Source organism: Streptomyces sp. AC555_RSS877 (assembly GCF_019049245.1).
GTDB lineage: Bacteria > Actinomycetota > Actinomycetes > Streptomycetales > Streptomycetaceae > Streptomyces.
In genome coordinates this window covers 1-56,651 of the sequence record NZ_JAGMUK010000004.1, presented here as the reverse complement: position 1 = coordinate 56,651, position 56,651 = coordinate 1, and the positions used below count along the sequence as shown (strand labels likewise).

The window sequence follows — 56,651 nt, the reverse complement described above, 5'->3', positions numbered from 1 at the left end:
GTGGCGCTCACCCCCACCGAGATGCGGCTGCTCCTCGAGTTCTCCTCCGCGCCGGGCACGGTGCTCTCGCGCGACAAGCTGCTGGAGCGGGTGTGGGACTACGGCTGGGGCGGTGACACCCGCGTCGTCGACGTCCATGTGCAGCGACTGCGCACGAAGATCGGCCAGGACCGGATCGAGACGGTCCGCGGCTTCGGCTACAAGTTGAAGGCCTGAGCAGGTAGGGGTATCGGGTTATGCGGGGGAATCTTCGGCGCCCGGTCCCGGAGCGCACGGGCATACGCACGGCGGCCGGCACGCGTGCCGGGTTCCCGGACGCCCGTATCGGCACTCCAGGCGCCCGGAGCGGCCTCCCCGGCTCGCGCATCGCCCTTCCGGGCATGCGCACGGGACTCAGATGGAAGCTGAGCGCGGCCATCGCGCTGGTCGGAGCGCTGGTGGCGATCACGCTCAGCCTCGTCGTGCACAACGCGGCCCGGGTCTCGATGCTGGACAACGCGCGTGACCTCGCAGACGAGCGCGTCCAGATCGCACAGCGCAACTACGAGGTGGCCCAGCGGCCCAACTTCCCCAACATCAAGATCGACGACCCGGAGCTGCCGACGGCACTGCGGGAGAAGGTCGAGCAGGGACGCCGGGCCACCTACGTCTCCGACCGGCCGGACGGGGTGCCGGACATCTGGGCTGCCGTGCCGGTCAAGGGCGGCCATGTGCTGTCGCTGCACACCGGGTTCACCGACCGCAGCACGGACATCCTCAACGACCTCGACCAGGCCCTGGTGATCGGCTCCATCGCGGTCGTCCTCGGCGGCAGCGCGCTCGGCGTGCTCATCGGCGGGCAGCTGTCGCGCCGGCTGCGCAAGGCGGCCGCCGCGGCGAACCAGGTCGCGGGCGGCGAGTCGAACGTGCGGGTGCGGGACGCCATCGGCGGGGTCGTACGGGACGAGACCGACGATCTGGCCAGCGCGGTGGACGCGATGGCGGACGCGTTGCAGCAGCGGCTGGAGGCGGAGCGCCGGGTCACCGCGGACATCGCGCACGAGCTGCGCACACCGGTGACCGGGCTGCTGACGGCCGCCGAACTGCTGCCGCCGGGCCGCCCCACGGAACTGGTCCTCGACCGGGCCAAGGCCATGCGCACGCTCGTCGAGGACGTGCTGGAGGTGGCTCGCCTCGACGGGGCCTCTGAGCGGGCCGAGCTGCAGGACATCATGCTGGGCGAGTTCGTCGGCCGGCGGGTGGCGGCGAAGGACCCCGCGGTCGAGGTCCGGGTGGTGCACGAGTCCGAGGTCACGACCGACCCGCGACGCCTGGAGCGCGTGCTGTTCAACCTGCTCGCCAACGCCGCCCGGCACGGCAGGCCGCCGATCCAGGTCACCGTCGAGGGCCGGGTCATCCGGGTCCGAGACCACGGCCCCGGTTTCCCCGAGGACCTCCTCGCCGACGGCCCGAGCCGCTTCCGCACCGGCAGCACCGACCGGTCCGGCCACGGCCACGGCCTGGGCCTGACCATCGCGGCCGGGCAGGCGCGGGTGCTCGGCGCCCGCCTGACCTTCCGCAACGTACGGCCGGCGGGCGCGCCGGAGGAGGTACCGGCGGAGGGGGCGGTGGCGGTGCTGTGGCTCCCGGAGCACGCGCCGACGGCCACCGGGAGCTATCCGATGATGCCGACATCGGGGAAGGCATCGGGGAAGGCATCGGGCAAGGCATCGGGGAAGGCATCCGGGAAGTGAGCTGAGCCGGGCACGCGCGCACGAAGAAGGCCCCCGGGCGGACACCGCCGGGAGGCCTTCGCTTCGGGTCCGGGTCCGGACCCGGGTCAGACGATCTCGGACACCGGCGGCTGCGCCGCGTTCTCCTCGGTCGAACCCTTCTGCTCCTTCTGCGGTCCCGCGCCCTTCAGCGGAACCTCCTTCACGAACCACGACGCCACCATCGCGACCAACGCCACCGCGGCCCCCAGCAGGAACGCCGAGTGCGTGCCGGCCGACACCGCGTGCTGGTACGCCTCGCGCGCCGCCTCCGGCAGCTTCGCCAGGCTCGCCGCGTCCAACTGCGCGGACTGCTCGGTCACCTTGGAGCCCAGCGCACCGGCCCGCTCGGACATGACGTGCTGGACGCGGTTGTTGAACAGCGCGCCCATGATCGCGACGCCGAACGAGGAGCCGAGCGTACGGAAGAGGGTCGTGGAGGAGGACGCGACGCCCATGTCCTTCATCTCCACGCTGTTCTGCGCGACCAGCATGGTGATCTGCATCAGGCAGCCCATACCGAGACCGACGACGGCCATGTACACACCGGAGGTGATCCGCGAGGTGTCCGTGTCCATCAGGGAGAGCAGGTACAGCCCGACGACCATCAGGACGCTGCCGACGATCGGAAAGACCTTGTACCTGCCGGTGTTCGTGGTGACCCGTCCCGCGACCATCGAGGTGACGAGCATCGCGCCGAGCATCGGCAGGAGCAGCAGCCCGGAGTTGGTCGCGGAGGCACCCTGAACGGACTGCTGGTACAGCGGCAGGAAGAGGGTCGCGCCGAACATCACGAAGCCGGTGATGAAGCCGATGACCGACATCAGGGTGAAGTTGAGGCTGCGGAAGATGTGCAGCGGCACGACCGGCTCGGCGGCCTTGGTCTGCCAGAACACGAACCCGATGAGGGAGGCGACGCCTATCCCGATGAGCTCCATGATCCGCGCGGACGTCCAGGCGTACTGCGAGCCGCCCCAGGTGGTGACGAGCACGATGGCGGTGATGCCGACGGTCAGCAGCCCGGCGCCCAGGTAGTCGATCCGTGCCTGCGACCGCTTCTTCGGCAGTTGCAGGACGACGCTGATCGCGGCGAGCGCGATCACACCGAGCGGCAGGTTGATGTAGAAGGACCAGCGCCAGCCCCAGTTGTCCGTGATGGTGCCGCCGACCAGCGGGCCGCCGATCATCGCGAGCGCCATGACGCCGGCCATCATGCCCTGGTACTTGCCGCGCTCCCGCGGCGGAATCAGGTCACCGATGATCGCCATGACGCCGACCATCAGACCGCCCGCGCCGAGACCCTGCACGGCACGGAAGCCGATCAGCTGTCCCATGTCCTGGGCCATGCCGCTGAGCGCGGATCCGATGAGGAAGAGCACGATCGAGCTCATGAAGACGCCCTTGCGCCCGTACATGTCGCCGAGCTTGCCCCACAGCGGGGTGGAGGCGGCGGTCGCGAGCGTGTAGGCGGTGACGACCCAGGAAAGGTGTTCGAGTCCGCCGAGCTCGCCGACGATCGTCGGCATCGCGGTGCCGATGATCATGTTGTCGAGCATCGCGAGCATCATCGTGATCATGAGCGCGAGCAGGACGACCCGCACGCTCCGCGGTTGCTTCTCGGGTTCGGTCCCGACCGTCTGCGCGTCCGCCATCGTGCTCCCACTCCCCTGGGTACTGCCTCGGCCGACCACTTACTTGCCGACCGGCTAGTTGACTACACTCGGAAATTAGACCCGCAACTAGCCGGGCGTCAAGTAAGTTTTTGGGAAAGCGCGAGGAGTGCGACGATGGGCGGCACCATGGACGGCACCAGGCAGCGGCGCCGCGGGAACACCCGCCAGCGCATCCAGGACATCGCCCTCGAACTCTTCGCCGAACAGGGCTACGAGAAGACCTCGCTGCGCGAGATCGCCGAACGCCTGGACGTCACCAAGGCGGCGCTCTACTACCACTTCAAGACCAAGGAAGAGATCCTCGTCAGCATCTTCGAGGATCTGGCGAAGCCCATCGAGGACCTCATCGAGTGGGGCAAGGGCCAGCCGCACACCCTGGAGACGAAGCAGGAGATCGTACGGCGCTACAGCGACGCCCTGGACGGCGCCGCGCCCCTGTTCCGCTTCATGCAGGAGAACCAGGCGACCGTACGCGAGTTGCGCATCGGCGAGACCTTCAAGACCCGCATGCTCGGCATGCGCGACATCCTCATCGACCCGTCGGCGGACCTGGTCGACCAGGTCCGCTGCGTCAGCGCGATCTTCACGATGCACGCCGGGATGTTCGTCCTCCAGGACCTCGAAGGCGACCCGGAGGCCAAGCGCAAGGCGGTCCTGGAGGTGGCGACGGGCCTGGTGACCCAGGCCCATCAGGGCACCGGCGGGTCCTCGGGGAGGTCTTAGACCGGCCTGAGACCGCCTTGGACCGTCTCAGACCTTCACGCCCTTGGCGCGCAGGAAGGCGACCGGGTCGATGGCCGACCCGTAGTTCGCGGTCGTGCGGATCTCGAAGTGCAGGTGCGGACCGCTGGAGTTGCCGGTGCTGCCGGACAGGGCGATGCGCTGACCGGTCTTGACTACCTGACCGATCCTCACGTCGATGCGCGAGAGGTGGGCGTACTGGGAGTACGTCCCGTTGCCGTGCTTGATGACGACGGCGTTGCCGTACGCGGGGCCGTCGCCGGCGCCGTTGCCGCCCGCCTTGACGACCGTGCCGCCGTGCGTGGCGAGGACCTTGGTGCCGGTCGCCACGGCGAAGTCCTGCCCGCTGTGGGTGGACTGCCACATGCCGCCGGACTGGGCGAAGCTCGCGGACAGCCGGTACTTCGTCACCGGGTCGACCCAGGAAGCGGCCTTCGCGGCGGCGACGGACTTGGTGGCGGTCTTGGCGGCGGCGACCGTGGCCGTGCCGGTGTCGGCGGCGGCCGCGACTCCGGCCCCCAGCACAACCGACACTCCAAGGCCGGTGGCCAGCACGGCCGCACGGGTGCGGAGCACGGACGTACGGGAAGAACGGGACGAGACACGCTGGGACATCGAAAACCTCATGGGGACGGGGACAGAGGAGCCACCCGGCGCACAGGCAGCTGCCGGGTGGGCCATCCCTTGGTAACCCGGGGCCCCACGGACTCCCAAACCTGTGATCTACGACTAAAGGTAGTACCTGCCCACAAAACTCCCTTCTTCTTGACAGAACCCCCATGCGGAATGAATCGGTCACCATCCCACCTATGGCGGCAAATCATGGAGACAGTTCCGACCTAAAGTCCCTTTTGCCCACCTGGCGACTTCCACTATTCCGCGTAGTAACGGACAAATCGCCTGTGCGGCATGTCACCGGGCCGCGAGAACCCCGATCTTTGAATTCCCGCCCCATGTGACGCACGTCTCTGGCTACTTACCACCCAGTAACCCTACGGTTCCCCTCGCGCCACCCTCACCCACGAGCATGCACCCGACAACTGCAGAACGTCCGGACGTGAGAGGAACCCCCACATGACACGACGACGCCCCTGGGCTCGCCGCGCAGCCGTCACCGCCGTCTCAGCAGCCGCCCTCGTGGCGCTGGCCGTCCCCGCCGAGGCCGCGACGACGACCACCAGCACCTCCACGACCGCCACGGCCACGGCCACCGCCGCCGCCGCCGACGTCGACTACGCGACCTGGCAGCAGGACTGCCAGGCCCTGATGGGCCAGGCCCTGCCCTACCTGAAGCAGCGGATAGCGAACACGAAGCCGGGCGAGAAGCAGGCGATCGTCTTCGACATCGACAACACCACCCTGGAGACCGACTTCGGCTTCAGCTACCCCTCGCCGGCCAACCAGCCGGTCCTGGACGTCGCCGAGTACGCCCAGGACCACGGCGTCGCCCTGTTCTTCGTGACGGCCCGGCCCGGGATCATCTACTCGCTGACCGACTACAACCTGGAGCACGTCGGCTACGAGGTCTCCGGCCTCTACGTCCGCAGCTTCGTCGACCTCTTCAAGGACGTCGCCGCCTACAAGACCGCCCAGCGCGTCGACATCGAGTCCAAGGGCTACACGATCATCGCGAACATCGGCAACAACGCCACCGACCTGTCGGGCGGCCACGCCGAGAAGACGTACAAGCTGCCGGACTACGAAGGCCAGCTGTCCTGACACCCGCCGACTGATCCCGGCTGACTGACCCCAGCCGCACCCTCGACCGGCGCTGACGCCGCGCTGAAGCGGCACTGAAGCGGCACTGAAGCGGTGCTGGGTCGGCGCTGGAGCCGAAAAAAGGGGCCGCCCCGGAACCGAAGTCCCGGGGCGGCCCCTCTCGTACGTGACGCTTACGCGTCCTTGCTCAGGTTGGGACCTGCCCCACCGGCCGCCTGCTCGATCGGCGGAACGTCCGGCAGTGCCGACTTCTCCTCACCCCGGAAGGTGAAGGTGGCGGTCTCGCCCTCGCCCTCGGTGTCCACGACCACGATGTGACCGGGACGCAGCTCGCCGAAGAGGATCTTCTCCGACAGCGAGTCCTCGATCTCGCGCTGGATGGTGCGACGCAGCGGACGCGCACCCAGCACCGGGTCGTAACCCTTCTTGGACAGCAGCTCCTTGGCGGACTGGGAGAGCTCGATGCCCATGTCCCGGTCCTTCAGGCGCTCGTCGACCTTGCCGATCATCAGGTCGACGATCCGCAGGATGTCCGCCTGCGTCAGCTGCGGGAAGACGACGACGTCGTCGACGCGGTTGAGGAACTCGGGGCGGAAGTGCTGCTTGAGCTCGTCCGAGACCTTGTTCTTCATGCGCTCGTAGTTGGACTTCTTGTCGCCCGAGGCCGCGAAGCCCAGGTTGAAGCCCTTGGAGATGTCCCGGGTGCCGAGGTTGGTCGTCATGATGATGACCGTGTTCTTGAAGTCGACGACCCGGCCCTGGGAGTCGGTCAGGCGACCGTCCTCCAGGATCTGCAGCAGCGAGTTGAAGATGTCCGGGTGGGCCTTCTCGACCTCGTCGAAGAGGACGACGGAGAACGGCTTGCGGCGGACCTTCTCGGTCAGCTGGCCGCCCTCTTCGTAGCCCACGTATCCGGGAGGCGAACCGAACAGGCGCGACACTGTGTGCTTCTCGCTGAACTCCGACATGTCGAGGGAGATCAGCGCGTCCTCGTCACCGAAGAGGAACTCGGCGAGCGCCTTGGACAGCTCGGTCTTACCGACACCGGACGGGCCGGCGAAGATGAACGAACCACCGGGACGCTTCGGGTCCTTCAGACCGGCACGCGTACGACGGATCGCCTTGGACAGCGCCTTGACGGCGTCGACCTGGCCGATGACCCGCTTGTGGAGCTCGTCCTCCATGCGCAGCAGACGCGAGGACTCCTCCTCGGTCAGCTTGAAGACCGGGATGCCGGTGGCGGTCGCGAGGACCTCGGCGATCAGCTCGCCGTCGACCTCGGCGACGACGTCCATGTCGCCGGCCTTCCACTCCTTCTCGCGCTTGGCCTTCGCGGCGAGCAGCTGCTTCTCCTTGTCGCGGAGAGAAGCGGCCTTCTCGAAGTCCTGCGAGTCGATCGCGGACTCCTTGTCGCGGCGGACGCCGGCGATCTTCTCGTCGAACTCGCGCAGGTCCGGCGGCGCGGTCATCCGGCGGATACGCATCCGGGAACCGGCCTCGTCGATCAGGTCGATCGCCTTGTCCGGCAGGAAGCGGTCCGAGATGTACCGGTCGGCCAGCGTGGCGGCCTGGACCAGCGCCTCGTCCGTGATGGAGACGCGGTGGTGCGCCTCGTACCGGTCGCGCAGACCCTTGAGGATCTCGATGGTGTGCGGCAGGGACGGCTCCGCGACCTGGATGGGCTGGAAGCGGCGCTCGAGAGCCGCGTCCTTCTCCAGGTGCTTGCGGTACTCGTCCAGCGTCGTCGCACCGATGGTCTGCAGCTCACCGCGGGCCAGCATCGGCTTCAGGATCGAAGCGGCGTCGATGGCGCCCTCGGCGGCACCCGCACCGACCAGCGTGTGCAGCTCGTCGATGAACAGAATGATGTCGCCGCGGGTGCGGATCTCCTTGAGGACCTTCTTCAGGCGCTCTTCGAAGTCACCGCGGTAGCGGGAGCCGGCGACCAGCGCGCCGAGGTCCAGGGTGTAGAGGTGCTTGTCCTTGAGGGTCTCGGGCACCTCGCCCTTGACGATGGCCTGGGCGAGGCCCTCGACGACGGCGGTCTTGCCGACGCCGGGCTCACCGATCAGGACCGGGTTGTTCTTGGTGCGGCGGGACAGCACCTGCATGACCCGCTCGATCTCCTTCTCGCGCCCGATGACCGGGTCGAGCTTGGACTCACGAGCGGCCTGGGTGAGGTTCCGGCCGAACTGGTCGAGGACCAGGGACGTCGAGGGCGTGCCCTCGGCAGGCCCGCCGGCGGCGGCGGTCTCCTTGCCCTGGTATCCGGAGAGCAGCTGGATGACCTGCTGCCGCACCCGGTTGAGATCTGCGCCCAGCTTGACCAGGACCTGGGCGGCGACGCCCTCGCCCTCACGGATCAGGCCGAGCAGGATGTGCTCCGTGCCGATGTAGTTGTGGCCCAGCTGAAGAGCCTCGCGGAGCGACAGCTCCAGGACCTTCTTGGCACGGGGGGTGAAGGGGATGTGCCCGGACGGGGCCTGCTGCCCCTGCCCGATGATCTCCTCCACCTGCTGGCGGACCGCCTCGAGCGAAATCCCGAGGCTCTCAAGGGCCTTGGCGGCGACACCCTCACCCTCGTGGATCAGGCCCAGGAGGATGTGCTCGGTGCCGATGTAGTTGTGGTTGAGCATCCGGGCTTCTTCCTGAGCCAGGACGACAACCCGCCGCGCGCGGTCGGTGAACCTCTCGAACATCGTTAATCGCTCCTCAGAGCGGTCAGGCAGTGGGGGGAACTTCCCCTCCCTGTCCTTCCGCAGCTTAGTCCCGCAAGCGGGGACCGCTCATTCCAACTGCCGACACCGTCCTTGGCCTCCTGACCCCGAACGCCGACATCTGCTCCAACCTGATGGTGCGAGACGATGTTCCCGCAGGCCAAGCAGTTACCCCTACCATCAGTACGCCGATGGCGAACGTGAGACGGCCTGTCCTGCGTGTCGCCCCCTCCCACTAGGGAAGTCTTACCCGCTGGGACTGACACTCCATGCCGCGCGCCCTGATTCCCTCCGCTATGGGCGAACAACCTTGTTCCTCCCCGCGCCCCTACAGGTCACTTTTTCCGGCACTCTGCGCAATCTCCAGCACACTCAGCGTAACTCGCGGGCTCTTTCGACGGTTGCACTTGGCATGGTTGGCACCCTCCCCCCGGTCACCACCGAACTCACCACGGTCCCCCGCCCCCGACAGCCGCTCGATTCGAGCGATCAGGTCCGCCGGTGGTACGAGAACGAACTGGGCTGGCCGACAGTGCCCGCACACCCCGGATCCCCCGGAAACGGGGTCCTCGGAACGCCAGGGGTTCCGCTACGGACGCCAGGCGCTCCACTACGGACGCCAGGGGCTCCGGTACGGCTGTCCGTGGGCCTGCGTTTCGACGTCCTCGAGGTGCCGGCCGAGGCGGGTCACGCGGCGCTTCGCCACCTGTCGCCGGGCTCTCCGGTGGCCCTTCAGGGTGACCGGATGCGGCTGCTGGTGGCTGCGGGCAGCACGGAGGAACTGCCCGGAGTCCTGGCCTGGCTGGAGTGGGGAGCGCTGACGCTCGACCTCACGGCGATCGGCGAAGGCGGCGTGATGGACGCGCCGCTGCCGCCGGGCCGGCGCTGCTCGGGAGCCGTGCAGGGGGCCGCCGTATGGCTGCGGCCCCCCGAGCCCGGGTACGAGGTCGAGGCCTCGCTGCCGACGTTGTCGGCCGTGGGGGGCGGAGGGGGCGCCCCCGATCTCGCACGAGTGGTGGACACCATGGCAGCACAGTGCCACCGCCTGCGGCTGCGACGCGCATGCGCCGGGCAGCTCGCCCGCTCGTAAGTGCCGTAGGCCGTGATCAGCCGTTGGCGTCCTCGTATGCCTTGCGAATCGTCGCCGGAACGCGGCCGCGGTCATTGACCTCGTAACCGTTCTCCTTGGCCCACGCGCGAATCTGCGCGGTGTCCTGGCTGCCACCGGAAGCGGCACGTGCCTTTCCACGCCCACCCGAAGTACGGCCTCCGGTACGACGACCGCCCTTCACGTAAGGGTCGAGAAGACCACGCAGCTTGTCCGCATTGGCGGTCGTGAGATCGATCTCGTACGTCTTGCCGTCCAGCGCGAACGTGACGGTCTCGTCCGCCTCGCCGCCGTCGATGTCATCGACAAGAAGGACCTGAACCTTCTGTGCCACCGGATTTCCTTTCATCCAAAAACTTCTGGGTCGGGGGTCGCGGCGTCCGCCGTTTCGCCGTCCCCTGTTATATGCAGTACTGCAGTACGTCGGAAAGCAAACCGCTTTTGCCGGAAAAACACAAACCCCCGGCAGAGACTGACGGGCCCGCTCCAGTCCGGAAACATGCGCGTTTCGGACATAGGGAACCTGGGCAGGGCGAGTCCGGCCGGAATAGGGCTCCCTTGCGGACCCTTGTCTTGACGTCCCTTGGGGGCTTGTCCCGCCAGTCGATCACAGATGCAGAAGCATCCGGCTGTTGCCCAAGGTGTTCGGTTTCACCCGTTCGAGACCGAGGAACTCTGCCACGCCTTCGTCATAGGAACGCAGGAGCTCCGCGTAGACATCGGTGTCAACGGGCGTCTCACCGATCTCGACGAAGCCGTGCTTGCCGAAGAAGTCCACTTCGAAGGTCAGACAAAAAACGCGGCGAACGCCGAGCCAGCGCGCGGTGTGCAGCAACTTCTCCAGCAACTGATGTCCGACACCGGCGCCCTTCAGTCCGGGCTTCACGGCGAGAGTGCGCACTTCCGCGAGGTCTTCCCACATCACATGCAGGGCGCCACAGCCGACGACCTCGGCGTTGTCGTCCCGTTCGGCGACCCAGAACTCCTGGATGTCCTCGTAAAGCGTGACCATCGCTTTGTCGAGCAGGATGCCGCCGCGGACGTACGCGTCAAGGAGGCGTCGTACGGCCTGGACATCGCCGGTACGGGCCCGCCGGACGGTGATGGCTTTTGCGGTGACTTCGGGACTCTCCGCCGAGGCACTCTCCGCTGAGCTCTCTGCTGACATGTGCGGACGCTATCGCCCGTCGCCCTCCGCTGCCGAGCCGGGGTTCTCCTCGGCAGTATGCGTGGCGGCCGGCGGAGCGGCTTCGGGCGTTTCCGGTCCCTCCACGATCCGGACGGCGTCCCTGAGGGCGAGCCGCTGTTCCTCGCTCATCATCCCGAAGAAGGCGACGAGAGCGGCGGCGGGGTTGTCGCTCTGCGACCAGGCGTCGTTCATCAACGCGGCGGCGTAGGCGGCCCGGGTGGAGACCGCCTCATATCGATAGGCCCGGCCTTCCGCCTCACGGCGCACCCAGCCCTTCTGATGGAGATTGTCCAAAACGGTCATCACCGTGGTGTAGGCGATGGACCGTTCCTGCTGAAGGTCTTCCAGGACTTCTCGAACGGTGACCGGGCGGTTCCACTTCCACACCCGCGTCATGACCGCGTCTTCGAGTTCTCCCAATGGGCGAGGCACAGCTCAGCACAATAGTGGGAATTCCCGGCATTGGCATGAGGGACGTGCGCTTTCATCGACAAACAACACAAAAAGGGCGTACAGCTCGAGGAATCCACGAGCCGTACGCCGGTGAGAGCGGTGCTCTCAGGCCTCGGTCCTGGCGGAGGCGGAGGCCTGGCGGTCACCCTCCACGCGCGCGAGGGCGGCGTCCACGGCCGCGTCCTCCTTGGCCTTGTTGGCGCCACCCTGGGTCTTCACGATCACCCGGATCAAACCGATGAAGAACACGGCCATGACGACCGGGGGCACGAGCGCGGAGACGTAGTCCATACGTCCAGAGTAGCCACGGGCCGGATGACGGCCGGGCCGGGGTGGGGCGAATCGGGCCGGAACGCTTCAGCCGGCGGCACGCTGCTGCGAGTCGGCGGGCGGTGGCGACGGCTTGCGGCGGGGGAAGACCTCGCCGGGGGTGGGAATGGGCCGCGCGGGCTTGGGAGCGTCGGGCACCGCCGGCTTGGGAGCGGGTCGCTCGGGCTGTGCGGGCCGTTCACCCGGCTTCTGTGCGGGCTTCTTGACGGGACCGGGGGCGGGTTCCTTGGCGAGACCGCCACCGAGAGGCCGGGCATCCCGGCTCGCGGCGGGGCCCTCGGGAGCCGCGGAGAGCCCCCCTGGCAGCGCCAGAAGACGGGTACGGGAGGCGGGCACCATCGGGGTGGACCAAACCACTGTGCGTCCTCCGCGGCGGGCCAGGCGGGCCCGTACGTCCTGCTCGGCCAGGGTCTGGCAGCGGTGCAGGAGGGTGGCCGCGACCGGGTTGCCCCGCAGGGCGCGGAGCGCGGCCAGGTCGTCGGGTTCCGGGCGGTACCCGGCGCTCAGCGCCTCCTCCAGGAGTGTGAGGTAGCCGGCGGCTGTGCCGGGCAGGGCGGCGCGGTAGCGGGCGAGGTCGGCCACCAGGAAGGCACGCAGCCGGGCGCCCTCGCGCGTCGCCTCGTCGAGGGACTCGGCGAGGCGGAGGCATTCCTGAACGTCCTCGGCCGAGGCGGGCGTGGGGTGCAGGGCGAGGGCGAGAGCGCGGCGGAGCACACGCAGCTCCTCCACACCGAACGCCATGCCGCCGCGGGATCCGTATGGCGTGGGCATGCGGCGACGATACGCGCTAATCAGACAAATTCGACATAAGTCAGCCGGGTGTGGCGCACGAGCCACCCGGGCGGACGCGCCCGGCTCCCGGCCTCGCCGCCGCCGCGCCCGCACGACCGGGTACGGGCAGGGGCGGCGGGGTGGGAACACCTGGCGCCGGCCCCCACGCCGCCGCTCACATGCGGGACACGTTCCGCTCGTACACCAGGCGCAACCCGATCAACGTCAGCCACGGCTCGTGCTCGTCGATCACGGAAGACTCACCCAGCACCATCGGCGCCAGTCCCCCGGTGGCGATCACCGTGACGTCCTCGGGATCCTCGGCGAGCTCCCGGGCCATGCGGCTCACCACTCCGTCCACCTGGCCCGCAAACCCGTAGATGATCCCCGCCTGCATGGCCTCGACGGTGTTCTTGCCGATGACGCTCCGCGGCCGGGCCACCTCGATCTTCCGGAGCTGCGCCCCCTTGACCCCCAACGCCTCGACGGAGATCTCGATACCGGGTGCGATGACACCGCCGACGTACTCCCCGCGCGCGGAGACCGCGTCGAAGGTCGTGGCCGTACCGAAGTCCACGACGATCGCGGGACCCCCGTACAGCTCGACCGCGGCGACCGCGTTGATGATCCGGTCCGCGCCGACCTCCTTGGGGTTGTCGGTCAGGATCGGTACGCCGGTCTTGACGCCCGGCTCGACCAGCACGGCCGGCACGTCGCCGTAGTACCGCCGCGTCACCTCGCGCAGCTCGTGCAGGACGGACGGAACCGTCGCGCAGATCGCGATGCCGTCGATGCCGTCGCCCAGTTCGTCCCCGAGGAGGGGGTGCATGCCCATCAGGCCCTGGAGGAGGACCGCCAGCTCGTCCGCCGTCCGGCGCGCGTCCGTCGAGATCCGCCAGTGTTCGACGATGTCCTCGCCGTCGAACAGACCCAGAACCGTGTGCGTGTTGCCTACGTCGATCGTGAGGAGCATCGCGACTACTCCGCCTCGCGCAGGTCCAGGCCGATGTCCAGGATCGGCGAGGAGTGGGTGAGGGCCCCCACGGCGAGGTAGTCGACGCCGGTGTCCGCATACGACGTGGCGTTCTCGAGGGTGAGCCGCCCCGAGGCCTCCAGCGCGGCACGGCCGTGGACGAGGGCCACCGCCTCCTCGCACTCCCCCGGCGTGAAGTTGTCCAGGAGGATCAGGTCGGCCCCGGCGTCCACGACCTCGCGCAGTTGGTGGAGGGTGTCGACCTCGACCTCGATCGGCACGTCCGGGAATGCCTCCCGGACGGCCTTGAAGGCCTGCGCGACGCCGCCCGCGGCGACCACGTGGTTGTCCTTGACCAGAGCCGCGTCGGACAGCGACATGCGGTGGTTGACGCCGCCTCCGCAGCGCACCGCGTACTTCTCCAGGGAGCGCAGCCCCGGCGTCGTCTTGCGGGTGTCGCGCACCCGCGCCTTGGTGCCCTCCAGAAGGTCCGCCCACGCGCGCGTGGCGGTCGCGATGCCCGACATGCGGCACAGCAGGTTGAGCGCGCTGCGTTCGGCGGTGAGCAGGTCACGCGTGCGCGTGGTGACCGACAGGAGCTTCTGCCCGGCCTCCACCCGGTCGCCGTCCTCCACGTGCCGCTCGACCTCGAACTCGTCCGCGCAGACGACCGAGACGACCGCTTCGGCGACCCTCAGGCCCGCCACGACGCCCGCCTCGCGCGCGGTGAAGTCGGCGGTGGCCACGGCGTCCTCGGGGATGGTCGCGACCGTCGTCACGTCCACTCCGTGGTCCAGGTCCTCCTGGATGGCGACGTTGGCGATGTCCTCAACCTCCACGGGGTCGAGTCCTGCGTCGGCCAGGAGCTGCGCGAGCGCGGGGTCGAGCCCGCACTCCAGGTACTCCTCGTCGGCGATGTCGGAGGCAGCGCCACAGGCACAGCCGTCGCCGCAGCCGCCGCTCTGGGCGAGGGGAAGGTCGGGGGTGCTCACTTCTGTCACTGCTCCTGGGGACGGTGGGGCTGCTGGTGCCGGGTCGGGGGGAAGTCTGGAGTGGCCGTGGTGTGTACGGCCAGCGTCCGGTCGGGATTCAGCCGGACGACGATGTGGCGCCGCCATGTCGTGTCGTCGCGCTCGGCGTGGTCCTCGCGCCAGTGGCAGCCGCGGGTCTCCTCGCGCAGGCGCGCGGCGGCGACCAGAACGCGGGCCACGCACAGGAGGTTGGTGGCCTCCCAGGTGTCGACGCCGGGCTCGGCGGTCTTGCCGTTCTCGTCGAGGGCGTCCCGGGCGTCGGCGTGGAGCCGCTGGAGGGCGTCCGCGGCGGTCGCGAGGGACGTGGCGGAGCGCAGGACGCCCGCGCCCTGCGTCATGGTCCGCTGGATCAGGAACCGGGCCTCGGGTGCGAGCAGGGGGTGCGCGGGCTTCTCGGGGTGCTCGACGGGCACCGGCACGCGTGCGTGGAGGCCGTTCTCCGCCCGGCGCGCCGCGATGTCGGCGGCGATGCGCTCGGCGTAGACCAGGCCCTCCAGGAGGGAGTTCGACGCCAGCCGGTTCGCACCGTGCACGCCGGTGCAGGCGACCTCGCCGCACGCGTACAGGCCGGGGACGGTCGTACGGCCCCGGGGGTCGGTGCGGACGCCGCCGGAGGCGTAGTGGGCGGCCGGGGCGACCGGTATGGGCTCGTGGACCGGGTCGATGCCGTGGGCGCGGCAGGCGGCGAGGATCGTCGGGAAGCGGTGCTCCCACATGTGGGCGCCGAAGTGCCGGGCGTCCAGGAACATGTGCTCGGCGTCCTGCTCCTGCATGCGGCGCATGATGCCCTTGGCGACGATGTCCCGGGGCGCGAGTTCGGCGAGTTCGTGCTGGCCGACCATGAAGCGCACGCCGTCGGCGTCCACCAGGTGGGCGCCCTCGCCGCGTACCGCCTCGGAGACCAGGGGCTGCTGGCCCTCCGCGTCCGCGCCCAGGAACAGCACGGTCGGGTGGAACTGCACGAACTCGAGGTCCGAGACCTCCGCCCCGGCGCGCAGGGCGAGCGCCACGCCGTCGCCGGTCGACACGGACGGATTGGTGGTCGCCGAGAAGACCTGGCCCATGCCGCCGGTCGCGAGGACGACCGCGGGGGCGTGGACGGCGCCCACGCCGTCGTGCTGGCCCTCGCCCATGACGTGCAGGGTCACACCCGCGGTGCGGCCGTCGGCGTCCGTGAGGAGGTCCAGGACGAGAGCGTTCTCGACCGTACGGAGCCCACGCGCGCGTACCGCCTCGACGAGCGCCCGGGAGATCTCCGCGCCGGTCGCGTCACCGCCCGCGTGGGCGATGCGGCGGCGGTGGTGGCCGCCCTCGCGGGTGAGCTCCAGGAGTCCTTCCTCGGACTCGTCGAAGTGGGCGCCGGTCTCGATGAGCCTGCGGACGGCGTCGGGCCCCTCGGTGACGAGGATCCGTACGGCCTCCTCGTCGCACAGGCCCGCGCCCGCCACCAGCGTGTCGTCCTGGTGCTGTTCGGGGGTGTCGCCCTCGCCCAGGGCCGCGGCGATGCCGCCCTGCGCCCAGCGGGTGGAGCCGTCGTCGAGGCGGGCCTTGGTGACGACGACCGTCCGCAGGCCTTCGGACTCGCAGCGCAGGGCGGCGGTGAGGCCGGCGACACCCGAGCCGACGACGACCACGTCGGCGTCGATGGACCAGCCCGGGGCGGGCGCGTGCAGTCGTATGCCTGTGCTGGTCACGAGGCGGCTCCGAAGGTGAGGGGGATGTTGTCGATCAACCGGGTCGTCCCGACCCGGGCGGCGACGGCGAGGACGGCCTCGCCGGTGAAGTCGTCCTCGATCTCGGTGAAGTCGGACGGGTCGACGAGGGCCAGGTAGTCCAGCGCGAGCGGCGGGCTCAGGCGGCCGGCGTCGTCGAGGACCAGGCGGGCGGCCGCGCGGACGGCCGCGGGGCCGCCCGTGGGGCCGGGGCGACGCCCAGCGTCGTGGCCTGGGGCGGTGGTGGGTGACGTGCGGGCCTTGGCGACGGCGTGGGTGTCGGCCGCCGCGCGGGACTCCCCTATGGCACTCAGCGCTTCGGCACGCGCGTGCGTGGCGGGCACCTCACGTGCCCGCGCCCGCAGCGCCTCCTGCGCCGCGTGCCGGTCGCGGCCCGCGAACAGCGCGCGGGACAGCGCGAGTGCCGTGCGCCGCTCCTCCGGCTTGAGGTAGCGGTTGCGGCTGGACAGGGCCAGGCCGTCCTCCTCGCGCACGGTCGGTACGCCGACGATCTCGACGCCGAAGTTCAGGTCCCGTGCCATGCGGCGGATCAGGGCGAGCTGCTGGGCGTCCTTCTGGCCGTACAGGGCGACGTCGGGGCGGGTGAGGTGCAGCAGCTTGGCGACGACGGTGAGCATGCCGTCGAAGTGGCCGGGCCGGGAGGCGCCCTCCAGGCGCTCTCCCATGGGGCCGGCGCTGACGCGGACCTGCGGCTCGCCGCCCGGGTAGACCTCCTCGACGCCGGGCGCGAACACGGCGTCGGCGCCCGAGTCCTCGGCGGTCTTGAGGTCGGCGTCCAGGGTGCGCGGGTAGCGGTCGAGGTCCTCGCCCTTGCCGAACTGCAGCGGGTTCACGAAGACGGTGACCACGACCTCGCCGTCCGGTCCCGCGATCTCGCGGGCGGTGCGGATCAGGGTGGCGTGGCCCTCGTGCAGGGCGCCCATGGTCATCACGACGGCGCGGCGGCCCACGCGCACGCGTCCGTGCAGCTCATCGGCGGTACGCAGCAGGGCGGTGGTCATCAGGCGTCCCCTTCGGTGCCGGTGGTCCCGGTGGTCCCGTCGGCGAGTACCCCGAGGAGGTCCTCCGCGAGTTCCGGTTTCAGCAGTCCGTGGGCGAGTGCCCGGTCCGCGGTCGCGCGTGCCATCGCCAGGTAGCCGGCGACGGCCTGCGGGGCGTGCCTGCGCAGCTCGGTGACGTGGGCGGCGACCGTGCCCGCGTCCCCGCGCGCGACGGGGCCGGTGAGGGCCGAGTCGCCGGAGCGCAGGGCGTTGTCGAGGGCGGCGCCGAGCAGCGGGCCGAGCATCCGGTCGGGGGCCTCGACGCCGGCTGTGCGCAGCAGCTCCATGGACTGGGCGACCAGCGTCACCAGGTGGTTGGCGCCCAGCGCGAGGGCAGCGTGGTAGAGCGGCCGGTTCTCCTCGGCGATCCACTCGGGTTCGCCGCCCATCTCGATGACGAGCGCCTCGGCGGCCAGCCGCAGCTGGTCGGGCGCGGTGACGCCGAAGGAGCAGCCGGCCAGGCGCTGCACGTCGACGGCGGTGCCGGTGAACGTCATCGCCGGGTGCAGGGCCAGCGGCAGCGCGCCCGCGCGCAGGGCGGGGTCCAGAACCTTCGCGCCGTACCGCCCGGAGGTGTGCACGAGCAGCTGTCCCGGCCGCACGGCGCCGGTCTCGGCAAGGCCCTCGACGAGGCCGGGCAGCGCGTCGTCGGGGACGGTCAGCAGCACGAGGTCGGCACGCTCCAGGACTTGGGCGGGCGTGACGATCGGCACGTCGGGCAGCATCTGCGCGGCGCGCCTCCTGGAGGCGTCGGAGACCCCGGAGACGGCTACCGGGCGGTGTCCGGCGAGTTGCAGGGACGCGGCCAGTGCGGGGCCCACCCGGCCGGCGCCTACGACACCGACGGTGAGCCGCGCGGGGCGGTCCTTGGGATCTGGCTGGTGGACTGTACTCACGCGACGGCGGCCTTCCCGTTCCAGTCCGCTCTGGGTACCGGACGATTTCTCGTCATGTTAACGCGATCGGTTCCGGGGGCGTCCGGTTGTCCACAGGCTGTGGGTCGCCGGAGGACGGAAATGCGCATGCCCTCGCGGACCGCCGCACGGCATGATCCGGAGCATGACGGACACGGCGATACCGGGCGGGGAACAGTCGGCGCAGGAGCGGCTGCGGGAGCGGCGGGCGTCCGCCTGCCTGGGGGCGGAGCGCGTGCTGTCCCGAGCGGGCTTCCGCGGCACCCTGCGCGAACGGCTCGCGTGGCTGCAGGAGGCGGCACCCCAGGTGTACGACCTCGACGAGCCCGGCGACATGTACGGCAACCGGATCGTGGAGGCCCTGGAGGACCGGGTCGCCGCGCTGCTGGGCACGGAGGCGGCCGCGTTCTTCCCGACCGGCACCATGGCCCAGCAGATCGCCCTGCGCTGCTGGGCGGGCCGTACCGGCAACCCCACCGTGGCGCTGCACGCGCTGGCCCACCCCGAGGTGCACGAACGAGGCGCGCTCAGCGAGGTCGCCGGGCTGCGCCCGGTCCGCCTGACGAGCGAGCCCCGGCTGCCGACCGCCGAGGAGGTGCGCGGCTTCGAGGAGCCGTTCGGGGCGCTGATGCTGGAACTGCCCCTCAGGGACGCCGGTTTCGTGCTGCCCTCCTGGGAGGAGCTGACGGAGGTCGTGGAGGCGGCGCGCGAGCGCGACGCGGTGGTGCACTTCGACGGCGCCCGCCTGTGGGAGTCCACCGTCCACTTCGGTCGCCCCCTGGACGAGATCGCGGCGCTGGCGGACAGCGTCTACGTGTCGTTCTACAAGTCCCTCGACGGCTTCGGCGGCGCCGCCCTGGCCGGCCCCAGGGCCCTCGTGGAGGAGGCGAAGACCTGGCGGCACCGGTACGGCGGCATGATCTTCCAGCAGTTCCCCACCGTGCTGTCGGCGCTCGTGGGACTGGAACGCGAGCTGCCCCGGCTGCCGCAGTACGTGGCCCACGCGCGCGTGGTCGCCGCCGCGCTGCGCGAGGGCTTCGCCGAGTCCGGCGTTTCGTGGGCGCGCGTTTTCCCCGAACAGCCGCACACCCACGAGTTCCAGGTCTGGCTGCCGTACGACCCGGACATCCTCGACGAGGCGGCCGTACGGCAGGCCGAGCAGACGAAGACGCTGCTCTTCGGCGTCCCCTGGGGCCGGGGCGGGCCGGGCCTGGCCACCACCGAGGTGACCGTGCGCGCCGACGGCCTCGAGTGGACGGCCGACGACGTGAAAGCAGCGGTCGCGGACTTCGTCGCGCGCGTGACCGAGGTGGCCGGCGAAGCGGCGGAAACAGCCCAGGCGGTCAGCAAGCGGAACGCGGGCCCGGCCGCAGCCACCGGCCCAGGGCCTGACGGACCCGCCCGCGGGCCGGGCGCTCGGCGATGACCGCACGGAACCGGGCGTCATCGCGCAACTCGCGCACGGCCTGCCAGTCGGGCGCGGGCGGCGCGGGCTCGCCGAGGCGCTGGGCCCGGTAGGTGTCGAGGAGGTACTGCTGCGTGATGCTCATGGCGGATCGCCTTCTCGGGACGCTTATCCAGGGAGGGGGCAGGCTTCGCGGCCGCCCCGGTGATCCCAGGCTGTGCCCCCTGCGGCGGCGACGTCGCGTCGGTTGACGGCCGCCGTCAATCGAGGGCGGCGTTGTCAGTGGCGGGGTGCACCATGAGGGCATGAGCGTGAGCATCGACATCGCGGGGCTGCGGCCGGAGCGGGTCGCCGTCGTGACCTCGCCCCTGGCCGAGCTGGGCATGGCGCTGCACGCGCTGTCCGAGCCGGGGCACCATCCGGGCCTGCAAGGCTGGGTGACGAGCGTGACCGCGGGGCTCGACCCGCATCTGGCCGACCGGATGTGCGAGGCGGACTTCCTGTGGCGCACGACGTTCTCGGACCTCTTCCTGCCGTGCGCGGGCATCCCGGGCCGGGCCGCGCTGCCCGGTGCGACCCTCGCCGAGGAACTGTCCCTGCTGGACAAGCTGACGGACGAACAGTTCGTGGACGCGGCGCTGGAGTTCACCTGCGCCCTGGCCTACACCTCGAGCGGGCCCGCTGTGCTCGCCGACCCCGAGCTGCGCCGGCGGGCGCTGGAGCTGGCCGCAGCGCGCGGGCCGCAGCAGGTGCGGTTCAGTGAGCGGCTGCTGGCCGACCCGCCGCGGATCCGGGCCTGGCTGCGGCAGTTCCTGGAGGACTGCGACGAGGCGTTCTTCGCGGAGACCTGGTCCCGGCTGCGCCACCAACTGGCGGCGGACGCGCGGCACAAGACGGACCTCCTGCGGCGCAGGGGCCTGGCCGAGGCCCTGGCCTCGGTGTCCCCGGCGGTGGCGCTCGACGAGTCGGCCGCGCGCATCACCGTCGACAAGCTCGGCGACGGGCATACGGCCACTAAGGACGGCGGCGGTCTGCTGCTCGTCCCGACCAGCCTGGGCCGGCCCCACCTGATGGTCCTGCACCGGTACGACTGGCAGCCGGTGCTGCACTACCCGGTCGGCTCGCCGGCCCTCGCCGCCCCGCCCTCGGTCGAGCAGCTGACGCTGCGGATGGCAGCCCTGTCCCATCCGGTGCGGATGCGGCTGTGCCGCAGCCTGGCCCGCAGCGCGTTCACGACCGGCGAGCTGACCCAGGTGCACGGCATGACCGCGCCCGAGATATCCCGGCACCTGAGCGTGCTGAAGAAGGCGGGCCTGGTCACCACCCGCCGCCGCGGCCGGTACGTCCTGCACCAGCTGGACGTCACGGTGGTGGCCCGGCTGGGCAGCGACTTCCTGGAGGGCGTACTCCGCTAGCGGCAGGAAGCCGCCTCAGCCGAGCCCGCCCGCCCGGACCAGCCCCGTCTCGTACGCCAGGACCACCACCTGCACCCGGTCCCGCAGCCCCAGCTTGGTCAGGATGCGGCCCACATGGGTCTTCACGGTCGCCTCGGACAGCACCAGCCGGGCCGCGATCTCGCCGTTGGACAGGCCCTGGGCGACCAGCACCATGACCTCGCGCTCGCGGTCGGTGAGCCGCTCCAGCTCCTTGAACTGGGGTTCCTTGCCGGCGCTGGGGAGCATGGGCGCGAAGCGGTCGAGCAGGCGGCGCGTGGTCGAGGGCGCCACCACCGCGTCACCGCTGTGCACCGCGCGGATGGCGGCCAGCAGCTCGCCGGGCGGCACGTCCTTGAGCATGAAGCCGGAGGCACCGGCCTTCAGCCCGGAGAAGGCGTACTCGTCCAGGTCGAAGGTGGTCAGGATCAACACCTTCGGGGGGTCGGACTCCATGCAGATGCGGCGGGTGGTCTCCACCCCGTCCAGCTTCGGCATGCGCACGTCCATCAGCACGACGTCGACGGCGGTCGCGCGCAGCACCTGGAGGGCCTCGACGCCGTCGCCCGCCTCCGCGACGACCTCCATGTCCGGCTGGGCGGCGAGCACCATCCGGAACCCGGTGCGCAGCAGCACCTGGTCGTCGACGAGCATCACGCGGATCGTCATCGGGGCCTCTCTTTTTGCTGGGTCGTTACAGGTGTCAACGAAAGACGTGCGTCGATGTCAGTGCGCCGGTTTGAGCGGGAGCAGGGCACTGATGCGGAATCCTCCGCCGGGGCGCGGGCCCGCGTCCAGAGTGCCGCCGACCATGCCGACCCGCTCACGCATGCCGATCAGGCCGTGACCGGCACCGTCGGCGCCGCCCTCCTCGTACAGCTCGTGCGGGGCGCCCTTGCCGTCGTCCTCGACGAGCAGACCGAGCCCGTCGTCGAAGTAGACCAGGCGGACGCTCGCACCCGCGTTCGGCCCGCCGTGTTTGCGGGTGTTGGTGAGCGCTTCCTGCACGATGCGGTAGGCGGTGAGCTCGACGCCGCTGGGCAGCGGCCGCGGGGTGCCCTCGATCTTGAAGTCGACGGGCAGACCGGAGCCCCGGCACTGCTCGACGAGCTCGTCGATCTGCTCGACGTCGGGCTGCGGGACGTACTCGCCGCCCTCCTGGTGCTCGCCGGTGCGCAGCACGCCCAGCAGGCGGCGCATCTCGGCGAGGGCCTGGCGGCCGGTGGAGGAGATCGTCTCCAGGGCCTTCTTGGCCTGGTCGGGGGCGGCGTCGAGGACGTAGGCGGCGCCGTCGGCCTGCACCACCATCACCGACACGTTGTGCGCGACGACATCGTGCAGCTCGCGTGCGATCCGGGCGCGCTCGGCGGCGACCGCGACCTTCGACTGCGCCTCGCGCTCCTTCTCCAGGCGCGCGGCCCGCTCCTCCAGCTGCGCGAAGTAGGCGCGGCGGGTGCGGATCGAGTCGCCGAGCACCCAGGCCAGCGCGAACGGCACCGCCTGGAAGATCATCAACGCGAGGTTGCCCAGCACGCTGGTGTCCTGGTTCGGCCAGCGCAGTTGCGCCAGGGGGGCGGCGCACAGGCCCGCGGCCAGCGCGAGCCGGGAGGCCCAGCGGGCGCCCGTCGCGGCCACCGTGTAGACGATCACCAGCATGGCGAAGTCGGCGGCCGTCGTCTCCACGTCCAGGAGGAGTTGCGCCGTGCCGAGCCCGATGGCCAGCAGCAGCATCTTCTCCGGCATGCGCCGGCGCAGCGCGATGACCAGGCACAACAGGAGAACGATCGGGACGACGACCGCCGGGGAGTCGGTACCCCGCGCCTCCTGACGGGTGGTTTCACCCACCACCGAGATCCCGAACAGGAAGACGGCCCAGAAGCCGTCGACCCACGTCGGGTGCCTGCGGAGGAAGTCATAGAGGCGTTGCACGTAACCCAGCGTAGGGAAGCGAGATGCGTGCAGGGGTCAACCGGAGGACCGATCCCTGTCCCACGCGCATACTCCGCAAGGTGGAGGCCCCGTTCCCGTGTACGCCTAACCTGACGGCGTGACGCGCGAGGAGACAGTGGGCGAACGGCTCGGTTGGCGGGTGGCCACGGAGGCCGCTCTGTACGGACCGGAGGGTTTCTACCGCAGGCCCGAGGGCCCGGGTGCGCACTTCCGTACGTCGGTGCACGCCTCCCCGTTGTTCGCCGAGGCCGTGGCCCGGCTGCTGTGCCGGGTCGACGAGGCGCTGGGGCGGCCCCGGGCGCTGGACTTCGTCGACATGGCCGCGGGGCGGGGCGAGCTGGTCACCGGCGTGCTGGCCGCGCTGCCCGCCGACGTGGCCTCCCGCGCGCGCGGGTACGCCGTCGAGGTCGCCGGCCGGCCGGCCGGCCTCGATCACCGGATCGAGTGGCTGGCCGAACCGCCGAAGGGCATCACCGGCCTGCTGTTCGCCAACGAGTGGCTGGACAACGTGCCCGTGGACGTCGCCGAGGTCGATTCCGCGGGCGTACCGCGGCTGGTGCTCGTACGGCGGGACGGACGCGAGCGGCTCGGGGAGCCGGTCTCCGGTCCTGCGGCGCGGTGGCTCGCGCGCTGGTGGCCCCTGCCGGCCGAGGAGGGGCTGCGGGCCGAGATCGGTCTGCCCAGGGACGAGGCGTGGGCGGCGGCGGTCGCGACCGTCGGCCGAGGGCTCGCGGTGGCGGTGGACTACGCGCACTCCGCAGGCGCGCGGCCCCCTTTCGGGACGCTCACCGGCTTCCGGGAGGGACGTGAGGCGGCGCCCGTGCCGGACGGGTCGTGCGACATCACGGCGCACGTCGCCCTGGACGCGTGCGCGCTCCCCGGTGGGCGTGTGCTGACCCAGCGCGATGCCTTGCGCGCCTTGGACATCTCCGGCGCACGCCCCCCGCTCGCGCTCGCCTCCACCCAGCCCGCGGCCTACGTGCGCGCCCTGGCGAGCGCCGGAGAGGCCGCCGAGCTCACGGCCACGGGCGGCCTCGGCGACTTCGGGTGGCTGCTGCAGCCGGTGGGCATCGCGGCCGGAACCCCGGACACACCGCTGGACGGCCTACTTGTCGATGTCCCCGACCACGAAGAACAGTGACCCCAGGATCGCCACCATGTCCGCGACCAGCGTGCCCGGCAGCAGCACCGCGAGGGCCTGGATGTTGTTGTACGACGCGGAGCGCAGTTTCAGCCGGTACGGGGTCTTCTCGCCCTTGCTGACGAGGTAGTAGCCGTTGATGCCGAGCGGGTTCTCGGTCCACGCGTACGTGTGCCCCTCGGGCGCCTTGAGGACCTTGGGAAGCCGCTGGTTGATCGGCCCGGGCGGCAGGCCGGCGAGCCGGTCGAGGCAGGCGTCCGCGAGGTCGAGCGCGTTGTGCGTCTGCTCCAGCAGGACCTCGAAGCGGGCGAGACAGTCGCCCTCCTTCCGGGTCACCACCTTCAGGGTGTCCTGCAGCTCGCCGTAGGCCAGGTACGGCTCGTCGCGGCGCAGGTCGAAGTCGACGCCCGAGGCGCGCGCGATCGGCCCGCTCACGCCGTAGGCGTGCACGGCCTCCGGTGCGAGGACGCCCACGCCCCGGGTGCGCCCCCGGAAGATCTCGTTGCCGAGCACCAGATCGTCGTAGACGTCCATCCGCGAGCGCACGGAGGCGACGGCGGCACGCGCGCGCGTGGCCCAGCCGGCCGGGAGGTCCTCCTTGAGGCCGCCGACGCGGTTGAACATGTAGTGCATGCGCCCGCCGGAGACCTCCTCCATGACGTTCTGGAGCGTCTCGCGCTCCCGGAACGCGTAGAAGACCGGGGTGATGCCGCCGAGCTCCAGGGGATAGGACCCGAGGAACATCATGTGGTTCAGCACCCGGTTCAGTTCCGCGAGGAGCGTGCGCGTCCACACCGCGCGCTCGGGGACCTCCATGCCGAGCATGCGCTCCACCCCGAGGACGACACCCAGCTCGTTCGAGAAGGCCGACAGCCAGTCGTGGCGGTTGGCGAGCATGATGATCTGGCGGTAGTCCCGCGCCTCGAAAAGCTTCTCCGCGCCGCGGTGCATGTAGCCGATGACCGGCTCCGCGTGCTGGATCCGCTCGCCGTCCAGCACCAGCCTGAGGCGTAGGACACCGTGGGTGGACGGGTGCTGGGGCCCGATGTTGAGCACCATGTCGGTGCTCTCCGCGGCGCCGCCGATACCGACCATGGTCTCCGTCGTAGGAGTCATGGACACAGTCTCTCCTACGTACGCTGACCGTATGGAGACGGGGAGCACGGCGGACAACGGGACCACGGGGGACGAGCCGGTGTGGATCGGGCTCCCACCGGGGCTGCTGCGGATGCGGCGGATGTTGCTGGTGGTGTGGCTGGGGCTGCTGGCTCTGGGGCTCGGACTGCTGCTCGGCCTGCTCGTGGGGCCCTCCTGGTCCCTGTTCGCGCTGCTGCCGCCGGCACTGGCGGTGTGGGGCTGGGTGATGCTCGGCCGCAACTGGCGTTCCTGGCGCTACGCCGAGCGCGCCGACGACCTGCTGATCAGCCGCGGCGTGCTCTGGCAGGAGGAGACCGTCGTGCCGTACGGGCGGATGCAACTGGTCGAGGTCACCTCCGGACCCGTCGAACGCCACTTCGGGCTGGCCAGCGTGCAGCTGCACACCGCGGCCGCGGCGACCGACGCGACCATCCCGGGCCTCGCCCCGGACGAGGCGGAACGGCTGCGCGACCGGCTCACCGAACTCGGCGAGGCCCGATCGGCGGGCCTGTGACCGCGCCGGGCGTGGGTGAGGCCATACCCGAGAAGCCGCCGGTCACCGAGCGGCGGCTGCACCCGGTGACGCCGCTCAGGCGGGCCTGGGCGCCGATCGCCGTGATCATCGGGTGGGCGGTGCACGACCCCAACCAGGCGCAGGAACAGCTGACGAAGCTCACCACGACCACGCTGCTGATCTCTCTCGCCGTGTTCGTGCCGGCCGCCGCGCTCTACGGCTTTCTGACCTGGTGGTTCACTCACTTCGCGGTGACGGACACGGAACTGCGCATCCGTACCGGCCTGCTGTTCCGGCGCGCCGCCCACATCCGGCTCGAACGCATCCAGGCCGTCGACGTCACCCAGCCGCTGCTCGCCCGGGTGGCGGGGGTCGCAAAACTCAAACTCGACGTCGTGGGCGCGGACAAGAAGGACGAACTCGCCTTCCTGGGCGAAGGCGAGGCACGGGCCCTGCGCGCGGAACTCCTCGCCCGCGCCGCCGGCTTCGCGCCCGAGACGGCACACGAGGTCGGCGAGGCGCCCTCCCGCGAGCTGTTGCGCGTACCGCCGGGTGTCCTCGCCGTCTCCCTGGTACTGACCGGCGCGACCTGGGGCACGCTGGTCGCCGCGATCGTCGTACCGACGGTGCTGTGGCTGGCCACCCACAGCGTGTGGACGGTTCTCGCGACCGCGCTGCCGCTGCTGGGCGCGGCGGGCGCGAGCAGTGTGGGGCGGTTCGTCGGCGAGTACGACTGGACGGTGGGCGAGTCGCCGGACGGGCTGCGGATCGACCACGGGCTGCTGGACCGTACGCACGAGACGGTGCCTCCCGGGCGCGTGCAGACCGTACGGATCGTGGAGCCGTTGCTGTGGCGGCGGCGCGGCTGGGTACGGGTGGAGCTGGACGTGGCAGGGTCGTCCAACTCCGTGCTGGTGCCGGTCGCTCCGCGGGAGGTCGCCGAGTCGGTCGTCGCGCGCGTGCTGCCCGGCGTGACCGTGCCGTCCGTGTCGGCGCTGTCCCGTCCTCCGCGGCGGGCCGCGCGGTGCTTGCCGTGGTGGTGGCGCGGCTACGGACTCGTCGTCACCGACGCGGTGTTCGCGGCCCGGCACGGCCTGCTGCGACGGAGTCTGTCGCTCGTCCCGCACGCGAAGGTGCAGAGCGTACGGCTCGCGCAGGGGCCCTGGCAGCGCCTGTGGCGCGTCGCCGACGTCCACGTGGACACGGGGGCCAGCAAGACGGTCACAGCGCGGCTGAGGGACGCTCAGGAGGCTGCCGAGCTGCTGCGGGGGCAGGCCGAGCGGTCACGGACGGGACGGAAGGTCGCGCGGCCGGACCGCTGGATGGCGTCCTGAAAAGCGGGGCCTGTCGGCGCACGGACGTTACGAGACCGCGCTCCGCAGCCCCTGTACGTCGATCTGCTCCGTCTCGTCGTGTGCGGTCAGGTCGATGACCTGGCCGACGCCACGGGACTCCTCGTCCGCCGGCTTGAACTCCGCCTCGGACTCGGCCTTGTGGAGGGCGAGCGCCTCCTGGCCGACGACGTCGGCGAGGTCCTCGTTCTGGACGGCGGCCAGCGCCGCCGGGGCCGCGCCCTTCTGCATTCCGAAGAAGTCGAAGCCGCCCTCCACCAGCGGGCGCCGCGCGGGCGTCGCCGGTGCGACCGCCACCGCGGTCGGCGCGACGAAGTGTCCGGAGGGCCGCCGGCCCGGCTGGGCGGTCTTCGCCGTGGTGGTGGCGGCCGCGCGCTCATGCTCGTCGACCGCCACGGGCTTCCCCCGCACCTCGTCCTCCTGCGTGGCCTCCGCCTCGGCGCCGCCGGCCGCCTCGGCCACCGTCTCCCCGGCCGAACCCGCCTTCACCTGCTCGTCGTTCACGGTGTCCTTGGGGGCGGCCTTGGTCACGCCCTTGGGCCCGCTCTTCGGGGCGTCCTTGGGCTCGCCCTTCGACTCGCCCTTGGCCGCGTCCTTGAGGCCGACCTTCAGCTCGTCCTCGGCCTCGTCCTCGCGCTCGTCCTTGACCGCCGCGCCGTCGGCGTCGCCGAGGCGCGCCAGCGCCCCCTTCGCCCGCAGGAACAGCCGGGAACCCTCAGGCGTGAAGATCGCCGGAGCCTCGGGTTCCCCTTCCGCCGCGGGTACGGCTTCGGCGGCCTCGTCCGTCTCCTGGCCGGCCGGGGCAGCCACGCCCCCCGCCTCGGCCACGGGCGCGGCCTGCGCCGGCAACAGCTCACGGGTGGTCGGACCGGACGCCTCTATCTCCAGCAGGCGGCGGCCCTCCAGGGCACTCGCGCGCTCGGTCTCCGCCGTGGCGTACCGCCGCAGCAGGGCCGCGTGTTCGTTGCGCAGTCCCGCGAGTTCCGCGCGCTTGGCCCGCAGCCGCTGCTCCAGCTTGACGCGCAGTTCGCGCGACTCGTCGAGGTCGGTCTCCAGTTCGGCGACCCGCTCCTCGAAGCGCCACTCGTCGCTCGCACGCGCGCGCGTGAGGTCGGCGACCTGTTTGCCCGCCTGCGTGTCCCAATGACGCATGACGACCGCACCGACGACCGCCGTCGCCGCGGCGGCCGCGGCCAGACCACGGAGCACCATCTGCTCCGTGAACACCCAGGGGCCGAGCGCACAGACGAGGGAGACGCCTGCGATCGCCGACGGGGGCAGCATCCTGTGCAAGGGCGGGGAATGGCGGTGACGTCCACGTGGCATGGCCAGAAACTTACCGCGCGTAGGCGAATGATGGTGCCCCAGCCCGTAAAAACACAGCCATCCCGATGCCTTCACACGTCATCAGGAATCAGATTTGCCACCGAATTCGGCAGGATTGGCAAGACGGGAACGACAAGGCCGCCGAGAGCCACAAGATCATTTTCAGTGGTCGTCCAACCGTCCGCTGATCCACTGCATCGTCGCCGGTATCTCCCGCCGCCAGGTGTTGAAGTTGTGGCCGCCGCTTTCGAGGATGATCGAGGAGATCCGCGTCCGCCCGGTGTCCTTCACCCGCTCGATGAACTTCAGCGTGTCCTTGTAGTTCGCCTCACCGACCTTGCTGCTGGTGACGAGCAGTGAAGTGTCGGGGGCGGGCATGTGCTTGAGGTACCAGAACAGGTTCGCGCGGTCGCGCACTGCCTTGTCGCCGTGGAAGAGGTCGCCCGTGGTCGGGTCGCTCGGCGCGTCGTAGTACGGCGACAGTCCCGCCCCGGCGGCGTACACCTCGGGGTGGTGCATGGCGAGCTTCAGCGCGCAGTAGCCGCCCGTGGAGTCGCCGATGATCCCCCAGCTGCCCGGCTTTTCGCCGACCCTGTAGTGGGCCCGTACGGCGTCGGGCAGATCCCTGGCGAAGAACGACTCGGCCTGCGGACCTCCCGGCACGTCCACGCACTCCGTGTCCCGCGGCGGCGCCACCGTCGGCCGCAGCATGACCAGGATCATCGGCTGCATACGCCCGTTCCTGGCGAGGTTCCAGGCCGTGCGCGGAAAGTGGAGTTTGTTCACCAGTGCCTGAGCCGTACCCGGATATCCGGTGAGGACGACGGCCACGGGAAACGTCCGCGTGCGGTACTGCGGCTGGAAGTACTCCGGCGGCAGATACACGTACGCGGGCGTGTGGATACGCGTCGCAGGGCCGGCAATGGCGACTTTCTGGATCTGCCCGCCGGCCTGCGGCCTCAGACCGCCCGTCTCGTACACCCGCCGCGTGTCGACCACCTGGAGAGGACCGCCGGACCCGAGACCCTCGGTGTGGTCGACGACCACGCCCTGGCCCGTCTCCCGCCCGAACAGGTCCGCCCAGGAGGCGTAGAAACCGAAGGCCTGGTTCGCGGCGAGGCCCACTGACACGAAGAGCGCCAATTGCGTGGCGAACAGCAAGCCCACGCGCCCGCCGACGGCCCGCCAGTTCCGCCGCGCCAGCCGTGGCCACAGCCACACGGTGCCGACGAACAGCAGAACCGCGAAGAGCACCGCCACCACCAGCGTCTTGTTGCTCGTGAGACCCATGGGTTCCTTCGTGAGGGCCTTGCCCGGGACTTGCCCTGGGCTTTGGACCGGCTTTGGACGAGTCGAATGAACCTCGCCCCCTGAGACACCGTCCTAGAGGGCGCAATGTCGCCGGATGCCCGAATCGGGCCCGGATCCAAGGTCTCTCGCAGAACAACGGGATGCGATGTCTGTCAGGACAGATGAGGAAATGTCGGGCGAGGTTCCGACCGGTTCACACCGGGTGCGGCGCGTCCTGAGTGGTCCGCGCCCCGAGGCCGTCCCGGCCCTCGTCGGCAGAGCGTGCGCGCTCGTGGGCCTCGTGGACATCGCCGCGGGCGTCTTCCCGCGCTTCAGGCACAGCCGGATGCACACGATGGCCGAGGTGCTGCCCGGCGCGCTCGGACCCTTCGCGGCCGCGCTCTCGATCAGCGTCGGCGTCCTGTTGCTGCTGCTCGCCCACGGACTCAAGCGGCACAAGCGCCGGGCCTGGCGGGCGGCCGTGGTGCTGCTCCCGGCGGGCGCGGTGGCACAGTTCACGTACCGGCACTCCCTTGTGGGCGTGCTCATCTCGCTCGCGCTGCTCGCGCCCCTGCTGCGCCACCGCGACCAGTTCGCGGCCCTGCCCGACCCGCGCAGCCGGTGGCGGGCGCTCGCCAACTTCGTCCTGATGGGCGCCGGTTCACTCGCCCTCGGGCTGGTCATCGTCAGCGTCCACCCCGACCGCATGGTGGGCGACCCCAGCCTGGCCGACCGCATCGCGCACGTCCTGTACGGCCTGTTCGGCTTCGAGGGCCCGGTCGACTACCAGGGCGACACGTCCTGGACCGTCGCCATGTCCCTGGGCGCCCTCGGCCTGCTCACCGCCGTCACGACGATCTACCTCGCCCTGCGGCCCGAGCACCCGGCCGCGCGCCTCACCGAGGAGGACGAGGCCCGCCTGCGCGTCCTGCTGGCCAAGCACGGCGGCCGTGACTCCCTCGGCCACTTCGCACTGCGCCGCGACAAGGCCGTCGTCTTCTCGCCCAGCGGCAAAGCGGCCGTCACCTACCGCGTCGTCTCCGGTGTGATGCTCGCCAGCGGCGACCCGATCGGCGACGTCGAGGCCTGGCCGGGCGCCATCGAGCGCTTCATGGACGAGGCCCGGGCCCACTCCTGGACCCCCGCCGTGATGGGCTGCTCCGAGACCGGCGGCGAGGTCTGGACCCGCGAGACCGGCCTCGACGCCCTCGAACTGGGCGACGAGGCGGTGGTGGACGTCGCGGATTTCTCCCTCGCCGGCCGCGCGATGCGCAATGTGCGCCAGATGGTCAAACGCATCGAGCGCGCCGGTTACGAGACCCGGGTACGACGCGTCCGTGACCTCGGCGACGCCGAGCTGGACCGCATCCGCCGCGCCGCCGAGGACTGGCGCGGCACCGACACCGAACGCGGCTTCTCCATGGCGCTGGGCCGCATCGGCGACGCGGCAGACGGCGACTGCCTCATCGCCACGGCCCACAAGGCCGACGACCGGCCGGGGCAGTACGGCGACCTGAAGGCGATCCTCCACTTCGTGCCGTGGGGCACGAACGGAGCGTCCCTGGACCTGATGCGGCGGGACCGCTCGGCGGACCCCGGCATGAACGAACTGCTGATCGTGGCGGCACTCCAGGCGGCACCGAGACTCGGCATCGAACACGTCTCTCTGAACTTCGCGATGTTCCGCTCGGCCCTGGCGCGCGGCGAGAAGATCGGCGCGGGTCCGGTGCTGCGCGCCTGGCGTGGCCTGCTGGTCTTCCTGTCCCGGTGGTTCCAGATCGAGTCCCTGTACAAGTTCAACGCGAAGTTCCAGCCCCGCTGGGAGCCCCGCTTCGTCGTCTACCGCGCCTCCGGGGACCTGCCCCGCATCGGTTTCGCCGCCATGCAGGCGGAGGGCTTCGTCAACCTGGCCCTCCCCCTGCCACGCCTTCTCCGCCGCCGTCCGCCCGGCCCGCGCGCGTGCGCGCACGCCGTCGCGGAACGGGACGTCCGCGCGGCGTGACGGAACGGACCGCGGCGAGAAGCGGCCGGCATGGAACGCGGCCACCAGGACAGGCCCGAGCGGAAGCCCCGCACCCTCCTCCGGTCCGGAGGCTTCCGCTCGGGCCGCACGTGTGCGCCCGCCGCGACAGACGGGCCTCGGGCCTTACGGCCCCGCCCCTGGGCCTAGGCTGAACGTATGAGCAAGCAGAGCGGACGTGGGCGGGTCGCGGGCCTTCCTGAATGGGGCCGCTGCGCGGTCATGGGAGTCGTGAACGTCACCCCGGATTCCTTCTCCGACGGTGGCCGCTTCTTCGACACGACGGCCGCCGTCAAACACGGTCTCGACCTGGTCACCGAGGGCGCCGACCTCGTCGACGTGGGCGGCGAGTCCACCCGCCCCGGCGCCACCCGGGTCGACGAGGCCGAGGAGCTCAAGCGGGTCGTCCCGGTCGTCCGCGGCCTCACCTCGGAGGGCGTGACCGTCTCCGTCGACACCATGCGCGCGTCCGTCGCCGAACGGGCCCTGGCGGCCGGCGCGGCCCTGGTCAACGACGTCAGCGGCGGCCTCGCCGACCCCGCGATGGTCCCCGCGGTGGCCGCCGCGGGCGCCCCGTTCGTCGTCATGCACTGGCGCGGCTTCCTGGAGGGGGGCAACGTCAAGGGCGCGTACGACGACGTGGTCGCCGAAGTCGTCGACGAACTGCACGCACGCGTGGAGGCCGTTCTGGCGGGCGGCATCTCCCCCGACCGCATCGTCGTCGACCCCGGCCTCGGCTTCTCCAAGGACGCCGAACACGACCTCACCCTCCTCGCCCACCTCGACCGCCTCCTCGGCCTCGGCCACCCGCTGCTCGTCGCCGCCTCCCGCAAGCGGTTCCTCGGCCGCGTCCTCGCGGGACCGCAAGGCGCTCCCCCGCCCGCACGCGAGCGCGACGCCGCGACGGCCGCCGTCTCCGCCCTCGCGGCGCACGCCGGCGCATGGGCGGTGCGCGTCCACGAGGTGCGCGCGACGGCCGACGCGGTACGGGTCGCGCGCGCCGTGGAGAGCGCGCGCTCAGCGGAAGGCGCACGCGCCGCGGGCAACGGCGCAGAAGGAGACCGGTGAGCGCCCCCCACACCGACGTCGAAGCGGTCGAACTCGCCAACACCGCCTTCTACGAGGCCCTGGAGCGCGGGGACTTCGAAGCGCTGGAGTCGCTCTGGCTCACCCCGACCGACCTCGGCGTCGACGAGGAGTACCACGACCCGGCCGACGTGGGCGTGGTCTCCTGCGTACATCCCGGCTGGCCCGTCCTGACCGGCCGCGGCGAGGTCCTCAGGTCGTACGCCCTGATCATGGCGAACACGGACTACATCCAGTTCTTCCTCACCGACGTGCACGTGTCCGTCACCGGCGACACCGCCCTGGTGACCTGTACGGAGAACATTCTCAGCGGCGGTCCGGCCCCCGAGGGCGGCGAGGAGCTCGGCCCGCTCGTCGGCCAGCTGGTCGTGGCCACGAACGTGTTCCGCCGCACCCCCGACGGCTGGAAGATCTGGTCCCACCACGCCTCTCCGGTTCTGGCCGAAAACGACGAGGACGAAAGCGACGAGACCCCCGCCTGAGCGGGTAGGCGGATCCACAGGGGCCACAGGGGGCCACAAGGCCACAAGGCCCTAGGCCCCGCAGGACAGCGGCCCCGGCCCCCGGAGCTCCCGCGAGCCCCCGGGGCCGCCCGCAAGAACCAAGAAGTGGTTGGAATCGCCGACCCTGGGTAGGGGCGGCTACCAGCCCGTGAGCCGCCGGGTTCCCCAGGGGAAACGCACGGTGAAACCTCCTGAACCCGGCCCGGGCCGCGCCCCCCGTGTCCCGGCCCTGTCAGTGCTCGCAGGTAGATTCGTTCGAGGCCGGTGTACCGCCCGCACGCGGTACGAACCGGCCGCACCGACGATTGCAGGAGTGATTCGCGTGGATCGTGTCGCGCTGCGCGGCCTCAAGGCCCGCGGGCACCACGGTGTGTTCCCCAAGGAGCGCGAGGAGGGCCAGACCTTCATCGTGGACCTCGTCCTGGGCCTGGACACCCGACCGGCCGCCGCCGACGACGACCTGGCGAAGACCGTGCACTACGGCATCGTGGCGGAGGAGGTCGTGGCCGTCGTCGAGGGCGAGCCCGTCAACCTCATCGAGACGCTCGCCGAGCGCATCACCCAGGCCTGTCTGAAGCACGAAGGCGTCCAGGAGGTCGAGGTCACCGTCCACAAACCGGACGCGCCGATCACCGTCCCCTTCGACGACGTGACCGTCACCATCACCCGGAGCCGAGTATGACCGCGTTCTTCACCGGAGGTCAGAGCGACCCGACCGTACAGCCGGTACCCGCCTCCGTCGTCGAGAAGGTCGACGCCGCCGACACCACCCTGCACAACCCGAAACGAGCCGTGATCTCCCTCGGCTCCAACCTGGGCAACCGCCTGGAGACCCTCCAGGGCGCCATCGACGCCCTGGAGGACACCCCGGGCGTCCGCATCAAGTCCGTCTCCCCCGTGTACGAGACGGAGCCGTGGGGCGTCGAGCCCGGCAGCCAGCCGTCCTACTTCAACGCGGTCGTGGTCCTGAAGACCACCCTGCCCCCGTCCTCCCTCCTGGAGCGGGCGCACGCCGTCGAGGAGGCCTTCAACCGGGTGCGGGACGAGCACTGGGGCCCGCGCACCCTCGACGTCGACATCGTCACGTACGCCGACGTCGTCACCGACGACCCGCACCTGACCCTCCCCCACCCGCGCGCCCACGAACGCGCTTTCGTGCTCGCCCCCTGGCACGACGTCGAACCCGAGGCCCAGCTGCCCGGACGCGGCGCGGTCGCCGCCCTCCTCGACACCCTCACCCGCCACGGCGTAGAACCCCGCAAGGACCTGGAACTCCGGCTGCCCGAGTAGCCGTTAAGGTCAAGACGACCCTGGGGCGGCCGGACATGACGGCCGGACCGGACGGGTCATCACGACCACCGTCCGGGACCACGGCCGGGGACCTGAAGGGACACCGTGAGAGAGCTGCGCATCAGGCTGCTGGCCGGCGTCTTCGCCATCGCCGGGATCCTGTCCTGGGCGGGCGCCCGCCTCTGGAACTCGGTCGGGACCCTCCCCAGCGTCCCTCTGGCCGCCCCCATCGTCCTCACGCTGATCGCCGCGGTCCTGCTGTCCACGGCGCTCTCCATCCGCGCCCGCCTCAAGGCCCAGCGTGAGCGCCGCCCCGAGGCCAAGGGCGTCGACCCGCTCATGGCGGCCCGCGCGGTCGTCTTCGGCCAGTCGAGCGCCCTGGTCGCCGCTCTCGTCTCCGGGATGTACGGCGGCACCGGCGTCTTCCTGCTGGAGTCCCTGGACATCCCGGCCCGCCGGGACCAGGCCATCTACGCCGGCTTCTCGGTCCTCGCGGGCATCGCCGTCATAGCGGCCGCGATCTTCCTGGAGCGCGTGTGCAGGCTCCCGGAGGACGACGACCACAACACGGGGGCGGCTTCGGCGGCGTGACGCCGGTGGCCGTCAGCGGGCCATGATGAGGCTCATCGCCTCGTTCCGCGTCGCCGCGTCCCGCAGCTGCCCGCGCACGGCCGAGGTGAGGGTCTTGGCGCCGGGCTTGCGGATGCCCCGCATCGACATGCACATGTGCTCGCACTCCACGACCACGATGACGCCACGCGGCTCCAGCATCTCCATCAGGGAGTCCGCGATCTGCGTGGTGAGTCGTTCCTGCACCTGCGGGCGCCGGGCGTAGACGTCCACCAGGCGGGCCAGCTTGGACAGGCCGGTGATCTTGCCGGTGGTGGCCGGGATGTAACCGACGTGGGCGACACCCCTGAACGGCACGAGATGGTGCTCACACGTCGAGTACACCTCGATGTCCTTCACGAGCACCATCTCGTCGTGCCCCATGTCGAACGTCGTCGTCAGCACGTCCTCCGGGCGCTGCCACAGCCCCGCGAATATCTCCTTGTACGCCCGCGCGACCCGCGCCGGAGTCTCCCTGAGGCCCTCTCGGTCCGGATCCTCGCCGACCGCGATCAGCAGTTCACGTACGGCGTTCTCGGCCCGCTTCTCATCGAACTCGCCGATGGAGCCCTCGCCGTCCAGCGTCACGGGGTCGGTCATCTGGTGCCTCGTTCCTTTGCCTTTCGCGCGAGTGGGCCGCGCGCCGCACTGCCGGCATACAAATGCCGCGCCCCCCAGGCTAGAACCTGGGGGGCGCGGCATCCATTCCGGGCCTGGTGAGGTCACCGGGGGCCCGAGGTGTCCGAGGAGTCAGCTCTCCGGACGCTCCTCGGGTGCGGGCTCGGTCACCGGGGCGGGCTCCGCCGCGGTGGACTTCGCCGTGGAGATCGCCGGCGTGGCGCCGTTGGCACCGTTCGTCAGTGCGAGCTCCCTGGGGGAGAGCACCGGCGGACGGGTGGACGGCGTACGGCGGGAGGAGCCGGTCCAGGCCGGCCGCGGGGGACGCTTGACGATGGGAGCGAAGATCTCGGCGATCTGCTCCTTGTTCAGCGTCTCCTTCTCCAGCAGCTGGAGGACCAGTTGGTCGAGGACGTCGCGGTTCTCGACCAGGATCTCCCAGGCCTCGTTGTGCGCCGTCTCGATCAGCTTCTTGACCTCTTCGTCGACCAGCGCGGCGACCTCTTCCGAGTAGTCGCGCGGGTGCGACATCTCCCGGCCCAGGAACGGCTCGGTGTTGTCGCCACCGAACTTGATGGCTCCGAGACGCTCGGTCATGCCGTACTGCGTGACCATCGCGCGGGCCGTTGCTGTGGCCTTCTCGATGTCGTTCGCAGCGCCGGTGGTCGGGTCGTGGAAGACCAGTTCCTCGGCCGCGCGGCCGCCCAGCATGTAAGCCAGCTGGTCCAGCATCTCGTTGCGCGTGGTCGAGTACTTGTCCTCGTCCGGCAGGACCATCGTGTACCCCAGAGCACGGCCTCTCGAGAGGATCGTGATCTTGTGGACCGGGTCGGAGTTAGGGGAGGCCGCCGCGACCAGGGCGTGGCCGCCCTCGTGGTATGCGGTGATCTTCTTTTCCTTGTCCGACATGATCCGGGTCCGCTTCTGCGGGCCCGCCACGACGCGGTCGATCGCCTCGTCCAGCGAGTGGTTGTCGATGAGCTTCTTGTCGCTGCGCGCCGTCAGGAGCGCCGCTTCGTTCAGCACGTTCGACAGGTCCGCACCGGTGAAGCCCGGGGTGCGGCGGGCGACGGCCGACAGGTCGACGTCCGGCGCGACCGGCTTGCCCTTCTGGTGAACCTTGAGGATCTCCAGACGGCCCTGCATGTCCGGACGGTCGACCGCGATCTGGCGGTCGAAACGGCCGGGCCGCAGAAGGGCCGGGTCGAGGATGTCCGGTCGGTTCGTCGCGGCGATGAGAATCACACCGCCCTTGACGTCGAAGCCGTCCATCTCGACGAGCAGCTGGTTCAGCGTCTGCTCGCGCTCGTCGTGACCACCGCCGAGGCCGGCGCCGCGATGGCGGCCGACCGCGTCGATCTCGTCGACGAAGACGATCGCCGGAGCGTTCGCCTTGGCCTGCTCGAACAGGTCACGGACTCGGGAGGCACCGACACCGACGAACATCTCGACGAAGTCGGAACCGGAGATCGAGTAGAACGGCACGCCCGCCTCGCCCGCGACAGCACGCGCGAGCAGGGTCTTGCCGGTGCCGGGAGGGCCGTACAGCAGTACGCCCTTGGGGATTTTCGCCCCGACGGCCTGGAACTTCGCCGGTTCCTGCAGGAACTCCTTGATCTCGTGGAGCTCCTCGACGGCCTCGTCCGAGCCTGCGACGTCCGAGAACGTCGTCTTCGGAGTGTCCTTGGTGATGAGCTTCGCCTTGGACTTCCCGAACTGCATGACTCGGGAGCCGCCGCCCTGCATCTGATTCATCAGGAACAGGAAGACGACCACGATGAGGACGAAGGGGAGCAGGGAGAGCAGGATCCCGACGAAGGCGTTCTGCTTCGTCGGCGAGACGGTGTAACCGTCCGGGATCTGCTTGTCCTGGTACTTGGTCTGCAGCGTGCCGGCGATGGTCACGCCCTGGTCGCCGATGTAGCTCGCCTGGATCTTCGAGCTGCCTTCGACCTTTTCGCCGTCCTTGAGCTGGACCTTGATGGTCGACTCGTCGCCGGTGGTCAGCTTGGCCTGTTCGACCTTGTTGTCATTGATCGCCTGGATCACCTGGCCGGTGTCCACCGTCTTGTAGCCACCGGACGAGCCGACGACCTGCATCAACACGACCACGGCAAGGACGGCCAGCACGATCCACATGACCGGCCCACGGAAGTATCGCTTCACGTCCATCCATACGGAGCGAAGACGCCCCGTCCCTCCTGCCATAGTGAGTTTGATAAGACAGTTCTTCTGACGGTACCCCAGCATTGTGGACCGAAGCCGCACGGGAGGACTGGCGAACCCGTCTGCATGCTCCAACGGCGCGAAACCCGCTGGGGTTCCCGATCGTCTTACAGGGCTTGGGCCGTTTGGCCCTCAGCCACCGTAGACGTGGGGCGCGAGCGTACCGACGAACGGGAGATTCCGGTACTTCTCTGCGTAGTCGAGGCCGTAACCGACGACGAACTCGTTCGGGATGTCGAAGCCGACCCACTCGACGTCGATGGCGACCTTGGCGGCCTCGGGCTTGCGCAGCAGGGTGCACACCTTGAGGGATGCGGGCTCGCGCGAGCCGAGGTTCGAGATCAGCCAGGACAGGGTCAGGCCGGAGTCGATGATGTCCTCGACGATGAGGACGTGCTTGCCCTTGATGTCCGTGTCGAGGTCCTTGAGGATCCGCACCACACCGGAGGACTGGGTGCCCGCCCCGTACGAGGACACCGCCATCCAGTCCATGGTGACGGGGGTGGACAGCGCCCGGGCGAGGTCGGCCATGACCATCACCGCGCCCTTGAGGACGCCGACGATCAGCAGGTCCTTGCCCGCGTACTCCGCGTCGATCTTCGCGGCCAGTTCGACCAGCTTCGCGTCGATCTCTTCCTTGGTGATGAGTACCGTCTTGAGGTCGGCACCCATGTCGTTCGCGTCCACCCGCATCACTTTCGGTCGTCCCACCAGCCGTTCGGACCGCCCACGAGCCACGTCAGCGATCCGATGGCGGGTTCCGGATTCAGCCTTGCCGAATCACCAGTCTGCCACCCTGCCGCTGGGCGACGACTTTGCCCGGGAGATTGATGGCTCCCTGACCGCGCCAACCGGTGATCAGCCGGTCGACTTCCTCGATGTGCCGGGCGAACAGCGAGCCCGCCGGAGCGCCGGCGTCGATGGCTGCGCGGCGCAGGACGCGGCGGCGCACGGCGGGCGGCAGGGCGTAGAGCTTGGCGCACTCCAGGAGACCGGCCGCGTCCTTGACGGAGGCCGCGGCCTGACCGGCCCAGGCGTCCAGGGCGTCGGCGTCGTCGCGGGAGAGCTGGGCCGTACGGGCGAGGGCTTCCACGACGCCTTTGCCGAGCGCCTTCTCCAGAGCGGGCAGACCCTCGTGGCGCAGCCGGGAGCGGGTGTACGCCGGGTCCGCGTTGTGCGGGTCGTCCCAGACCGGCAGCGACTGGACCATGCAGGCCTTGCGGGCGGTCTGCCGGTCGAGCTGGAGAAAGGGGCGGCGGTAACGGCGGGCGGCACCCGGCCCTCCGGAAACCGCGGCCATGCCGGACAGGGAGCGGATGCCGGAACCGCGGGCGAGGCCCAGCAGGACGGTTTCCGCCTGGTCGTCGCGGGTGTGGCCGAGCAGGACGGCGAGGGCGCCATGGCGTTCGGCGGCGGCGTCCAGTGCGGCGTAACGGGCGTCGCGGGCGGCTGCCTCGGGTCCGCCTTCGCGGCCGACGGTCACGGCGGTGGCCTCGACCGGGTCGAGGCCCAGTTCCCGCAGGCGCAGGACGACTTCGTCGGCGCGCAGGCCGGAGCCGGGCTGCAGGCCGTGGTCGACGGTGACGCCGCCGGCGCGGATGCCGAGCTTGGGGGCCTCGAAGGCGAGGGCCGAGGCGAGGGCCATGGAGTCGGCTCCGCCGGAGCACGCCACGAGCACGAGCGGCGACGGCGGGCGCTCGTGCGGGGGGCCGTCCGAGGCGCCGGGCTCCTCGGTCGTACGGCTGTGGTCGGTGAGGATGTCGTGGAGGACGCGGCGGACCGCCAGGCGTATCGCCGCGACCGCAGGATGGGGACCCATGTCCGGTTCCCTTCATGAAATTGTCGGGGGTGAGCCCGAGCTCGGTCACTCAGAGTGTGTAGATGGTGACAGAACCGGGCCGTTCCCCGAGCATTGCACGCCTACCCATCGCTCACGGTCCCTCGGACGGGTGATTGAAGGGGCGTTCGCCTGCCGTCGGCCGGATCCGCTTCACGACCCCGGCGCCCGGTTCACGACTCGGGCTTGCGGTGCACCCGCGCGACCCAGTCCGCCGGTTTGGCGATCTCCGTCTTGGTGGGGAGGGTGTTCGGGGACGTCCACACGCGGTTGAAGCCGTCCATGCCGACCTCGTCGACGACGGCCCGTACGAAGCGTTCGCCGTCCCGGTACTGCCGGAGTTTGGCGTCCAGGCCAAGCAGCTTGCGCAGCGCCATGTCCAGTCGTGAGGCCCCCTTGGCGCGACGCTGCTGGAACTTCTCGCGGATCTCGGCGACGCTCGGCACGACGTCCGGTCCGACCCCGTCCATCACGAAGTCGGCGTGACCCTCGAGGAGGGACATCACGGCGGTGAGGCGGCCGAGGATCTCCCGCTGGGCGGGCGTCTGCACGATCTCCACGAGGGACCTGCCGCCCTCGTCCTCCTCGCCTTCGGGGCGCCCGCCTGCGAGGGACTGAGCGGCTTCCCGGACGCGTTCCAGGACGGTCATGGGGTCGACCTCGGTCTCCCCCAGGAACGACTGGATTTCACCCTCAAGGTGGTCCCGCAACCAGGGCACGGCGGTGAACTGCGTGCGGTGCGTCTCCTCGTGCAGGCACACCCACAGGCGGAAGTCGTGGGGCTGCACGTCGAGTTCGCGCTCCACGTGCACGATGTTCGGGGCGACCAGGAGCAGCCGGCCGCCGCCGTTCTCGCCCGCGGGAAGGTCTCGGGTGGCGGGCGCGAACGTCTCGTACTGCCCGAGGACGCGCGAGGACAGGAACGACAGCAGCATCCCCAGTTCGACGCCCGTGACCTTGCCGCCGACGGCGCCGAGGACCGCCCCGCCGGGGGTGCTGCCGCGCCGCTCCTGCATCTTCTCGAGCAGGGGCTTGAGGAGTTCCCGGAAGCCCGCGACGTTCGCCCGGACCCAGCCGGGACGGTCGACGACGAGGACCGGGGTGTCGTGGGTGTCTTCCGTCCCCAGACGAGTGAAGCCCCGGACGTGTCCCTCCGAGGCCTTGGCATGTCGGCGCAGTTCCGCGACGACGGCCCGGGCCTCGTCGCGGCTCACCTCGGGGCCCGGCCGCGCGAGCCGGGTCGCGGTCGCCACCGCGAGATTCCAGTCGACCATCTCGGCACCACCGATGCTCGTCATGCGTCAACCGTACGTGAGCGCCACCGCTTGGGGCAGGGCCGCGCGAGGTTGACGGGGCCTCGTTACCTGCAGCCGCACGCCGCCAGGGCCGTCGCCGTCCTGTCCAGCGCCGACTGTGCCGCCGCCGGGTCCGTCGTGTCCGACGCCAGGAAGGCGAAGGCCAGCAGGCGGCCGCTCTGGTCCACCACCGTTCCCGCCAGCGTGTTCACTCCCGTCAGGGTGCCCGTCTTGGCTCGTACGATTCCTGCCGCGCCGTCCGTGTAGCGGCTGGTCAGGGTGCCCGTGAAGCCGGCAACCGGAAGGCCGGTGAGGGCGGGGCGCAGTTCCGGGTGGGCGGGGTCGCCCGCCTTCGCCAGGAGGGACGTCAGCAGGTGCGCGGTGAGCCTGTCGTCGCGGTTCAGGCCACTACCGTCCTTGAAGCCGGCGCCCGCCACGGGCAGTCCGAGTTTCTTCAACTGGGCGCCGATCGCCCGGCCCGCGCCGCCGAAGTCGGCGCTGGCGCCGGTCGCGACGGCCGTCTGGCGGGCCAGGGCCTCGGCGATGTCGTTGTCGCTGTTGGTGAGCATGCGTTCGACGAGTGCGGAGAGCGGGGGCGAGGAGACGGTCGCGAGGAACTCGGCACGGCTGGTGGCCTTGGAGGGGCCCGGGGACGTGGTCTTGATGCCGTGCTCCTTGAGGAGGCCGGCGAACGTGCTGGACGCGTCCGCCGCCGGGTCCGGCACGCGCGGCGCGGGTCCGCTCGCGGAGTCGTCCGTGCGGGCCTCGTCGGCCATCAGGGCACTGACGGGGGCGAGGTTGTCGTTGACGCCGATCGGGTGAAGTTCGGGACCGGCGTACAGGGTGGTGTCGTACGAGAGCGTGACCTCGCTGATGGCGCGCTTCTTCAGGGCGGCGGCCGTGCCGTCGGCGAGGGTGCGCAGGCTCGCCCGGTCCCCGGCGTCCTCGTGCGCGGTGAGGGTGGGGTCTCCCCCGCCGACGAGGACGAGTTCGTTGGTGTCGGGTTCGAGGGCGGTTCGGGTGGTGAGGCGGTGGTCGGCGCCGAGGGCGGAGAGGGCGGCGACCGCGGTGGCGATCTTCGTGGTGGAGGCGGGGGTCAGGGCCTCGTCGGCACCTGTGCCGTAGAGCCGCCTGCCGGTGGCCACGTCGACGACCGCCGCCGTGCGGCGGGAGCCGAGCGCCGCGTCCTTCAGGAGGGGGCCGAGGACCTCGGCGAGGGCCGGTCCGGTCGGGGCCGCCTTGGCCCTGTTCGTGGCGCCGCCGAGGCCGGCGAGGACGGAGGCGGCGCTGGGCGCCGGCCGGGGCCCGTCTCCCGCCGTGCCGGAGGAAGTGCCGGCCGAGCCATCGTGATCTGCGCCACCCGTGCGCTCCTGGGCAACCGCCCGGTCCCGCTCCGCCGTACGCTGACCGCTGGAGTCCCAAGGACCGGCGGCGGTCACCACTGCGCCGGCCAGCGCCAGTCCGGCGGTGGCGGCGCCCGCGGTGTACTGCCAGGTCTTCGGCCTCGTGATCCGCGCGACCCGCGGCTTCGCGGCCCGCGCGATCCGTGTGATCCGCGGTTTCGCGGCCGCCGTGGCGCGCGCGAGACGCGGTCGTACGGCGTTCGCGACCCGCGTCACACGCGGTCTCGCGGCTCGCCAAGGCCTCAGCTCTGGCACGACCAACAGCCCCTTTCGCGATCACACACCTGCGTGAGGGACACTTAACCACCAGAACTATGTGTTGATCATGGAGGAGTCACCGGTGGAGTTCGACGTCACGATCGAGATCCCGAAGGGTTCGCGGAACAAGTACGAGGTGGACCACGAGACCGGTCGGATCCGCCTGGACCGTCGACTCTTCACCTCGACCGCCTACCCGACCGACTACGGCTTCGTCGAGAACACCCTCGGCGAGGACGGCGACCCGCTGGACGCGCTGGTCATCCTTGACGAGCCCACGTTCCCGGGCTGCCTCATCAAGTGCCGTGCGATCGGCATGTTCCGGATGACGGACGAGGCCGGCGGCGACGACAAGCTGCTGTGCGTCCCGGCGACCGACCCGCGTGTCGAGCACCTGCGCGACATCCACCACGTGTCGGAGTTCGACCGCCTGGAGATCCAGCACTTCTTCGAGGTCTACAAGGACCTCGAGCCCGGCAAGTCGGTCGAGGGCGCCGACTGGGTGGGCCGTACGGACGCCGAGATCGAGATCGAGCGGTCGTACAAGCGCTTCAAGGACCAGGGCGGTCACTGATCCTGCTGTTGCGAGGGGGCCGCACGCATACGCGTGCGGCCCCCTCGCGTATGCGTGCGCATACTGAGGCTTGCTGAACGTGTCGTACAGGGAGCGCTACGGAGTGAGGGACGCGGAGGACCGCAAGCCGCGGTCGGACGAGGCGAGGAGCCGGTTCACGGCCCCCACCGCGGTCGTCGGGGATTCGGTTGATTCCTCCACGACGTCGGAGTTCGCGATTCCGCAGGGGCTGGCCGTTCCCAGAGGCGTCGGCACGGAGTCCGAGGCCACGTCCGAGTTCGCCGTCCCCAAGGGGCTGGACGTAGCGCAGACGCCGCCGGCGGAGTCCGAGGGGTCGGCGTTCAGCACACCGCGCACCTACAGCGCCAAGGACGCCCCGCCGGCGTTCACCCCGGCGACCGGCATCCCGGTGATCAGCCTCACCAAGAACGCGCCCTGGCAGGACCGGATGCGCACGATGCTCCGGATGCCGGTGGCCGAGCGGCCCGCGCCGGAGCCCTTGCAGAAGGTGGAGGAGGAAGGCCCGGCCGTTCCGCGCGTGCTCGACCTGACGCTGCGTATCGGCGAGCTGCTGCTGGCCGGCGGTGAGGGTGCCGAGGACGTGGAGGCGGCGATGTTCGCCGTCTGCCGGTCCTACGGCCTGGACCGCTGCGAGCCCAACGTCACCTTCACCCTGCTGTCGATCTCGTACCAGCCGTCGCTGGTCGAGGATCCGGTGACCGCGTCCCGGACGGTCCGCCGCCGCGGCACCGACTACACGCGTCTGGCGGCCGTGTTCCGGCTGGTCGACGACCTCAGCGACCCCGACACGGCGATCTCCCTGGAGGAGGCCTACCGGCGGCTCGCCGAGATCCGGCGCAACCGGCACCCGTACCCCGGCTGGGTGCTGACCACCGCGAGCGGGCTGCTGGCGGGTTCCGCCTCCGTGCTCGTCGGCGGTGACTACATCGTCTTCATCGCGGCCGCGCTGGGCGCGATGCTCGGCGACCGGCTGGCGTGGCTGTGCGCGGGACGCGGACTGCCGGAGTTCTACCAGTTCACCGTCGCCGCGATGCCCCCGGCCGCGATCGGGATCGCGCTGACTCTCGCGCACGTGGACGTGCAGGCAGCCGCGGTCGTCACCGGTGGACTGTTCGCCCTGCTGCCCGGGCGGGCGCTCGTGGCGGGCGTGCAGGACGGTCTGACCGGCTTCTACATCACCGCGTCCGCGCGCCTGCTGGAAGTCATGTACTTCTTCGTCGGCATCGTCGTCGGGGTGCTGATCATGCTCTACGTGGGTGTGCAACTGGGCGCCCACCTCAACCCGGACGCCGGACTGGGCGACTCCGAGCGGCCGCTGTGGCAGATCGGCGCGTCGATGCTGCTGTCGCTGACCTTCGCGGTGCTGCTCCAGCAGGAACGATCCACCGTGCTGGCGGTGACCCTGAACGGTGGTGTCGCGTGGTCGGTGTACGGCGCGATGCACTACGCGGGCGGACTCTCACCGGTGGCCTCCACCGCGGTGGCGGCGGGGCTGGTGGGGCTGTTCGGCCAGATGCTGTCCCGGTACCGGTTCGCGTCCGCCCTGCCCTACACCACGGCGGCGATCGGGCCCCTGCTGCCCGGTTCCGCGACCTACTTCGGGCTGTTGTCGATCGCTCAGAACCAGGTCGACGAGGGCTTGGTGTCGCTGTCGAAGGCGGCGGCCCTGGCGATGGCCATCGCCATCGGGGTCAATCTCGGGTCGGAGATCTCGCGTCTGTTCCTGCGGTTGCCGGGGGCGGGGAGTGCGGCGGGGCGCAGGGCCGCAAAGCGTACGAGGGGGTTCTGACCGACGGCGACCAGAGGTTCGTCGTGGTTGCTCGCGCAGCCCCCCGCGCCCCTTGGCGGTGTCTCAGTAACCCTGGTTGTACGGGTTCTGCTGGTTGTTGCCCTGCTGCGGGCCGTACTGGTCCTGGTTGTAGCCCTGCGGGTACTGCTGGGCGTACGGCTGCTGGGGCTGGGGCTGCTGCTGGGGCTGACCGTAGTGCTGGTCGTAGCCGTACTGCTGTTGGCCCTGCTGACCCTGCTGGTTCTGGTTGCCCTGGTTGCCGTACTGGTCGTCGGTCGGCGGGATGCGGCGGAGTTGGGTCGTCGCGTCGTCCATGGCCGGGGGCTGGTAGGCGGCGGCCGGGGCCTGGGCCGCGGCGCGCTTCTTCTTGCGTTCGCGGAGGTACTCGACGGCGATCGGCACCACGGAGACGACCACGATCAGGACGAGGATCGGCTCGACGTTCTTCTTGATGATCTCGATCTGCCCGAGCCAGTAGCCCGCGAGGGTGACGCCGGTGCCCCACAGCACGCCGCCGATGATGTTGTACGTGAGGAACGTGCGGTACTGCATTCGGCCGGCGCCCGCCACGATGGGGGCGAAGGTGCGCACGATCGGCACGAAGCGGGCGAGGACGATCGCCTTCGGGCCGTACTTCTCCATGAACTCGTGGGCCTTCTCCAGGTTCTCCTGCTTGAAGAGCTTGGAGTTGGGCCGACTGAAGAGCCTGGGGCCGAAGAACTTGCCGATCATGTAGCCCACTTGGTCGCCGATCACCGCGGCGAGCACGATCAGCGTGCAGACCAGCCACAACGGCTGGGTGATGTAGTTCCCCTCGGCCACGAACAGGCCCGCCGTGAACAGCAGCGAGTCACCCGGCAGGAACGCGAAGAGCCCGGATTCCGCGAAGACGATCAGCAGGATGCCGGGCAGGCTGAAGGTCTCGATCAGATAGTCGGGGCTGAGCCACTCGGGGCCGAGCGCGAGCGTGGTCGTCACGGGTTTGTGGCTCCTGCGTGTGGGGGACGGGCTGGGCTGGCTGCCAAAAGTATCAACGCAGCCGTCGTGGCCCAGGTTCCATGGGCGCCCCCAGGATGCACTGTGGCCCGTCTGGGACAAAGCTGTGGACCATGGGTATCGAAGATTACGGCGGTGGTCAGGGACCCCGGCCGGACGTGCTCGTGGTGACCACGAACGACGTGCCCGGCCACCGGGTCCAGGAGGTCCTCGGAGAGGTTTTCGGGTTGACCGTACGGTCCCGGCACCTCGGGAGTCAGATCGGCGCGGGGCTCAAGTCGATGATCGGCGGTGAGCTCAAAGGGCTCACCAAGACGCTGGTGGAGACCCGGAACCAGGCCATGGAGCGGCTGGTGGAACAGGCACGCACGCGTGGGGCCAATGCCGTGCTGATGTTCCGCTTCGACGTGTCGGAGGCCGCGGACGTGGGCACCGAGGTGTGCGCCTACGGGACGGCGGTGGTCCTGGCCCGGGAGTGAGGCTCCCGGGCCGGGGTTTCACGAGGTGTGACGGCTCGCGTTCGCCTTGATCGCGTCCCTCAGGTGTTCGGCGAGGCCCGGGCGCATGGAGTCGTAGAACGCCTTGAAGCGCTCGTCGGCGAGGTACATCTCGCCGAGGCTCTGGTGGAGTTCGTACGGGCACTCGTAGAACCACGTGCCGATGTGCTGCCGGTGTTCCTCGGCCATGTCCATCGCCGCCTCGCCGGTCGGCGGTTCACCGTCGGCGATCAGGGCGGTGTAGCGCTCGCTCCAGTCGTTGACCTCGGCCTGCATGCGCTGCCAGTCGTCCTTGGTGTAGCCGGCGGCGCGGCGCTGTGACTCGGCGTACGCCGCCGTGCCGCCCCAGCGCTGTTCCGCCTCCTCGGCGTACTGCTCGGGATCCTTGTCACCGAAGACCTCGAACTTCTCCTCCGGCGTGAGGTTGATGCCCATCGTGCGTGCCTCCATGGCGTTCTCCACGGCCGCGGCCATCTTCTGCAGCTTCTCGATCCGGGCGGTCAGCAGTTCGTGCTGGCGGCGCAGGTGCGCGCGCGGGTCCGCGGCCGGGTCGTCGAGCAGGGCGGCGACCTCGTCGAGCGGGAAGCCGAGCTCTCGGTAGAACAGGATCTGCTGCAGCCGGTCGAGGTCGGCGTCAATGTAACGCCGGTGGCCCGCGTGGCTGCGCTCGCTCGGGACGAGCAGGCCGATGTCGTCGTAGTGGTGCAGCGTGCGCACCGTCACTCCGGCGAAACCGGCGACCTGTCCCACGGAATAGCTCACTTCGTCCGCTCCCTTCCCGGTACGCCCTCCACGGTGGGTCCTCACGCGACGTGAGGTGCAAGCCTGATGTCCGGCGAGCGCCCGATGCGGCGACCCCCGGCCGGATCCCACCGGATGTTGAGTCCGTTTTGCCCCCTTATCGTGAGCCCGTGGCCCAGGACACCGTGCAGCAGGCATCCACCGCCCCGGCGACCCCGGCGCGCGTACTGCTGCCGTTGATCCTCCCCGCTCTGGTGGTGGGTGTGGCGGCGAGTCTGATCTTCGTCGGGGTGAGCGCGGCGGCCGGGGAACTCCAGGACGTGCTGTGGCAGAACCTGCCGGACGCGCTCGGGATCGGCCGGTACTCCGTCCTCTGGATGCTCGTCGTGCTCACCGCAACGGGCGTGGCGGTCGGGCTGGTGGTGTGGAAGGTGCCCGGGCACGCCGGACCCGACCCGGCCACCACCGGCCTCGACGCACCCGTCCTCCCGCTCGCCGTACTGCCGGGGCTGGTGCTCGCGACCGGGCTCATGCTCGCGGGCGGGCCGAGTCTCGGTCCCGAGAACCCGATCATCGCCGTGAACGTGGCGCTCGCCTTCTGGCTGGGCAGCCGGCTGCTCCCCCGGGTCCCGGGCAGCTTGTGGCCGGCGCTGGCGGAGGCGGCGACGATCGGCGCGCTGTTCGGCACGCCGGTGGCGGCGGCGCTGGTCATCTCCGAGGCGCTGGCCGGGAAGCAGCTGAAGGGGGCGCTGTGGGACAACGTCTTCGCGCCGCTGGTCGCCGCCGCGGCCGGCGCTCTGACGATCGACCTGGTGGCCCATCCGTCCTTCGACCTGCACCTGCCCGCCCTGGGGCCGCCCGGCTGGGGCGATCTGCTGGCGGCGCTGGTGGTCGCCTCGGCGGCGGCGCTGCTCGGCATGGCGGCCGTGTACGCCTTCCCGTACGTCCACGGCGCCTTCGCCCGGCTCGGGCACCCGATGCTGACCCTTCCGGCCGGCGGGCTGGTGCTGGGCCTGCTGGCGGCGCTGGGCGGCCATCTGACGCTCTTCAAGGGGCTGGACGAGATCGGCGAGCTGGCCCACGACCCCGAGGGCTGGTCGGCGGGGCAGTTCGCGACGATGACCGTGGTGAAGCTGGCCGCACTGCTCGTCGCCGCGTCCTGCGGCTTCCGGGGCGGGCGGATCTTCCCAGCCGTGTTCGTCGGCACCGCCTTCGGGCTGGGCGCGCACGCCCTGGTGCCCGCCGTCCCTCCGGCTCTGGGTGTCGCCGCGGGCGTCCTCGGGATGCTCCTCGCCATCACCCGGCAGGGCTGGATCAGCCTGTTCACGGCCGCCGTGCTGGTGGCCTCCCCCACGATCCTCGCCCTCCTCTGCATCGCCTCCCTGCCGGCCTGGCTCCTGGTGACGGGGCGGCCGCAGATGCAGCTGCGCAAGGACGGAACCCCGGTCATCTGAACCCGCCGACGAACCCGCTCATCACCTGAGGAGACCCGCCCATGCCACTCCACGAAGGCACCGACAAGCCCGACGAGCGCCCCCTGTCCTTCAACCCCTTCTACGGCGAGGCGAATCCGGTCGGCGGCATGTCCGAGGCCCCGCCCAAGCACCGCCTCCCGGACACTCCCCTGCCGCCCACGACCGCCTACCAGCTCGTGCACGACGAGCTGATGCTGGACGGCAACTCCCGGCTGAACCTCGCCACCTTCGTCACCACCTGGATGGAGCCGCAGGCCGGGGTCCTGATGGGCGAGTGCCGGGACAAGAACATGATCGACAAGGACGAGTACCCGCGCACCGCCGAGCTGGAGCGGCGCTGTGTGGCCATGCTCGCCGACCTGTGGAACGCGCCCGACCCGGCGGCCGTCGTGGGCTGTTCGACGACCGGGTCGAGCGAGGCGTGCATGCTCGCCGGCATGGCGCTCAAGCGGCGCTGGGCGCAGCGGAACGCCGACCGCTACCCGGGCCGGGACGTCCGCCCGAATCTCGTCATGGGCGTCAACGTCCAGGTCTGCTGGGACAAGTTCTGCACCTTCTGGGAGGTGGAGGCCCGTCAGGTACCCATGGAGGGCGACCGCTTCCACCTCGACCCGCAGGCCGCCGCCGAACTGTGCGACGAGAACACCATCGGTGTCGTGGGCGTCCTCGGCTCCACCTTCGACGGCTCCTACGAGCCGATCGCCGAACTCTGCGCCGCCCTCGACGCCCTGCGGGAACGGACTGGCCTCGACATCCCCGTGCACGTCGACGGGGCGTCCGGCGCGATGGTGGCTCCCTTCCTCGACGAGGACCTGGTGTGGGACTTCCGGCTGCCGAGGGTCGCCTCCATCAACACCTCCGGCCACAAGTACGGGCTCGTCTATCCCGGCGTCGGCTGGGCGCTGTGGCGTGACAAGGAGGCACTGCCCGAGGAACTCGTCTTCCGTGTCAACTACCTGGGCGGCGACATGCCGACCTTCGCCCTCAACTTCTCCCGGCCGGGCGCCCAGGTCGTCGCGCAGTACTACACGTTCCTGCGGCTGGGCCGCGAGGGCTACCGGGCCGTGCAGCAGTCCACCCGGGACGTGGCCCTCAGCATCGCCGAACGCGTGGAGGCGCTCGGTGACTTCCGGCTGCTGACCCGGGGTGACGAGCTGCCGGTCTTCGCCTTCACGACCGCTCCCGACGTGGACGCGTACGACGTCTTCGACGTGTCCCGACGGCTGCGCGAGCGGGGCTGGCTGGTGCCGGCGTACACCTTCCCGCCGAACCGTGAGGACCTGTCCGTCCTGCGGGTCGTGTGCCGCAACGGGTTCTCTGCCGACCTCGCCGATCTGTTCGTGGAGGACCTGGGACGGCTGCTGCCCGAACTGCGGAAGCAGTCGCAACCGTCGACCCGGGACAAGGGGGCGGCCACCGGGTTCCATCACTGAGCCGACTGTGCGGTGTGCTCCCGTATGTTCCCGTACGTTCCGCCCCGTCTGCTCCCCCCTCAGTTCCCTTGGCCCAGCTCGAAGGACGTCCAGTGGACCCCGTCGGCGGATATGCGGAAGCTCCCGGCGCCGAAGCTGTCGTTCCACAGGTAACCGAGCGGCGTCCGGGTGACCGAGCCCGCCAGTCCCCGGGAGCCGGATCCCGTGAAGGAACGGCCGCCGTCGACACTGCGCCAGACGCCCGCCTCACCGTGAACCGTCAGGCTGCCGTCGGCGGCGGCGATCGGGATGCCGAGTGACGAGCGCGGTTCGACGCCCTTGTGGTGTTTCCAGACCCGCTCCCAGGTGTGGGCGCCGTCGGTGCTGCGGTACAGGGCGAGCAGGCCGTTCTTCACGTCGTCCTCGTCGGGCGGGATGCCCGGTTGGACCGCGTACAGCGTCGCGGGCCGGGCGGCACCGACCACGCGCGCGCCCCAGCCGTGCTCCGCCGCCCCTGGCAGCGGGGAGAGCCGCCAGCTGCGCCCCCGGTCCTCGCTGACGGCGAGTGCGGGCCGGTCGGAGCCCGGGTCACTGCCGGAGGCGAACAGCAGCTCCTCGGCGGGCGCGCCCACCAGGCCACTCTGCGCTTCCGGCACGGCCTCCCCCGCCGGCCGCACCGCGCCCTCCAGCGGAGGCTGGGTGGCCAGGGCCTTGTACTCCCCCGTGTCCGGCAGGACGGCGGCCAGGCGGGACCGTTCGCAGCCGTTGTCCTCCCGGTCCACCCGCAGGCAGTCCTCGACCAGCACACCGCCTTCGGGCACGACCGGAGTCGACCCGGAGGGCTCGCTGGAGCCCCGCCGCCAGTTGCGGCCTGCGTCCCCCGTGAACCAGGTCCCGTCCGGGGCCGGCCAGGTGCCGTCCGTGAGAAGCGCCCGGCCGGGCCCCAGGACGACCAGTCCCGCCGTGATCCCGAGGTCGCCCGTCACGTCCGGCAGCGGGGAACGCCCGAGCCGCCACGCTTGGGCGCCCCGGTCGAGCACGGCGACTCTCTGCCGGCACCGCGTCCTGCCGCACTCCGCGAGCAGCGCGAACCCGCTCCCGTCCGACGCGAAGCCGATGCCGGCCACGAAGCCGGGGAGGTCCGGCGCCGACGGGACACGAGGAGCCCGGGCCTCCGCACTTCCGGGCGCACGCCCGCCCGCCCCCGCGTCCCCGCACGCCGTCGCCAACACCAGCACGCCCACCACGGCGACCACCACCGCCCTGCTCCTGCTCCCGCTCCCGCCCCAGCCCCAGCCCCAGCCCATGGGAACCCCCCGATCCACCGGATCCGTCCGGCCGCGATGCACTGTCATTTCTGGTACACCGCTCACCGCGCCGGGGTTCCCATTTCCCCGCGACTTTCCTCGCGACGACCTTTCCGAGCCGCCCCGCCCTACTTGCTCAACGCCCCGAACCTCCGTACCGCCAACGGAAAGAACACCCCCACCAGCGCCAACGGCCACAGCACCGCCGCCCACACATGCCCCGGCTCCCCGCCCGGCCCGCCGAACAGGTCCCGTACCGCCGTCGCCGTCTGGGACATGGGGTTCCACTCGACCAGCGTGCCCAGCCACCCCGGCATGGACTCGGGGGTCGCGATGGCGTTGGAGAGGAAGCCGATCGGCCAGACCAGGATCTGCACGGCCTGCACCAGCTCCGGCTTCCCGGCCACCATCGCCAGGTGAATGCCGATCCACAACATGGCGAAACGGAACAGCAGGAGCAGCCCGACGGCTCCGAGGAAGCCGGCGACCCCGCCGTGCGTCCGCCAGCCGATGGCGTGGCCGACGCCGATCATCACGGTCAGGCTCAGCACCGACTGGAGCATGTCCGCGACCGAACGGCCCACCAGCACGGCCCCGTTGGCCATCGGCATGGAACGGAAGCGGTCGATCACGCCTTTGTTGAGGTCCTGCGTGACGGCGAGCATGGTGCCCTCCAGGCCGAAGGCCATGGTGAGCGCGAGCATGCCGGGGAGCAGGTAGTCGACGTAGCCCCCTTCGACCTCCCGCCCGCCGCCGATGAGGTAGCCGAACATCAGCAACAGCATCACGGGAAAGACCAGGTTGACCACGATCTGCACCGGCTGCCGTGCCCAGTGGGCGAGTTCGCGCCGGGTCATGGTCCAGGAATCGGTCAAGGCGTAGGTGGTCACGCGGCCTCCTTCACTCGGTGGTCGCCGGTGAGGTGCAGGAACACCTCGTCCAGCGTCGGGCGGCGCAGGGCCACGTCCTCCGCCTCGATCCCGGCCTCTTCCAGCGCGCGTACGACACCGGACAGGGCCGCCATGCGGTCGGTGACCGGGGCGCTGAGCAGCCGTCGGTGGCTGTCGACGGACACGCCGGAGCCGCCGAGCGGTAGCAGGGCGACGGCCGCGCCCAGTTGGCCCGCGTCGCGCAGGACCACGTCGATACGGTCGCCCCCGGTCCTCGCCTTCAGTTCGTCCGCCGTGCCGTCCGCGATGACCCGGCCCCGGTCGACGACCGAGATGCGGTCGGCGAGCTGGTCGGCCTCCTCCAGGTACTGCGTGGTCAGCAGGACCGTCGTACCGGCACCGGCAAGGGAGCGGACCGCTTCCCACACCTCGGTGCGGCCGCGCGGGTCGAGGCCGGTCGTGGGTTCGTCCAGGAACAGGACCTCCGGTTCGGTGATGAGGGATGCCGCCAGGTCGAGGCGGCGTCGCATGCCGCCGCTGTAGGCACGGACGGCCTTGCGGCCGGTGTCGGCGAGGCCGAAGCGCTCCAGGAGTTCGGCGGCACGAAGGCGCGCGTGCCGGGCGCCCAGGTGGTACAGGCGGCTGAACATCTCCAGGTTCTGGCGGCCGGACAACTCCTCGTCGAGGGCCGCGTGCTGACCGAGCAGGCCGATACGGAACCGGACCTCCTGGGACTGGGTCACGAGGTCGTGTCCCGCCACCTCGATGCGGCCCGCGTCGGGCCGCAGCAGGGTGGACAGGATCCTGACGAGGGTCGTCTTGCCCGCGCCGTTCGGCCCGAGCACGCCGTGCACCGTGCCTCGCCCGACCAGCAGGTCGAGTCCGTCCAGTGCCTTCTTGTCGCCGTACTTCTTGTGTGCGCCTTCGACGGTGATCGCCGTGTCGGCCACTGACCCACTCCCTCGCTAATCAAACTTGATTACCCGGCGAAGGTAATGCCCGGAACCGGATTGGTCAAACTTGATTAGCTCGCGTCTCCCGGATGCCGTTCCCCGGTCGCGTACGGGTTCTCCTGGCCCTCCGTCAGGATGCCGACGAAGGGCTCGCCCTCACCGGCGAAGGTGTAGGCGCCGCCCTCGATGCGGGCGATCAAGCCCTGGGTCCACTGGGCCTCCGCGTCGGCCGTGTGGATCCAGAGGTTCATGATCTCGCCGATGTGGCCGAGCTGCTCCGGGCCGTCCTCGGGCATGTAGTGCGCGGTGACCGCGGAGCGCCACTCCTCGATGCGCCGGATCCGCTCCTTCAGGAGCGCCACGGCCTCGGCGCGCGGCAGCTCGACCATGAAGCCGATGGCCGCCGACTTGACGTCCATCTTCTGGTCGTACGAGGTCAGCGCCTCGCGCACCAGCCTGAAGCACTCCTCCGTGCCGGCCTCGGTGATCTCGTACTCCGTGCGTGGCGGGCCGCCCGCGGTGGACGGCGCGATCTCGTGCGCGTGGAGCAGGCCTTGCTTCGCCATCTGTTTCAGGGCGTGGTAGATCGAGCCGGGCTTGGCGTTGGACCACTCGTGCGCGCCCCAGTACTCCAGGTCGTTGCGCACCTGGTAGCCGTGGGCCCGGCCGTGCTGGCGCACCGCGCCGAGCACGAGGAGGCGGATCGCTGACATGCGGTCCAGATTAGGCCGCGCCGAGGTCACTCCCAGGAGGCGCCCTGCTCCTTGGCCACCAGGTCCCAGGCACTCGCGCCGTCCAGGGACTCGCGGATGATGTCGGCGTGGCCGGCGTGCCGGGCCGTCTCGCGGATCAGGTGCAGGACCAGCCAGCGCACGGAGACCGACTCGTCCGGCGGGAACCAGGGCTCGTTCGGGAGCGGGAAGGTGTCGTCGAGGCTCGGGACCGCGCGGACGTACGCCTCCGTGTCGGCGGCGACCTGCTCCCAGTACGCGAGTTGCGACTCGACGGTCTCGTCACCCGCCAGCCGGAAGCACTCGTCCCAGTTCGACTCGTCGCGCTTCACCGCCGGCGCCTCGCCCTTGGCACGGGCCACCCAGCCCTGCTCGACCTCGGCGACGTGCTTGAGCAGGCCGGCCAGGGTCAGTTCGCTGGCGCTGGGGCGCGAGGAGGCCTGCTCGTCCGTCAGCCCGAGCAGCGCCCGCCGGATGCCGCCGCGCTGCTCGGCCAGGAAGGAGAGCAGTGCGCCGCGCTCGTCGCCCTGGGCTTCCGCGCGAACGTGAGTGACCATGACCGGCCGCCTTTCGTCGAGATCGGGTCGTCCGGGGGTTTCCCCCTGACACCGACGAAGCTACGGGCCCTTGCGGACAGCTTCTGTCCGCAAGGGCCCGTCGAAGCCCGTCAAATCCGAGAAAGAACGGAAGGGCACCGGCTAGAACGGGAACCCGCTGCGCCCGTGCTGCACCGAGATCCACTTCAGCGTGGTGAACGCGTCCGCCGTCGTGTCGCCGTTCAGGCGGCCGATGCCGGAGTGCTTCTCGCCGCCGAAGGGGACGAGCGGTTCGTCGTGGACGGTGCCGTCGTTCACGTGGAACATGCCGGTGTCGATCTGCTTGGCGAAGTTCACGCCGCGCTCGATGTCCCCGGTGTGGACGGCGCCGCTCAGGCCGTACGGGGTGTCGTTGACGATGCGTACGGCCTCCTCCTCGCCCTCGAAGGGGATGAGGAAGGCGACCGGGCCGAAGACCTCCTGCCGGAGCAGGGCGGAGTCGGCGGGGAGGTCGGTGAGGACGGACGGCTCGACCAGGTTGTCGGTCGTGGTGCCGTGCACGAGCGCCGTCGCGCCCTCGGCGATCGCCTGCTCGACGACCGCGGAAAGCGCGTCCGCCTGGGAGGAGTTGATGACCGGGCCGATGATCGTCTCGGGGTCGCGCGGGTCGCCGACCTTGAGGGTCCTGACCTTGGCGACGAACTTCTCGGTGAACTCCTCGGCGATCGAACGGTCCACGAGGACCCGGTTCGCGGCCATGCAGACCTGGCCCTGGTGGACGTACCGGCTGAACACGGCCGCGTCGACCGCGTAGTCGATGTCGGCGTCGTCGAGGACCACCAGCGCGCTGTTGCCGCCCAGTTCGAGGACCGAGCGCTTGAAGTTGGCGGCGCAGACGGTGGCGACGTGCCGGCCGACCTTGTCGGAGCCGGTGAAGGAGATGACCTTGGGGACCGGGTGCTCGATGAACGCGTCGCCGATCTCCGCGATGTCCGTGATGACGACGTTGAGCAGACCGCCGGGGAGCCCTGCGTCCTCGAAGATCTTCGCGACCAGGGAGCCGCCGACGATCGGCGTGTTCTGGTGCGGCTTGAGGACCACGGCGTTGCCGAGGGCGAGCGCCGGGGCGACCGACTTGATCGACAGCAGGAACGGGAAGTTGAAGGGGCTGATCACACCCACGACGCCGACCGGGACGCGGTAGAGGCGGTTCTCCTTGCCGTCGACCGGCGACGGGAGGATCCGGCCCTCGGGGCGCAGCGCCAGGTTGATCGACTCGCGCAGGAACTCCTTGGCGAGGTGCAGTTCGAAGCCGGCCTTCAGTCGGGTGCCGCCGAGCTCGGCGATGATCACCTCGGCGATCTCCTGCTCGCGCTCCTCGATGAGCCGCAGCGCCTTCTCGAAGACCCCGCGACGGGCGTACGGGTTGGTCGCCGCCCATTCCTGCTGGGCACGGGCGGCCGCCTGGTACGCCTCGTCGACCTCGTCGACCGTGGCTATGGTGATCGACGCCAGCTTCTCGTCGTCGAACGGATTGAAGTCGATGATGTCCCAGGAACCGGTGCCCGGGCGCCACTCACCGTCGATGTACTGCTGAGCCAGGTCGGTGAAGTAGGACGACATGTGATCCCCAAATCACTAGCAGACACACGATCAACGTCACGGTCTGATCACACGTCATCGTACGTGCGTCGCACGCGAGTTGGAGACGGAGAGCAATCTTCTGGGGAGAACTCGGGGAAAAGCCGGCGGAGAACCCCGGGAAATGCCGGCGCAGACCCCTAGTAGGGCTTGGCAGGTTCAGTCGCTGGTGGCGTGTCCGTTTGATGGGGCGGGCCGTTGACCGGGTGTGATGAGTGGGGAGTTGGCCGCGGTCCGGTGTGATCTGGAGGA

53 protein-coding genes (1 of these 53 running past the window's edge) are annotated in these 56,651 nt (G+C 70.6%); 21 read left to right on the top strand and 32 right to left on the bottom strand.

Going from position 1 to position 56,651, the window contains the following annotated elements; all coding sequences use genetic code 11:
• A protein-coding gene (gene cseB / locus KUM49_RS02775) for a two-component system response regulator CseB (protein ID WP_217235034.1) crosses the window boundary here: on the top strand, positions 1–216 show its 3' portion. The gene continues 492 nt to the left of window position 1, outside the view; the window shows 216 of its 708 coding nt (coding positions 493–708); the start codon falls outside the window, past its left edge; it ends in the stop codon at positions 214–216.
• 20 nt (positions 217–236) lie between these two features.
• Positions 237–1,733 carry a two-component system sensor histidine kinase CseC gene (gene cseC / locus KUM49_RS02770; protein WP_374200123.1) on the top strand — a complete coding sequence of 499 codons (1,497 nt, stop codon included), beginning with the start codon at positions 237–239 and terminating at the stop codon, positions 1,731–1,733.
• A gap of 86 nt (positions 1,734–1,819) precedes the next feature.
• Here the strand turns inward: cseC and KUM49_RS02765 are convergent, their stop codons facing one another.
• On the bottom strand, positions 1,820–3,403 hold the full coding sequence (locus KUM49_RS02765) for an MDR family MFS transporter (protein ID WP_217235032.1): 1,584 nt from the start codon (positions 3,401–3,403) through the stop codon (positions 1,820–1,822).
• A 135-nt stretch (positions 3,404–3,538) separates the two neighbouring features.
• On the opposite strand from KUM49_RS02765, the gene KUM49_RS02760 reads away from it, so the two are divergent.
• The gene (locus tag KUM49_RS02760) at positions 3,539–4,147 is read left to right on the top strand and encodes a TetR/AcrR family transcriptional regulator (protein WP_217235031.1); all 609 of its coding nucleotides are present in this window, start codon (positions 3,539–3,541) and stop codon (positions 4,145–4,147) included.
• A 27-nt stretch (positions 4,148–4,174) separates the two neighbouring features.
• Here the strand turns inward: KUM49_RS02760 and KUM49_RS02755 are convergent, their stop codons facing one another.
• Positions 4,175–4,780, bottom strand: a complete 606-nt coding sequence (locus tag KUM49_RS02755) for a M23 family metallopeptidase (protein WP_217235030.1) — start codon at positions 4,778–4,780, stop codon at positions 4,175–4,177.
• A 459-nt stretch (positions 4,781–5,239) separates the two neighbouring features.
• On the opposite strand from KUM49_RS02755, the gene KUM49_RS02750 reads away from it, so the two are divergent.
• Positions 5,240–5,884 (top strand): HAD family acid phosphatase, encoded by a 645-nt coding sequence (locus KUM49_RS02750; RefSeq protein WP_217235029.1) that lies wholly within the window; start codon positions 5,240–5,242, stop codon positions 5,882–5,884.
• Positions 5,885–6,057: 173 nt separating this feature from the next.
• Here KUM49_RS02750 and KUM49_RS02745 read toward each other — a convergent pair whose 3' ends face one another.
• A complete protein-coding gene (locus tag KUM49_RS02745; RefSeq protein ID WP_217235028.1) occupies positions 6,058–8,583 on the bottom strand; it encodes an ATP-dependent Clp protease ATP-binding subunit in 2,526 nt (841 codons plus the stop codon).
• Between the two features lie 430 nt (positions 8,584–9,013).
• Between KUM49_RS02745 and KUM49_RS02740 the strand changes: the two genes are divergently transcribed.
• On the top strand, positions 9,014–9,691 hold the full coding sequence (locus tag KUM49_RS02740) for an SCO3374 family protein (RefSeq protein ID WP_217235027.1): 678 nt from the start codon (positions 9,014–9,016) through the stop codon (positions 9,689–9,691).
• A 16-nt stretch (positions 9,692–9,707) separates the two neighbouring features.
• Here the strand turns inward: KUM49_RS02740 and KUM49_RS02735 are convergent, their stop codons facing one another.
• From KUM49_RS02735 to KUM49_RS02690, 10 genes are all read right to left on the bottom strand, one after another.
• Positions 9,708–10,043 (bottom strand): Lsr2 family protein, encoded by a 336-nt coding sequence (locus tag KUM49_RS02735; RefSeq protein ID WP_217235026.1) that lies wholly within the window; start codon positions 10,041–10,043, stop codon positions 9,708–9,710.
• A gap of 273 nt (positions 10,044–10,316) precedes the next feature.
• Complete coding sequence (locus KUM49_RS02730) at positions 10,317–10,877, bottom strand: amino-acid N-acetyltransferase (RefSeq protein ID WP_217235025.1); 561 nt, start codon at positions 10,875–10,877, stop codon at positions 10,317–10,319.
• 9 nt (positions 10,878–10,886) lie between these two features.
• Positions 10,887–11,318, bottom strand: a complete 432-nt coding sequence (locus tag KUM49_RS02725; RefSeq protein ID WP_217235024.1) for a BlaI/MecI/CopY family transcriptional regulator — start codon at positions 11,316–11,318, stop codon at positions 10,887–10,889.
• A 138-nt stretch (positions 11,319–11,456) separates the two neighbouring features.
• The gene (locus tag KUM49_RS02720; RefSeq protein ID WP_217235023.1) at positions 11,457–11,642 is read right to left on the bottom strand and encodes a hypothetical protein; all 186 of its coding nucleotides are present in this window, start codon (positions 11,640–11,642) and stop codon (positions 11,457–11,459) included.
• A 66-nt stretch (positions 11,643–11,708) separates the two neighbouring features.
• Entirely contained in the window at positions 11,709–12,422 is a 714-nt protein-coding gene (locus KUM49_RS02715) for a hypothetical protein (RefSeq protein ID WP_217235057.1), read from the bottom strand.
• Positions 12,423–12,627: 205 nt separating this feature from the next.
• Positions 12,628–13,425 (bottom strand): type III pantothenate kinase, encoded by a 798-nt coding sequence (locus KUM49_RS02710; RefSeq protein ID WP_217235022.1) that lies wholly within the window; start codon positions 13,423–13,425, stop codon positions 12,628–12,630.
• Between the two features lie 5 nt (positions 13,426–13,430).
• Positions 13,431–14,417: a carboxylating nicotinate-nucleotide diphosphorylase gene (gene nadC / locus KUM49_RS02705; protein WP_217235021.1), complete on the bottom strand. Its 987-nt coding sequence runs from the start codon at positions 14,415–14,417 to the stop codon at positions 13,431–13,433.
• Between the two features lie 5 nt (positions 14,418–14,422).
• A complete protein-coding gene (locus KUM49_RS02700) occupies positions 14,423–16,150 on the bottom strand; it encodes an L-aspartate oxidase (protein ID WP_217235020.1) in 1,728 nt (575 codons plus the stop codon).
• A complete protein-coding gene (gene panC / locus KUM49_RS02695; protein WP_217235019.1) occupies positions 16,147–17,190 on the bottom strand; it encodes a pantoate--beta-alanine ligase in 1,044 nt (347 codons plus the stop codon). Before panC ends, KUM49_RS02700 begins: the two co-directional genes overlap by 4 nt.
• Entirely contained in the window at positions 17,190–18,125 is a 936-nt protein-coding gene (locus tag KUM49_RS02690; RefSeq protein ID WP_217235018.1) for a Rossmann-like and DUF2520 domain-containing protein, read from the bottom strand. The genes panC and KUM49_RS02690 overlap by 1 nt, the downstream gene beginning before the upstream one ends.
• 163 nt (positions 18,126–18,288) lie before the next feature.
• Here KUM49_RS02690 and KUM49_RS02685 point away from each other — a divergent pair, with 163 nt between their 5' ends.
• Entirely contained in the window at positions 18,289–19,569 is a 1,281-nt protein-coding gene (locus KUM49_RS02685; RefSeq protein WP_217235017.1) for a low specificity L-threonine aldolase, read from the top strand.
• A 284-nt stretch (positions 19,570–19,853) separates the two neighbouring features.
• Positions 19,854–20,963, top strand: coding sequence for a DUF5937 family protein (locus KUM49_RS02680; protein WP_217235016.1), 1,110 nt, complete (start codon positions 19,854–19,856; stop codon positions 20,961–20,963).
• Positions 20,964–20,978: 15 nt separating this feature from the next.
• On the opposite strand, the gene KUM49_RS02675 is transcribed toward KUM49_RS02680, so the two are convergent.
• Both KUM49_RS02675 and KUM49_RS02670 read right to left on the bottom strand, forming a co-directional pair.
• Positions 20,979–21,650: a response regulator transcription factor gene (locus KUM49_RS02675; protein WP_217235015.1), complete on the bottom strand. Its 672-nt coding sequence runs from the start codon at positions 21,648–21,650 to the stop codon at positions 20,979–20,981.
• A 57-nt stretch (positions 21,651–21,707) separates the two neighbouring features.
• On the bottom strand, positions 21,708–22,910 hold the full coding sequence (locus KUM49_RS02670; protein WP_217235014.1) for a sensor histidine kinase: 1,203 nt from the start codon (positions 22,908–22,910) through the stop codon (positions 21,708–21,710).
• 118 nt (positions 22,911–23,028) lie between these two features.
• Between KUM49_RS02670 and KUM49_RS02665 the strand changes: the two genes are divergently transcribed.
• Positions 23,029–24,072 (top strand): SAM-dependent methyltransferase, encoded by a 1,044-nt coding sequence (locus tag KUM49_RS02665; protein WP_217235013.1) that lies wholly within the window; start codon positions 23,029–23,031, stop codon positions 24,070–24,072.
• Here KUM49_RS02665 and KUM49_RS02660 read toward each other — a convergent pair.
• On the bottom strand, positions 24,037–25,188 hold the full coding sequence (locus tag KUM49_RS02660) for an NADH-quinone oxidoreductase subunit D (protein ID WP_217235012.1): 1,152 nt from the start codon (positions 25,186–25,188) through the stop codon (positions 24,037–24,039). The two genes, KUM49_RS02665 and KUM49_RS02660, sit on opposite strands and share 36 nt — an antisense overlap.
• A 31-nt stretch (positions 25,189–25,219) precedes the next feature.
• Between KUM49_RS02660 and KUM49_RS02655 the strand changes: the two genes are divergently transcribed.
• Positions 25,220–25,723, top strand: coding sequence for a PH domain-containing protein (locus tag KUM49_RS02655; RefSeq protein ID WP_217235011.1), 504 nt, complete (start codon positions 25,220–25,222; stop codon positions 25,721–25,723).
• Positions 25,720–27,057, top strand: coding sequence for a PH domain-containing protein (locus tag KUM49_RS02650; RefSeq protein ID WP_217235010.1), 1,338 nt, complete (start codon positions 25,720–25,722; stop codon positions 27,055–27,057). The genes KUM49_RS02655 and KUM49_RS02650 overlap by 4 nt, the downstream gene beginning before the upstream one ends.
• 27 nt (positions 27,058–27,084) lie before the next feature.
• Here the strand turns inward: KUM49_RS02650 and KUM49_RS02645 are convergent, their stop codons facing one another.
• A complete protein-coding gene (locus KUM49_RS02645) occupies positions 27,085–28,401 on the bottom strand; it encodes a hypothetical protein (RefSeq protein ID WP_217235009.1) in 1,317 nt (438 codons plus the stop codon).
• Positions 28,402–28,563: 162 nt separating this feature from the next.
• Positions 28,564–29,691, bottom strand: coding sequence for an esterase family protein (locus KUM49_RS02640; RefSeq protein WP_217235008.1), 1,128 nt, complete (start codon positions 29,689–29,691; stop codon positions 28,564–28,566).
• A gap of 190 nt (positions 29,692–29,881) precedes the next feature.
• Here KUM49_RS02640 and KUM49_RS02635 point away from each other — a divergent pair, with 190 nt between their 5' ends.
• From KUM49_RS02635 to KUM49_RS02610, 6 genes are all read left to right on the top strand, one after another.
• Positions 29,882–31,693, top strand: a complete 1,812-nt coding sequence (locus KUM49_RS02635; RefSeq protein WP_217235007.1) for a phosphatidylglycerol lysyltransferase domain-containing protein — start codon at positions 29,882–29,884, stop codon at positions 31,691–31,693.
• A gap of 177 nt (positions 31,694–31,870) precedes the next feature.
• Positions 31,871–32,779: a dihydropteroate synthase gene (gene folP, locus KUM49_RS02630; protein ID WP_217235006.1), complete on the top strand. Its 909-nt coding sequence runs from the start codon at positions 31,871–31,873 to the stop codon at positions 32,777–32,779.
• Positions 32,776–33,279, top strand: coding sequence for a nuclear transport factor 2 family protein (locus KUM49_RS02625; protein WP_217235005.1), 504 nt, complete (start codon positions 32,776–32,778; stop codon positions 33,277–33,279). The genes folP and KUM49_RS02625 overlap by 4 nt, the downstream gene beginning before the upstream one ends.
• A 343-nt stretch (positions 33,280–33,622) precedes the next feature.
• Positions 33,623–33,982 (top strand): dihydroneopterin aldolase, encoded by a 360-nt coding sequence (folB, locus tag KUM49_RS02620; RefSeq protein ID WP_217235004.1) that lies wholly within the window; start codon positions 33,623–33,625, stop codon positions 33,980–33,982.
• Positions 33,979–34,590 carry a 2-amino-4-hydroxy-6-hydroxymethyldihydropteridine diphosphokinase gene (gene folK / locus KUM49_RS02615; protein ID WP_217235003.1) on the top strand — a complete coding sequence of 204 codons (612 nt, stop codon included), beginning with the start codon at positions 33,979–33,981 and terminating at the stop codon, positions 34,588–34,590. The genes folB and folK overlap by 4 nt, the downstream gene beginning before the upstream one ends.
• 105 nt (positions 34,591–34,695) lie before the next feature.
• Positions 34,696–35,181, top strand: a complete 486-nt coding sequence (locus KUM49_RS02610) for a DUF3180 domain-containing protein (protein ID WP_217235002.1) — start codon at positions 34,696–34,698, stop codon at positions 35,179–35,181.
• A 12-nt stretch (positions 35,182–35,193) separates the two neighbouring features.
• On the opposite strand, the gene folE is transcribed toward KUM49_RS02610, so the two are convergent.
• The 6 genes from folE to dacB form a co-directional block, all read right to left on the bottom strand.
• A complete protein-coding gene (gene folE, locus KUM49_RS02605; protein WP_217235001.1) occupies positions 35,194–35,799 on the bottom strand; it encodes a GTP cyclohydrolase I FolE in 606 nt (201 codons plus the stop codon).
• Positions 35,800–35,949: 150 nt separating this feature from the next.
• Positions 35,950–37,989 carry an ATP-dependent zinc metalloprotease FtsH gene (gene ftsH, locus KUM49_RS02600; RefSeq protein WP_217235000.1) on the bottom strand — a complete coding sequence of 680 codons (2,040 nt, stop codon included), beginning with the start codon at positions 37,987–37,989 and terminating at the stop codon, positions 35,950–35,952.
• Positions 37,990–38,175: 186 nt separating this feature from the next.
• Positions 38,176–38,736: a hypoxanthine phosphoribosyltransferase gene (gene hpt / locus KUM49_RS02595; RefSeq protein WP_217235056.1), complete on the bottom strand. Its 561-nt coding sequence runs from the start codon at positions 38,734–38,736 to the stop codon at positions 38,176–38,178.
• Between the two features lie 73 nt (positions 38,737–38,809).
• Positions 38,810–39,862, bottom strand: coding sequence for a tRNA lysidine(34) synthetase TilS (gene tilS, locus KUM49_RS02590; RefSeq protein ID WP_217234999.1), 1,053 nt, complete (start codon positions 39,860–39,862; stop codon positions 38,810–38,812).
• A gap of 191 nt (positions 39,863–40,053) precedes the next feature.
• Complete coding sequence (locus tag KUM49_RS02585) at positions 40,054–41,178, bottom strand: zinc-dependent metalloprotease (RefSeq protein WP_217234998.1); 1,125 nt, start codon at positions 41,176–41,178, stop codon at positions 40,054–40,056.
• A gap of 62 nt (positions 41,179–41,240) precedes the next feature.
• Positions 41,241–42,839 carry a D-alanyl-D-alanine carboxypeptidase/D-alanyl-D-alanine-endopeptidase gene (dacB, locus tag KUM49_RS02580; protein ID WP_217234997.1) on the bottom strand — a complete coding sequence of 533 codons (1,599 nt, stop codon included), beginning with the start codon at positions 42,837–42,839 and terminating at the stop codon, positions 41,241–41,243.
• Between the two features lie 79 nt (positions 42,840–42,918).
• Here dacB and KUM49_RS02575 point away from each other — a divergent pair, with 79 nt between their 5' ends.
• Together KUM49_RS02575 and KUM49_RS02570 are read left to right on the top strand one after the other, a co-directional pair.
• Complete coding sequence (locus KUM49_RS02575; protein ID WP_217234996.1) at positions 42,919–43,410, top strand: inorganic diphosphatase; 492 nt, start codon at positions 42,919–42,921, stop codon at positions 43,408–43,410.
• Positions 43,411–43,513: 103 nt separating this feature from the next.
• The gene (locus KUM49_RS02570) at positions 43,514–45,220 is read left to right on the top strand and encodes a threonine/serine exporter ThrE family protein (protein ID WP_217234995.1); all 1,707 of its coding nucleotides are present in this window, start codon (positions 43,514–43,516) and stop codon (positions 45,218–45,220) included.
• A gap of 63 nt (positions 45,221–45,283) precedes the next feature.
• On the opposite strand, the gene KUM49_RS02565 is transcribed toward KUM49_RS02570, so the two are convergent.
• Positions 45,284–46,198 carry a DedA family protein gene (locus KUM49_RS02565; protein ID WP_217234994.1) on the bottom strand — a complete coding sequence of 305 codons (915 nt, stop codon included), beginning with the start codon at positions 46,196–46,198 and terminating at the stop codon, positions 45,284–45,286.
• A 131-nt stretch (positions 46,199–46,329) separates the two neighbouring features.
• Between KUM49_RS02565 and KUM49_RS02560 the strand changes: the two genes are divergently transcribed.
• Complete coding sequence (locus KUM49_RS02560) at positions 46,330–46,695, top strand: YbjQ family protein (protein WP_217234993.1); 366 nt, start codon at positions 46,330–46,332, stop codon at positions 46,693–46,695.
• 18 nt (positions 46,696–46,713) lie between these two features.
• On the opposite strand, the gene KUM49_RS02555 is transcribed toward KUM49_RS02560, so the two are convergent.
• The gene (locus KUM49_RS02555) at positions 46,714–47,475 is read right to left on the bottom strand and encodes a MerR family transcriptional regulator (protein WP_217234992.1); all 762 of its coding nucleotides are present in this window, start codon (positions 47,473–47,475) and stop codon (positions 46,714–46,716) included.
• Between the two features lie 149 nt (positions 47,476–47,624).
• Here KUM49_RS02555 and KUM49_RS02550 point away from each other — a divergent pair, with 149 nt between their 5' ends.
• Both KUM49_RS02550 and KUM49_RS02545 read left to right on the top strand, forming a co-directional pair.
• Entirely contained in the window at positions 47,625–48,908 is a 1,284-nt protein-coding gene (locus KUM49_RS02550; RefSeq protein ID WP_217234991.1) for an ion channel protein, read from the top strand.
• Between the two features lie 41 nt (positions 48,909–48,949).
• Positions 48,950–50,362, top strand: a complete 1,413-nt coding sequence (locus KUM49_RS02545) for a glutamate decarboxylase (RefSeq protein WP_217234990.1) — start codon at positions 48,950–48,952, stop codon at positions 50,360–50,362.
• Between the two features lie 59 nt (positions 50,363–50,421).
• Here the strand turns inward: KUM49_RS02545 and KUM49_RS02540 are convergent, their stop codons facing one another.
• The 6 genes from KUM49_RS02540 to KUM49_RS02515 all read right to left on the bottom strand — a co-directional run bounded on the left by KUM49_RS02540 (position 50,422) and on the right by KUM49_RS02515 (position 56,381).
• Positions 50,422–51,600 carry an exo-alpha-sialidase gene (locus KUM49_RS02540; protein WP_217234989.1) on the bottom strand — a complete coding sequence of 393 codons (1,179 nt, stop codon included), beginning with the start codon at positions 51,598–51,600 and terminating at the stop codon, positions 50,422–50,424.
• Between the two features lie 176 nt (positions 51,601–51,776).
• Complete coding sequence (locus tag KUM49_RS02535; RefSeq protein ID WP_217234988.1) at positions 51,777–52,538, bottom strand: ABC transporter permease; 762 nt, start codon at positions 52,536–52,538, stop codon at positions 51,777–51,779.
• Positions 52,535–53,488: an ATP-binding cassette domain-containing protein gene (locus tag KUM49_RS02530; RefSeq protein ID WP_217234987.1), complete on the bottom strand. Its 954-nt coding sequence runs from the start codon at positions 53,486–53,488 to the stop codon at positions 52,535–52,537. The genes KUM49_RS02535 and KUM49_RS02530 overlap by 4 nt, the downstream gene beginning before the upstream one ends.
• A gap of 74 nt (positions 53,489–53,562) precedes the next feature.
• On the bottom strand, positions 53,563–54,204 hold the full coding sequence (locus tag KUM49_RS02525) for a PadR family transcriptional regulator (RefSeq protein WP_217234986.1): 642 nt from the start codon (positions 54,202–54,204) through the stop codon (positions 53,563–53,565).
• Between the two features lie 26 nt (positions 54,205–54,230).
• On the bottom strand, positions 54,231–54,779 hold the full coding sequence (locus KUM49_RS02520) for a DinB family protein (protein ID WP_217234985.1): 549 nt from the start codon (positions 54,777–54,779) through the stop codon (positions 54,231–54,233).
• Between the two features lie 141 nt (positions 54,780–54,920).
• Positions 54,921–56,381 carry an aldehyde dehydrogenase family protein gene (locus tag KUM49_RS02515; RefSeq protein WP_217234984.1) on the bottom strand — a complete coding sequence of 487 codons (1,461 nt, stop codon included), beginning with the start codon at positions 56,379–56,381 and terminating at the stop codon, positions 54,921–54,923.
• Positions 56,382–56,651 lie beyond the last annotated feature (270 nt).

What these genes read in the sequence shown, in the direction of transcription:
- folE (WP_217235001.1), bottom strand. Translation starts at nt 35,799, where the DNA reads ATGACCGACCCCGTGACGCTGGACGGCGAGGGCTCCATCGGCGAGTTC.
- KUM49_RS02730 (WP_217235025.1), bottom strand. Translation starts at nt 10,877, where the DNA reads ATGTCAGCAGAGAGCTCAGCGGAGAGTGCCTCGGCGGAGAGTCCCGAA.
- KUM49_RS02645 (WP_217235009.1), bottom strand. Translation starts at nt 28,401, where the DNA reads ATGCCACGTGGACGTCACCGCCATTCCCCGCCCTTGCACAGGATGCTG.
- folK (WP_217235003.1), top strand. Translation starts at nt 33,979, where the DNA reads ATGACCGCGTTCTTCACCGGAGGTCAGAGCGACCCGACCGTACAGCCG.
- KUM49_RS02685 (WP_217235017.1), top strand. Translation starts at nt 18,289, where the DNA reads ATGACGGACACGGCGATACCGGGCGGGGAACAGTCGGCGCAGGAGCGG.
- folP (WP_217235006.1), top strand. Translation starts at nt 31,871, where the DNA reads ATGAGCAAGCAGAGCGGACGTGGGCGGGTCGCGGGCCTTCCTGAATGG.
- KUM49_RS02765 (WP_217235032.1), bottom strand. Translation starts at nt 3,403, where the DNA reads ATGGCGGACGCGCAGACGGTCGGGACCGAACCCGAGAAGCAACCGCGG.
- KUM49_RS02680 (WP_217235016.1), top strand. Translation starts at nt 19,854, where the DNA reads ATGAGCGTGAGCATCGACATCGCGGGGCTGCGGCCGGAGCGGGTCGCC.
- tilS (WP_217234999.1), bottom strand. Translation starts at nt 39,862, where the DNA reads ATGGGTCCCCATCCTGCGGTCGCGGCGATACGCCTGGCGGTCCGCCGC.
- KUM49_RS02655 (WP_217235011.1), top strand. Translation starts at nt 25,220, where the DNA reads ATGGAGACGGGGAGCACGGCGGACAACGGGACCACGGGGGACGAGCCG.
- KUM49_RS02675 (WP_217235015.1), bottom strand. Translation starts at nt 21,650, where the DNA reads ATGACGATCCGCGTGATGCTCGTCGACGACCAGGTGCTGCTGCGCACC.
- KUM49_RS02525 (WP_217234986.1), bottom strand. Translation starts at nt 54,204, where the DNA reads ATGTCAGCGATCCGCCTCCTCGTGCTCGGCGCGGTGCGCCAGCACGGC.
- KUM49_RS02760 (WP_217235031.1), top strand. Translation starts at nt 3,539, where the DNA reads ATGGGCGGCACCATGGACGGCACCAGGCAGCGGCGCCGCGGGAACACC.
- KUM49_RS02710 (WP_217235022.1), bottom strand. Translation starts at nt 13,425, where the DNA reads ATGCTCCTCACGATCGACGTAGGCAACACGCACACGGTTCTGGGTCTG.
- KUM49_RS02520 (WP_217234985.1), bottom strand. Translation starts at nt 54,779, where the DNA reads ATGGTCACTCACGTTCGCGCGGAAGCCCAGGGCGACGAGCGCGGCGCA.
- KUM49_RS02755 (WP_217235030.1), bottom strand. Translation starts at nt 4,780, where the DNA reads ATGTCCCAGCGTGTCTCGTCCCGTTCTTCCCGTACGTCCGTGCTCCGC.
- KUM49_RS02545 (WP_217234990.1), top strand. Translation starts at nt 48,950, where the DNA reads ATGCCACTCCACGAAGGCACCGACAAGCCCGACGAGCGCCCCCTGTCC.
- KUM49_RS02585 (WP_217234998.1), bottom strand. Translation starts at nt 41,178, where the DNA reads ATGACGAGCATCGGTGGTGCCGAGATGGTCGACTGGAATCTCGCGGTG.
- KUM49_RS02720 (WP_217235023.1), bottom strand. Translation starts at nt 11,642, where the DNA reads ATGGACTACGTCTCCGCGCTCGTGCCCCCGGTCGTCATGGCCGTGTTC.
- KUM49_RS02660 (WP_217235012.1), bottom strand. Translation starts at nt 25,188, where the DNA reads ATGACTCCTACGACGGAGACCATGGTCGGTATCGGCGGCGCCGCGGAG.
- KUM49_RS02640 (WP_217235008.1), bottom strand. Translation starts at nt 29,691, where the DNA reads ATGGGTCTCACGAGCAACAAGACGCTGGTGGTGGCGGTGCTCTTCGCG.
- cseC (WP_374200123.1), top strand. Translation starts at nt 237, where the DNA reads ATGCGGGGGAATCTTCGGCGCCCGGTCCCGGAGCGCACGGGCATACGC.
- KUM49_RS02715 (WP_217235057.1), bottom strand. Translation starts at nt 12,422, where the DNA reads ATGGCGTTCGGTGTGGAGGAGCTGCGTGTGCTCCGCCGCGCTCTCGCC.
- KUM49_RS02635 (WP_217235007.1), top strand. Translation starts at nt 29,882, where the DNA reads ATGTCGGGCGAGGTTCCGACCGGTTCACACCGGGTGCGGCGCGTCCTG.
- KUM49_RS02560 (WP_217234993.1), top strand. Translation starts at nt 46,330, where the DNA reads ATGGGTATCGAAGATTACGGCGGTGGTCAGGGACCCCGGCCGGACGTG.
- KUM49_RS02515 (WP_217234984.1), bottom strand. Translation starts at nt 56,381, where the DNA reads ATGTCGTCCTACTTCACCGACCTGGCTCAGCAGTACATCGACGGTGAG.
- ftsH (WP_217235000.1), bottom strand. Translation starts at nt 37,989, where the DNA reads ATGGACGTGAAGCGATACTTCCGTGGGCCGGTCATGTGGATCGTGCTG.
- hpt (WP_217235056.1), bottom strand. Translation starts at nt 38,736, where the DNA reads ATGCGGGTGGACGCGAACGACATGGGTGCCGACCTCAAGACGGTACTC.
- KUM49_RS02740 (WP_217235027.1), top strand. Translation starts at nt 9,014, where the DNA reads ATGGTTGGCACCCTCCCCCCGGTCACCACCGAACTCACCACGGTCCCC.
- KUM49_RS02750 (WP_217235029.1), top strand. Translation starts at nt 5,240, where the DNA reads ATGACACGACGACGCCCCTGGGCTCGCCGCGCAGCCGTCACCGCCGTC.
- KUM49_RS02745 (WP_217235028.1), bottom strand. Translation starts at nt 8,583, where the DNA reads ATGTTCGAGAGGTTCACCGACCGCGCGCGGCGGGTTGTCGTCCTGGCT.
- panC (WP_217235019.1), bottom strand. Translation starts at nt 17,190, where the DNA reads ATGACCACCGCCCTGCTGCGTACCGCCGATGAGCTGCACGGACGCGTG.